We start from the raw sequence: 55,546 nt of genomic DNA on the forward strand, positions 1-55,546 counted from the left end.
GGCTACCTGGTGCTGCACATCGGCGTCGGGCTGGAGCGGCATTACCAGATCGGCTTCATCTACCGGCCGCAGGCGCTGCTGGTCTGCGACAGCGGCACCTCCACGCTGCGCATGCTGGAGGCGATGCTGCACCGCCGCTTTCCGCAGATAGGCATAGCCGGCGCGCTGAGCCGCCAGGAGTATGAAGCGTTGCCGGCGGTCAACGCCGATTTCGTGATTTCCACCGCCAGGCTTGAGGAAAAGAACCGCCCGGTGGTGACGGCGTCGCCCTTCCCCTCCGACTACCAGCTGGAGCAACTGGCGCGCATGGTGCAGCCGGACCGCAGCCGCTGCGCCATGCTGGAGCGCTACTTCCAGCCCGCGCATTTCCTGGCGCTGGACGAGCCCATAGCCCAGGACGAACTGTTTCGCCGCCTGTGCGGCCAGTTGCAGCGCGAAGGCTATGTCGGGCCGGACTATTGCCCCTCCGTGATCGAGCGCGAGGCCATACTCGGCACCATGCTGGGCGACGGCATCGCCCTGCCCCACTCGCTGGGTCTGCTGGCCCGCAAGACCGCCGTCTACACCGTGCTCGCGCCGCAAGGCGTAGACTGGGGCGATGGCGGCACCGCCCGCGTCATCTTCCTGCTGGCGATCAGCAAGGACGATTACGAAGAGGCGATGGTGATCTACGACCTATTCGTCTCGCTGATGCGCGAGCGCGCCTCGGCCAGGCTGCTGGCCTGCCGAGACTTTTCCAGCTTCAAGCAGGTGGCCATAGATTGCCTGGCCCGCCGCCAGGGCGCGTCCGGCTGAGCACAGCTGGTATACTGTTGGTCCGAATCACCGCCGCGTCCCTTAAGCCATGTCCGATCTTTTCTCCGTCGAACCGCAAAAACCGCTGGCCGAAGCGCTGCGTCCGCACGCGCTCGATCAGGTGATCGGCCAGCAGCATCTGATCGGCCCCGGCAAGCCGCTGAGCCTGGCGGTGGCGGCCGGCAAGCCGCACTCCATGATCCTGTGGGGGCCGCCCGGCGTGGGCAAAACCACCTTGGCGCGCATTCTGGCGGCCAGCTTCGACGCCGAGTTCATTCCGATCTCGGCGGTGTTCGCCGGCGTCAAGGACATCCGCGAGGCGGTGGAGAAGGCGCACGCCGTACTGCAGCGCTCCGGCAAGCGCACCATTCTGTTCGTCGATGAAGTCCACCGCTTCAACAAGAGCCAGCAGGACGCCTTCCTGCCTTTCGTCGAATCCGGCTTGATCACCTTCATCGGTGCCACCACGGAAAACCCCTCGTTCGAGGTCAATTCCGCGCTATTGTCGCGCGCCCAGGTTTATGTGCTGAACAGCCTGAGCGAGGACGAGCTGAAGCGTCTGTTCGAGCGGGCGCAAGCGGAAGGCGCCTTGGAAGGGCTGAGCTTCAGCGAGGCCGCCGTCTCCACGCTGACCGGTTACGCCGACGGCGACGCGCGCCGTTTTCTGAATCTCTTGGAGCAGACCCGCACCGCGGCGCAAGCGCGCGGCGTGACCGACATCGATCCGGCTTTCCTGGAAGACGTGCTGACGCTGAACGCTCGGCGCTTCGACAAGGGCGGCGACGCCTTTTACGACCAGATTTCCGCGCTGCACAAATCGGTGCGCGGCTCCAACCCGGACGCGGCGCTGTACTGGCTGTGCCGCATGCTGGACGGTGGCGCGGACCCGCGCTACCTGGCGCGCCGCATCGTGCGCATGGCCTGGGAGGACATCGGTCTGGCCGACCCGCGCGCGATGCAGATCGCCAATGACGCCGCGGCCACCTATGAACGCCTGGGCAGTCCGGAGGGCGAACTTGCGCTGGGACAAGCGGTGATTTATTTAGCGGCGGCGGCCAAGAGCAATGCCGGATACATGGCGTATAATGAGGCCCGCGCCTTCGTGAAACAGGACAAATCCCGTCCGGTGCCGGTACACTTGAGAAATGCGCCGACCCGCCTGATGAAGGAGCTGGGCTACGGCCACGCCTACCGCTACGCGCACGATGAACCCCACGGCTACGCAGCCGGCGAAACCTATCTCCCGGAAGGCCTGGAAGACATCGAATGGTACCGCCCTGTGCCGCGCGGGCTGGAAAGCAAGATTCAGGACAAACTGGCTTTTTTGCGTCAGCTGGATGCCGACGCCCAGCAAAATCCCGATAGTGAAAAACAGGAATAACCATGCTCGACATCAACTTACTTCGCAATGACATCGAAGCTGTCGCCGCCCGTCTGGCCGGCCGCGGCTATGCCCTGGACACCGCAGCTTTCAATCAGCTGGAATCCGAGCGCAAGTCCCTGCAATCCCGCATGCAGGAACTGCAAGCCAAGCGCAACGCCACGTCCAAGCAGATCGGCATCGCCAAGAGCAAGGGTGAAGATGTCTCCGCCATCATGGCCGAAGTAGCCACCCTGGGTGACGAGCTGAAAGCCGCCGAGCAAGCCTTCGACGGCGTGCAGGGCAAGCTGGACGCCTGGCTGATGTCCATCCCCAACCTGCCGCACGAATCGGTGCCGGTGGGCAAGGACGAAACCGACAACGTGGAAGTGCGCCGCGTGGGCGTGCCGCGCCAGTTCGATTTCGAAGCGAAAGACCACGTGGACGTGGGCACCCCGCTGGGCCTGGACGCCGAAACCGGCGCCAAGCTGTCCGGCGCGCGCTTCACCGTGCTGAAGGGCGACATCGCCCGCCTGCACCGCGCCATCGCCCAGTTCATGCTGAACACCCATACCGGCAGCCACGGCTACGAAGAGCACTACACCCCGTACATCGTCAACGACACCGCGCTCTTAGGTACCGGCCAGTTGCCCAAGTTCGCCGAGGACATGTTCAAGGTGACCCGCGGCGGCGATGAAGAAGCCGCGCCGCAATACCTGATCTCCACCTCGGAAGTGACGCTGACCAACACCGTCGCCGACACCATTCTGCAAGAGAGCGAGCTGCCGAAGAAGATGACCGCGCACTCGCCGTGCTTCCGCTCCGAAGCCGGCAGCTACGGCCGCGACACGCGCGGCATGATCCGCCAGCACCAGTTCGACAAGGTGGAAATGGTGCGCGTGGAGAAGCCGGAAAACTCCTACGCCGCGCTGGAAGAAATGGTGGGCCACGCCGAAAACATCCTGAAGGCGCTGGAGCTGCCCTACCGCGTGATCACGCTGTGCACCGGCGACATGGGTTTTGGCTCGTCCAAGACCTATGACCTGGAAGTCTGGCTGCCGGCGCAGAACACCTACCGCGAGATCTCCAGCTGCTCCAACTGCGAGGCCTTCCAGGCTCGCCGCATGAAGGCGCGCTACAAGGACGAAAGCGGCAAGAACCAGCTGGTGCACACGCTGAACGGCTCCGGCCTGGCGGTGGGCCGCACCCTGGTGGCGGTGCTGGAAAACTACCAGAACGCCGATGGCAGCGTGACCATCCCGACCGTGCTGCGCCCCTTCATGGGCAAGGACAAGATCGGTGGCTAAGCCCTAGCCTTCCCGACCGCAAAAGACCGGCCTCAAACGAAGCTGGTCTTTTTTTGCGCGCTGCTTCTGGCGCGGGCCGGCTCAGTGAGCGAGCGCCGGCTGGCTGGCCTGTATCGCCAGCAGCACCTCGAATTGGCGGGCGGGCATGGGCTTGCTGAACAGATAGCCTTGAGCGCAGTTGCAGCCCAGACCCTGCAGGAAGCGCCGCTGTTCCTCCTCCTCCACCCCCTCGGCCACCACGTCCAGGCCCAGGCTATGGGCGATGGAAACGATGGCGCGGGTAATCGCGGCGTCGTCGCTGTCGCGCGTGGAGTCCGCGATGAAGGAGCGGTCTATCTTCAGGCCGCGCACCGGCAGGCGCTTCAGGTAAGACAGCGAGGAATAGCCGGTGCCGAAATCGTCTATGGACAGGTAAATGCCCAGCGCCTGCATCCGGCGCAACATCTCCACCATGCCGCCGGCCTCGTCCATCGCCACGCTTTCCGTCACCTCCAGCTCCAGGTCCTCGCTGTCCAGTCCGTAAGCGCTCAACGTGTCCTCCAGCTGCTGGGTGAAGTCGCCGTGCTTGAGCTGGCGGCCGGACACATTGACCGCCACCCGCCCCGGCAGCAGGCCGGCGTCGCGCCAGCGGCGGGTATCGGCGCAGGCCGTGTCCAGCACCCAGTTGCCTATCTGCACGATCAGCGCGCTTTCCTCGGCGATGGGGATGAAGCGGTCCGGCGGCACCAGGCCCAGCTCCGGATGGCGCCAGCGCAGCAGGGCCTCCGCGCCGACGATGCGGCCAGAGTCCAAGGCCACCTTGGGCTGATACCACAACTCCAGCTCGCGCTGCGCCAGCGCGCGGTGCAGGCTGTACTCCAGCTTCAGCCGCTCCAGCGCGCGCGCGTTCATGTCCGCCGTGTAGAACTGGAAACCGTTCTTGCCGCTCTGCTTGGCGCGGTACATCGCGGTGTCCGCATGCACCAGCAGGGTGTCGGCGTCGCGGCCGTCGTCCGGGAACATGCTGATGCCCATGCTGGCGGAAACGAACATCTGCTGGCCGTCCGTGCCGGACAAGGCGGTGATGGCGTCCAGCATGCCCTGAGCGCGCGCCGCCACCTGGGATTCGCCCACCGCGCCCTCCAGCAGCACGGTGAACTCGTCGCCGGACAGCCTAGCCGCGGTCTCGCCGGGCTGCAATTGCGCCTGCAACTGGCGCGCGATGTGGATCAGCAGCTGGTCGCCGGCGTAGTGGCCCAGCGTGTCGTTGACCAGCTTGAAGCGGTCTAGGTCGATGAACAGCAGGGCCACGCCGTGGCCGCCGGCCTCCGCCCTGTCCACCGCCGCCTGCAGCCGCTCCAGGAACAGCGTGCGGTTGGGCAGGCTGGTCAGGGCATCGTGGTTGGCCAGGAAGTGCAGCCGCTCCTCGGCCTGCTTGCGCTGGGTGATATCGGAAAACACCGCCACGAAATGCAGGCATTCGTCGTCGGCGTCGCGTATCGCGGTGATGCTCAGGTGTTCGGTATACAGCAGGCCGCCCTTGCGCCGGTTCACCACCTCGCCTTGCCAGCAGCCGTCGCGCTGCAAGGTTTGCCACATATGGGCGTAAAACTCCGGCGGCTGGCGGCCGGATTTCAGCATGGCCGGCGTCTTGCCCAGCGCTTCCTCGCGGCTGTAGCCGGTGATGCGGGTGAAAGCGGGATTGACCGACTGGATCACGCCGTTGCGATCGGTGATGACGATGCCTTCCATCGTCGACTCGAACACCTTGTCCGCCAGCAGCAGGCTGCGCCGCGACTGCTGCAGCGCGTGATCGCGCTGGCGCAGCGCCTCGTTCAGCTCATGCAGGTATTCGTGCTCGATGCCCTGCACGATGTCGTCGAAACCCAGCAGCCGCAGCAGCTCGCCCTCTTCTCCGAATACCGCGAGGTGGCGGATGTTGTGCTGCTGGATCAGCCGCCGCGCCTGCAGCAGGCTGGCAGAATCCGGCACGCCGATCAACGGACGCCGACAACTATCTCCCAGCGTCGCCGGTTGGGCGTCGGCCGCCAGCCAACGCAACACGTCGCGCTGGGTGACAATGCCGAAGCCATCCGCCAACACCACGGCCAGCGCGGACTGCCCCTGCTCGCGCATGGCGCGCATCGCCTGCTGCGGCGAAGCCGAGGCCGGCAGCAACAGCGCCGGCTGGCCAGGCAGGTCGCGCACCCGCTTGACGATCAAGAAAGACTCCAAGCCCTGGTTGCGCACGATGTCGGTCAGGGTGACCATGCCTATGGGCGCGCCATGCTTCATCACCAGCGCGTGGCGCAGCTGGCGGTCGCGGAAGGCGCGCACCGCCTGGTCCAGCGGCATGTCGTACGGCAGCTCCACCACGCCGGCGCTGATGGCCTGCCCCACCGGCAGCTTGGGATCGCCGCGGCCCAGCGAAGCGTCCAGCGCGTCGGCCTCGGTCCAGATGCCTATGACCACGCCGCTGGCCTCGTCCCGCACCACGATTGAGCTGCAGCCGGCCGCCATCATGCGGCTGGCCGCCTCGCGTATCGGCAGGGTGGGTGGACAGCTGAGCAGGTCGCAGGAGGCGATCTCGGCTATCGTCTGATCGGGTTGGGACAGGGGCATGGCGATGGCTGCGTCATAATTCGTGGCGGCCATTATACCGTTAACCCTGCTGTAACAAGGGCCGAATCCATCAAAAAATTGTCCGACAAGAAAAATGGCGCCGGACATTATCCGGCGCCATTTCAGTTGGGCGGACTGCGCTTACTTGCGTACGCCCCATAGGTCATGCTCGCTGCAATCGACGATTTCCACCTGGTAGAACTCGCCCGCTTGCATGCCGGCGGCGTCCTCGACGAACACCAGACCATCGATTTCCGGCGCGTCGGCATAGCTGCGGCATACGGCCGTGCCTTCGTCGTCGATTTCGTCCACCAGCACTTGCAGGGTCTGGCCGAGGCGGCGCTCCAGGCGGCGGGCGCTGATCTCGGCCTGCACTTCCATGAAGCGCTCCTTGCGCGCTTCCTTCACGTCTTCCGGCACCGGGTTAGGCAGCTCGTTGGCGGTGGCGCCTTCCACCGGGGAATAAGTGAAGCAGCCGACGCGGTCCAGTTCGGCCTCGCGGATGAAGGCCAGCAGCTCTTCGAAGTCTTCTTCGGTCTCGCCAGGGAAGCCGACGATGAAGGTGGAGCGGATCACCAGCTCCGGGCAGATCTCGCGCCACTTCTTGATGCGGGCCAACACGTTGTCGCTGTTGGCCGGACGCTTCATCAGCTTCAGCACCTTCTGACTGGCGTGCTGGAACGGGATGTCCAGGTAAGGCAGGATCTTGCCGTCGCGCATCAGCGGAATGACTTCATCCACGTGCGGGTACGGATAAACGTAGTGCAGGCGCACCCAGATGCCGTGGCGGCCCAGCTCTTCGCACAGCTCGGTCATCCGGGTCTTCACCGGGCGGCCGTTGTGGAAACCCAGCTTGTACTTGGTGTCCACGCCATAGGCCGAGGTGTCCTGCGAGATCACCAGGATCTCTTTGACGCCGGCCTTGGCCAGGCTTTCGGCCTCGCGCAGCACGTCATGGATGGGGCGGCTTTCCAGATCGCCGCGCATGGACGGGATGATGCAGAAGGTGCAGCGGTGGTTGCAGCCTTCGGAAATCTTCAGATAGGCGTAGTGCTTGGGCGTCAGGCGCACGCCGATGTCCGGCACCAAGTCGACAAAGGGATCATGCGGCTTGGGCAAGTGGGTATGCACCGCCGTCATCACTTCCTCGGTGGCATGCGGACCGGTCACGGCCAAGACCGAGGGATGCACGTCGCGCACCACGTCGCCCTTGGCCCCCAGACAGCCGGTGACAATCACTTTGCCGTTCTCGTTCAGCGCTTCGCCGATGGCGTCCAGCGACTCCTCGACGGCGGAGTCGATGAAGCCGCAGGTGTTCACCACCACCAAATCCGCGCCATCGTAGGACGGAGAGATTTCATAACCTTCGGCGCGAAGGCGGGTCAGGATCTGCTCGGAATCGCTCGCGGCCTTGGGGCAGCCCAGCGAAACGAACCCTACGCGAGGGGTCTTGTTCATGTTTGAAATTCAGGCGTGAAGACAAAATCGCGCGATTATACAACGGTTTGCCTCACCGCATGCAGCCCATATCCGCAGAAAGGGCCAAAGACCCTCAATCGCGCCATGGCGGCGCATCGCGGTCGGGCTTTATGCAAAGGCATCGCAGACGGGGAAAGATGCTTCCACACGATCAAAAACAAGGGACGGTAATAGCCATGAAACGGCCACGCCGCCCTTGAACGCCAATCTGGCCTCTGCCGCCCAACGCGGAGGCGGCTTTGATCAAGCTGTCAGGCTTTCAAGCCTGACAGGCAGCGCGACCGTTGCAGTCGCTCCGATCAAAGCGCCGCCATGCCGGCATGCGGCGCCCAGCAACGCCGGCTTTTCAAGCCGAAGTATTCAGCAAGGCACCCACGCCCGCGCTGGTGCCTTGCTGATTTTTTTGCAGATCCTGACTCAGATTCTGCAGGAAAGTTTGCAAGGAGGACTGACTCTGGCCGCTGCCCCCGGCGCCCAAAGCCTGCTGCAGCGTTTGGAACGCCGTCTGCAGGGTGGAGGTTGCGCCGTTTTGCGTGCCGTTGGCGATATCCTGCAACAGCTGCTGCAGATTATTCTGCAAACCGCCATAGCCGCCGGACTGTGTCGTCCCGCCGGCCTGTGTCGCTCCTCCGTCCTGGTCCGGGCCGCCGCTGTCAGTATCGCCATCGTTGTCGCCGCCATTCGTTCCGGCGGCGCCCTCCTGGCGCAAGGCCTGGAACAGGGAGTGGATGAAGGCGTGCACCGCCTGCTGCTGATTGCCGCCAGCCGCGCTGACCGCGCCGCCGTCGGCGCTGTTGCCGGCGTTGCCGCTATCGCCGCCGCTGGCGGAAGGCGGTGAGGAAGACGGCGACTGCAATAGCCCGGACTGCTGCAAGGCCTGAAGCACGTCCTGCCCGAACTGCCCGCCGCCATGATGATGGTGGTGGCCTCCGCCCGCCCCCTGGACTGCGCCGCCAGCGCCCTGCTGCGACGGATCCGACGACAAGGTTTCCTGGATGTCCACCTGCGTGTACTGCAATGAAATTGAGCTGCTGCCCAGAGATCCGACTGACATGACGCTCTCCTTGACTAGACTCGACCACCTACCCAGCTTGCGCTGGTATCGGTATATCGGCCGCGCGTCAAACGGACTAAGCGGCAGAGTGCAAATTTCTGTTAAATAAGAAGATTTTCCGCTCGCCCCATCGCCGGCACGGATTCAGTATAGTCGCCAGGAAGCGCCTCGCGCTGGAGGGCCAAAGGAAACGGGCGCGGACAGCATCGCCGCCGCGCCCGTAAAGAACCGCCGCCCGCCGCCGACTCAGCTTTGGGTATCGACCAGCGAACCCGACCCTTGCAACGAAGCCAACTGGCTGTTTTGCAGGTTCATCAGATTTTTCATGAAGCTTCGCAACGCGGCCTCCGATGACGGCGCGCCGGCCGGACTGCCGCCCAGCGCCTGCTGCAAATCCTTGAACGCTTCGGTCAAACGGGTGGTGGCGTTATTGCGCACGCCGCTGCCCACATCCTGCAGCAAACGCTGCAAATTGCTTTGGAAGTCGCCGGAGCCGCCCGCGCTGGGGTCCTGCTGGCCAGCATAGCCGCCGCTGCTGAGGCTTTCCGCCTGCACCGAGCGGTACATTTCATTGATGAAGGTATTGAGCGCGGTCTGCACCTGGCTGCTGGGAGACGGCGCCAGCGCATCGAAACCCAATATGCCGGCCACCCTGGAATAGCCTGACATGCGGGAAGAGCCGCTGACATTGAAGCCCGTCAATTGCAGGGCGCTCACCACATTGCGGCTGAAGTCTATGCCGCCGCCGCTGCCCTGGTGCTGGTTACGCGGGGAGTCGATCTGCGCCGGCGGGTTGGCCGCGCCTTGCGCCGCCATCACGCCCGGCGCAGACACCGGCATGAAACGAAAAGAGTGAATGCTGTCCACCGCGCCTATCGTCATCGCCATCTCCTCGCGCAGACCTGGCTCAAATCCACGGCTCGCCACCGGGATATTCAACTCAGATCCACATGATTTTAAACAAAAACGCCAAGTATAAATACCATATAGCGCCGTGTTTACTATAAGACGGAAATTGTTTGTGTGCGAATTTTTTTGCGTATTCACCCTTACATGCGGGGTAGCTACGAGATAGTCGCCAATATGACCAATGCCGCCAGGGTTCCGGCGGCGGCCACACCATAGGTCAGCGCCTTGGCCAGCGCGCCCCCATGGATGCCCACATCGTGCAGACTGTGATAGATCCGGTGCGCGGCATGCCACAGCAGCAAACTGATCAGCCCCCACAACACGGCCTTGCCGATCAAGCTTTGCGCCAACGCCAGCATGCCCTGGTAGCTGACGGCCTTGGCCGGCAGCCAACCCAGCGGCGCGGCGAAGCCCGTGATAGCCACCAGCACCGGTCCGAACAGCGCGGCCAGCATGCCGCCTGCGCCGAACAGCCCCCAGAAGATAGGCGCATGGGAACGCTTCAATTGCCGATTTTTCATTGAGAGATCCCCCATACAATGCCCAGCAGGGCCAGGCTGGCCAGCAAGGTTGCGGCGAAGCCGCCTGCGGTGATGGCTGCCGCGGCCACCCGCTTGCCGCCGACGATGACCGGAGGAAGCGTGCGCGGCATGATCTTGAACCAGGTGTAGCTGTGGTAGCCGATCATCAGCAGCAAAATCAGGTGGAACAGTATGGACAGCGGACTGTGCAGCGCCGCGATGAAGCCGTTCCACGCCGCCTCGCCCTGGCTCAGCCGCCACAGGCCAAACAGCAACACAAAGGCGTAGCCGGCGACGAACAGCGCCGTGCCCTCATGGATCATGTACTCGATGAAATAAGGGTTCTGCTTCCACCAGCCTTCCATAGGCCGGACATAAGGCTTGCGCTTGCTCATTTGCATGCTCCCTTGGGCCGGGCGAAGCGCAGGAAATAGTCCTTGGCTACCGCCGTCTTGTTCAGGTTCACCGCATTGGCCGGGTCCACCGCCTTGGGGCAGACTTCCGAGCAGTAACCCACCGCCGTGCAGTTGAACACGCCCTCCTGCGCGGCCAGCAGCGCCATGCGCTGCTCGGACGCGCCGTCGCGGCTGTCCTGGTTGTAGCGGTGCAAGAGCGCGATGGCGCCGGGGCCGAGGAAGTCCGGATTCAGCCCATACTGCGGACAGGCGGCGTAGCACAGCAGGCAGTTGATGCAGCCGCTGAACTGGGCGTACCAGTCCATCTGCGCCGGCGTCTGCTTGTACTCGCCCTCGGACAAGGGCTTGTCTTCCTTGGGCACGATATAGGGCGTGATGCTTTCGAGTTTCTCGATGAAGTCGTCCAGCACCACCACCAGATCGCGCTCGATCGGGAAGTGGTTCAAAGGCTCGATGCGCACCTTGCCGGGGTAGTCGCGCAGGAAGGTCTTGCAGGCGAGCTTGGGCACGCCGTCCACCATCATGCCGCAACTGCCGCAAATGGCCTGGCGACAGGACCAACGGAAGGCCAGCGTGCCGTCGAGATAATCGCGGATGTATTGCAGGCCCTGCAGCACCGACATGTCGTCGCTGTACGGCACGTCGAAGCCTTGCAGCCACGGCTCCTGGTCCAGCTCGGGGCGGTAGCGCAGCACCTCGATATGGATGGTTTTGTCCGTCATGCCTGTTCTCCTTTTTCTGCGGCCACCCCCGCCGCGCCATAGGCGCGCACGCCGGGTTGGGACGTGGTGATCTTCACTTCGCCGTACTCGATGCGCGGCCCGGCATCCGGCTGATAAATGGCGTGGCTGTGCTTGAGGAAGTTGGCATCGTCGCGGGCCTCGTAACCATCCAGCCGCTGATGCGCGCCGCGCGACTCCTTGCGGTTCAACGCCGAATGCGCCATCGCCTCGGCCACGTCCAGCTGGTAACCCAGCTCGATGGCCAGCAGCCAGTCGCTGTTCCACACGCTGGACTTGTCTTCCACATTGACGTTCTGGAAGCGCTGCTTGAGTTCGGCCAGCTTGTCGCAGGTGGCGCGCATGCTGTCTTCCATGCGGTAGATGCCGCAGCCGGCCTCCATGGTTTCCGCCATTTCGCGGCGCAAATCGGCGATGCGCTCGGTGCCGTCCTTGGCCCTCAGCGCGTGCAGACGGGCCTCAGCCGCTTGCGCCTGCTTCAACAGCCCCTCGCGCTTGGCCGGCTTGCTGTCGCGGGCGAAGCGCGCGGCCTCGATGCCGGCCACCTTGCCGAATACCGACAGCTCGGCCAGCGAGTTGGACCCCAGGCGGTTGGCGCCGTGGATGCCGACGCTGGAGCATTCGCCTGCCGCGTACAGGCCGGGCATGGGCGCGGCGCAATGGCCGTCCACCAGGATGCCGCCCATGGTGTAGTGCACCGCCGGCCGCACCGGGATCGGTTCCTTGGCCGGATCGATACCGAGGAACTCCTCGGCCAGCTCGCAGATTTGCGGCAGCCGCTCGCGCAGCTTGGCGTGGCCCAGATGACGCAGGTCCAGATACACGGCGGAACCCCACGGTCCCTGCACGGTGCGGCCCTTTTGCTGCTCGTACCAGAAGGCCTGGCTCAGCCGGTCGCGCGGGCCCAGTTCCATGAACTTGTTGCGCGGCTTGTCCTCGGCCGGCCCTAGGCCGTAGTCCTGCAGATAGCGGTAGCCGTCCTTGTTGATCAACAGGCCGCCCTCGCCGCGGCAGGCCTCGGTGAACAACAGGCCGGTGCGCGGCATGCAGGTGGGGTGGTATTGGACAAACTCCATATCGCGCAGCGGCACCCCGTGGCGATAAGCCAGCGCCATGCCGTCGCCGGTGACGATGCCGCCGTTGGTGTTCTCGCGGAACACGCGCCCGGCGCCGCCGGTGGCCATGACCACCGCGCCGGCCTCGATCAGCACGCTCTCGCCGCTGGCGATCTCGATGGCCAGCACGCCGCGCGCCTGGCCGTCCTCGACGATCAGGTCGGCGCAGAAGTATTCGTCAAAGCGCTGAATCTGCGGAAACTGAATCGACGTCTGGAACAGCGTGTGCAGCATGTGGAAGCCGGTCTTGTCGGCGGCGAACCAGGTGCGCTCTATCTTCATGCCGCCGAAGGCGCGCACATTGACGCTGCCGTCCTCCTTGCGGCTCCACGGACAGCCCCAGTGCTCCAGCTGCACCATTTCTTCCGGACACTGGCGCACGAAATACTCCACCACGTCCTGTTCGCACAGCCAGTCGCCGCCGGCCACGGTGTCGTGGAAGTGGGCTGCAAAGCTGTCATGATCCTGCTTCACCGCCGCCGCCCCCCCCTCCGCCGCCACCGTGTGGCTGCGCATCGGGTAGACCTTGGACACCAGCGCGATCTTCAGCTTGGGATCGAACTGGGCGGCGGCGATGGCCGCCCTCAGGCCGGCGCCCCCGGCGCCGACAATCACTACGTCTGCTTGGCAGGTCTTCACGCGATTCCCCTGTCAGAAGTAAAAATGCGTCAATGCGTAGGCTGCTACCGTGGACACGCCCACCCCGATCAGGCCCGGCATCATGAAACTGTGGTTAAGCAAATATTTGCCGATGCGGGTGGTGCCGCTGCGGTCCATATTGATGGCCGCCAGGTCGCTCGGATAAAAAGCGAAGAAGAAATAGGCGTAACAGGACGGCATGATGGCCAGCAGCTGATGCGGGCTCAGCCCCAGCGCCAGTCCGAACGGCACCATGATGGTCAAGGTGGCGGCCTGGCTCTTGACGAAGGCCGACACGGCGAACATGGCCAGCGCGAAGGTCCAGGGCGCATAGGCCACCATCACCTTGATGTTGTCGACCAGAAAAGCCTCGTTGGCCTTGACGAAGGTATCGCTCATCCAGGCGATGCCGAAGATGGACACCACGGCGATCATGCCGGCGGTAAATACTTCGGAACGGGCGATGGTGGCGGCCTTGGCGTTGGACAGAAACAGGATGAAGGCGCCGAAGGCCAGCATCACGAACTGCACCGCCGTCGTCATCGGCACCGTCTTGCCCTTCTCATCCATCGGCAGCCAGTGCGGGAACAGTGCCAGCAACACCACCACCAGAATGCCGGTGAAGAACAGGATGACGGAAGGCTTGGCATGCGCCGGCAGCACCTTGTCCAGGGTGGTCACGGATTTTTCTATCGAGGCGCGAAATTCCGGGTCCTGCAGCCGAGCCTGGTATTCCGGGTCCTGGTCCAGCTCGGCGCCGCGCTTCAGGCTCCAGAAAGCTGCAGCCAGCAAGCCGATCAAACCGGCGGGAATCGTGACCATCAGAATCTGCCACAGCGTCAGCGGCTGGCTGCTTTTCGCCGTCATCGCCAGCAAGGACGTCACGGCGGCTGCGGCCGGGCTGGCGGTGATGCCCATCTGCGAGGCCACGCTGGCCATCGCCATCGGCCGCTCCGGCCGGATCTTGGTTTTCAAGGATACGTCGGCGATCACCGGCAGCAAGGAATACACAGCGTGCCCAGTGCCGACGCACATGGTCAGCAGAAAGGTGGACAGCGGCGCGAGGAAGGTGATCTGCTGCGGATGCTTGCGCATCACCTTTTCCGCCTGCTGCACCAGGAAGTCCAGCCCGCCCGCCACCTGCAGCGTGGCCGACGCCGTCACCACCGCCAGGATGATCAGCATCACCGTGATCGGCGGCTCGGCCGGCGCCACCCGGAACACGAAGGCCAGCACGGCCACGCCCAGGCCGCCTATCATGCCCAGCGCCACCCCGCCGCGCCGGATGCCGATCAGTATCGCCGTCAGCAACAGCGCGAATTCAATCCAGAAAGTCCACATACCCCCTCCTTGCCATCATGCATGCGCCATGGGGGAGGCACGCATGAAGCCGTTTGTGCTTGCCACCGTTTATAGGGCAAGCGCCCGGCCAGGCTGTAGACCTTGATCAAGCGAGGAGGCATTGGTTGACAGGATATGAACGAGGCATGCGAAAAATCGGCACGGCTTGAGCCAGGACAAACAAAAAGCCGGCGCATGGCCGGCTTGGGTAGGAATGGAACGGTTGGGTCACACGTGGTAGCTGCTGCCTGTCATCAGCTTGGCGGACAGCTTCATCGCCGCCTTCAGGGGCGTCGGCAGCTCCGCCGCTCCCAGCTCATGCGCCATTTCCGCATGCTGCAGCTCGTCGTCGCGCATCTGGCTGACGATGGCGCGGCTGCGCTCGTCGCCGTCCGGCAGCTCGCGCAGATGGCTGTCCAGATGCGCGCCCACCTGGCGCTCGGTTTCCTGCAGAAAGCCCAGGTTCCACTTGTCGCCCAGCACGCCGGCCGCCACGCCCATCGCCAGCGAGCCGGTGTACCACAGCGGATTGAGCAGGCTGGGGCGGCCGCCCAGCTCGCGGATGCGGCGCTCGGTCCAGGCCAGGTGCTCTACCTCCTCCTGCGCCGCCTGCTTCAAAGCCTCTCGCGCCGACGGATCGCGCGCGGTCAGCGCCTGGCCTTGGTATAAAGCCTGGGCGCACACCTCGCCGCAATGATTGACCCGCATCAGACCCAGCGCGTGTTTCTTCTGGGCCGCGCTCAATTCGGCCTCTTCGATGTTCTGGTCCGGATGCGCGCGCGCGGAGTGCGCCGGCGCGCATAGCGTGCGCAGGCCCTTGTCCAGTTCGGTGATCAACTTGTCCAGCATCGGCGCGTTCTTCCTCGCGTGAATGGCGTCAAACGGCTGATTATACCTTGCGGGCACAGCGCAGGCAGCAGCTGATATAATCAGCCGGTTAAAACCCGTTTATTACTCACACGAAGGATTGCGCGCCATGAATCTCGCAAGCATCGGCCCGGGCAAGGATATGCCGGGCGACTTCAACGTCGTCATCGAAATCTCCGCCAACGCCGCTCCGATCAAGTACGAATTCGACAAGGAATGGAACACCCTGGTCGTTGACCGTTTCATGGGCACCTCCATGATGTATCCGGCCAACTACGGCTTCGTGCCGCAAACCCTGGCCGGCGACGGCGATCCGGTAGACGTGCTGGTGGTGACCCCGTTCCCGCTGCCCCCGGGCGTGGTGGTGCGCTGTCGCGCGCTGGGCATGATCAAGATGGAAGACGATGGCGGCGTGGATGCCAAACTGGTCGCCGTGCCGGTGGAAAAACTGTGCCCGATGTACAAGTCCATCCAGAAGCTGGAAGACCTGCCGGAACTGCTGCGCGCGCAGATGGTGCACTTCTTCGAGCACTACAAGGATCTGGAAAAGGGCAAGTGGGTCAAGATCCAGGGCTGGGGCACGCTGGAAGACGCCAAGACCGAACTGGTGGAAGGCATCGAGCGCTTCGGCAAGTAAGCTGCTCTCCGCGAGACAAACCGGCCGCTGGCCGGTTTTTTCATGCCTTGCAATTGCTGCATTGCACAATATCAGCATTCCACCGGATAATGGTTTGCCGTGGCGGACATGCTCTGCCACGCTGCTATTCAGAACCCAGCCATTTGGCGCTTCCGTGGTATCCATACATGCCCGTTTCCTACCGCATGCGGGGACTCGCACCGCATCTGCCCTGGTTCTTGCGCCGCCTTGAGGTGCAAGGGCTGGCGGCCGCGCGGTGCGATGACGCGGCCTCCCGCCTCCCAGCCGGCTGGACGGGGCTGGAGCTGGATGGATGCTGGCTGGATCTGGCCCAAGACGGCGACCACCCGTTGGCCGCCCGCGCGGAATATTGCCGCCATGCCGGCATCGAGTGCATCGAGCTGGCGGGGAACTGGCCCGCGCCCGGCGCCGAGCACGGCTTCATGCTGCTGGTCGGCCAGGCACCACTTCCAGACAGCGCCGCCTGGCAAGTGCTGGACGCGCTGGCGCCGCAGCCAGGCTGCTGGCTGCATTGCGGTCCGCTGCACAGCGCGCGTTTCTGCCAACGCGTGTTCGACGCGTTGCTGCATGCAGGCCGCAGCGGCCTGGATCTGCCCGAAACCCAGCCGCGCGCACTGCAATGGGAGCGCTTGCTCAGCGAGCAATGGCAATTGGCCGACAAGCTGCGGCAACTGGCGGCGGCCTATCTAGCCGAACGCGTCGGCCTGGCGCCGCCCTACCCTTCGCCCTTGCCGGCCGCGGCTCAACATTACGCAGCCGCCCTGGCGCGCGGCATCGCCTTGACCCTGCCGCAGCAGCAGGACTGGGAGGGCTTGCTGAAACAGCTATCCGAACTGCTGCGCGCAGAGCGCCCGCAACCATGAGAAAACCCGCCGCCGGCCAAGCCGGGGCGGGTTGCGTTTTCCGGAGCAGCGAGCCGGATCAGGCAGCGGTGGCGGTCGTCTTCTTGCGGGCGACGGCGGCGCTGGCGGCCTTGGCGGAATGCGTAGCGGCTTCCACGCCGGCTTCGGCGATTTCGGCGCTGACCTTCTTGGCGGTCTTGGACACGCTCTCAAAAGCGGCGGTGGAGGTGTTCAACAGGGTCTTCAGCGCGGACACAGCCACGTCGGAACCGGCCGGGGCGTTCTTGGACAGGCGATCCAGGCCAGTTTGCAGCGCCTTGTTGTTCTCGGCGATCTGCTCTTCGACAAAGGCGGTCAGCTCGTTCTGGGTGGCCAGGGCGGCGTCGTACACATTGCGGGCGGCGGAGAAAGCCTGGTCCAGCGCCGGTTGCGCCAGGCCGCTTTGCACTTCGCCCAGGGACTTAACGTCCTTGATTTCGGTCAGCGCCTTGAATGCCTCGGCGTTGTCGTTCAGCAGCTTGCGGGACAGGTCCAGCTGCAGGCTGGCGAAACGCTCGGCGCCGGCCAGCACGATGGAGGACAGACGAACGGCCTTGTCGAACTGCGATTGACCGAGGGCGGAAAGTTCTTGCGTAGTGGTAAACATGTCATCAGCTCCTAGAATGTCGGGGGGACACTGCAATCAGCGATACAGCAGCAATACTGGCGTTCCGCGCAAGGTTGCTGCAGCGCAACAATCGCACTTTACCGCTTACGCTAACGTCAGGTCAAGCATTTGCTGCGCTGCACAATAAACTAAGCGGCTATTTCTGCACAGTTTTTACTACACGATCATTCCACATTGATGACAATCCGGCACCTGCCCTACCGGACAAGCCAGCCCCGTGTTTTTTTGCAACGCAGCGATCGCGGCGCCAGGCCGGCCCCGCATCCCGCGTCGAAACCGCCGCCATGGCTGCAAAGCAGCCATTGAAAGCCCGACGCCAAGCCAGTACACTCGCCCCAATAGAAGAAATCTATTTAAAGCCATACACATGAGCCCCGTGGCCAACGCCTTCGACATCAAATCCGCCAGCCTAGATCTGCTGGCCCTCCTGCTGCGCACCGACAACCTGGACGAACTGAGCCAGGCTCTGGATGCGCGTTTCGGCAACACCAACGACGCCCCGGCCGAAGCCTTCGTGCTGGACGTGGAGGCCCTGCCCAAACCGGCCGAGCTGGACTTGGGCCGCCTGCTGCCGCTGCTGAGCCGCCGCGGCATCCGCGCCGTGGCCCTGCGCCACCCGGACAACGCGCTGGCCGCCGTCGCCAGCCGCTTCGGCCTGGCCTTCGCCAACAGCGCCGCCCAGCCGCGCTCGGTGCAGGCAGTGCAGGAACCGGCAACCAGACCCGAGGCCGCGCCCGCGGCGCCTGCGCCCGCGCCCGCGCCGTCGTGCATGATCATCGACCGCCCGGTGCGCGCCGGCCAGCAAATCTACGCCAAAGGCGGCGATCTGATCGTGCTGGCCATGGTCAACACCGGGGCCGAAATCATCGCCGACGGCAATATCCACGTTTACGCGCCCTTGCGCGGACGCGCGCTGGCCGGCGCCCGCGGCAACCACAACGCCCGCATCTTCACGCGCAGCATGGAGGCCGAGCTGGTTTCCATCGCCGGCGTGTACCGCACCATTGAGCAAGCCTTGCCCGACAGCATTCTGAGCAAGCCCACCCAAATCTATCTTGAAAACGAGCGCCTGGTGATGAGCGCGCTCGGCGAGTAATACCTTAGAGGAAAGCCCCGTGGCAAAAATCATCGTTGTGACATCCGGCAAAGGTGGCGTAGGCAAAACCACCACCAGCGCGAGCTTCGCCTCCGGCCTGGCCTTGCGCGGTCACAAGACTGCCGTGATCGACTTCGACGTCGGCCTGCGCAATCTGGACCTGATCATGGGCTGCGAGCGCCGCGTGGTGTACGACCTGATCAACGTGGTCAACGGCGAGGCCAGCCTGAACCAGGCCCTGATCAAGGACAAGCACTGCGACAACCTGTTCATCATCCCGGCCTCGCAAACCCGCGACAAAGACGCGCTGACGCTGGACGGCGTGGAAAAAGTGCTGAAGGACTTGGCCGACGCCGGCTTTGACTACATCGTCTGCGACTCCCCGGCCGGCATCGAGAAGGGCGCGCTGATGGCGCTGTACTTCGCCGACGAGGCCTTGATCGTCACCAATCCGGAAGTGTCCTCCGTGCGCGACTCAGACCGCATCCTGGGCATTCTGTCTTCCAAGTCCAAACGCGCCGAGGAAGGCCGCGAGGCGGTGAAGGAGCACTTGCTGATCACCCGCTACGCGCCGGGCCGCGTCGACAAGGGCGAAATGCTGTCGGTGGAGGACGTGAAGGAAATCCTGCGCGTGCCGCTGATCGGCGTGATTCCGGAATCGCAGAGCGTGCTGCAGGCGTCCAACGCCGGCACGCCGGCCATCCACCTGAAAGGCAGCGACGTGGCCGAGGCGTACACCGACGTGGTGTCGCGATTCCTGGGCGAACAGCGCCCGATGCGCTTCCTGGACGCTCCCAAGGTGGGCATCCTCAAGCGCCTGTTCGGAGGTTAAGCCATGTCATTGATCGATATGATTTTTGGCAAGCGCCAAAAATCCGCCGCCATCGCCCGCGAACGCCTGCAAATCATCCTGGCGCACGAACGCAACGGCCGCCACGCGCCCGACTACCTGCCGGCGCTGCAGCGCGAGCTGATGGAAGTGATTTCCAAATACGTGTCCGTCAACCTGGAAGACATCAAGGTGCAGGTGGAGCGCCAGGACGACTATGAAGTCCTGGAGGTCAACATCGTGTTGCCGGAGCATCAACGCTAAGCCATGACGCTGACCGAACTGCGCTATATCGTGGCGGTGGCGCGCGAGCGCCACTTCGGCCGCGCGGCCCAGAGCTGCTTCGTCAGCCAGCCCACGCTGTCCATCGCCATCAAGAAGCTGGAGGACGAACTCGGCGTCACCCTGTTCGAACGCGGCGGCCAGGAAGTGGCGGTCACCGAGATAGGCGAACGCATCATCGAACAGTCGCAGCGCGTGCTGGAAGAGGCCGACGCGGTCAAACGACTGGCCGGAGAGCATCAGAACGAGCTGGCAGGGCCGTTGAAGCTGGGGGTGATCTTCACCATCAGCCCTTATCTGCTGCCGCGGCTGATCCCGGCTTTGCGCATCCTGGCGCCGGACATGCCGCTGATCCTGGAGGAGAACTACACCTCGCGGCTGGCGGAAATGCTCAAGCGCGGCGAGGTGGACGCCATCATCGTGGCGGACCCGTTCGAGGAAACCGGCATCGAGGCCTGGCCGCTGTACGACGAGCCCTTCGTCGTCGCCACGCCCAAGGGCCATCCCTGGGAAAAGCAGCCGGCCATCGAGCCCTGCCAGCTGTCCGAAGAAAGCGTGCTGCTGCTCAGCCCCGGCAACTGCTTCCGCGATCAGGTGCTGCAAGCCTGCAGCGAGCTGTCCAGCCGCCAGAGCCACGGCCACAACCTGGCCAGCGCGCTGCAGGGCAGCTCGCTGAACACCATACGCCATATGGTGGCCAGCGGCATGGGCATCACCGTGATGCCGGCCACCTCGGTCGGCCCCGGCGACGAGTCGCTGTTGTCCGTGGTGCCCTTCAGCCAGCCGGCGCCGCAGCGCCGCGTGCTGCTGGTCACGCGCAAGCAGTTCTTCCGCAAGAAGGCCATTGAGACCTTGCAGCAGGCGGTGTTCCGCTCCGGCCTGCCCGATGTCGCGATGCTGGAAGACGAACCCAGGCTCGCCTAATATGGCGATGCCAGCCCGCCCGGCTCGCCGCGGCGGGCTTTCTTTCGCCCCAAGCAAGGACAATGGCATGCCAAATCTGAACTCAGTGGAACTGAAGGCCTTCGTTCCCAGCCGCGATTTCCAGCGATCTCAGGTCTTTTACCAGGACATCGGCTTCGAAATGAAATACGCCGGCCACGGCGTAGCCTATTTCGCCCACGGCAACTGCAGCTTCCTGCTGCAAGACTATTTCCACCCCGATTTCGCCGCCAACTGCATGATGCACCTGCTGGTCGAAGACGCCGCCGCCTGGCATGCGGAGCTTATCCGCCGCGGCATCGCCGAGCGATACCAAGTCAAAATCGGCGAACTGAAGGAACAGCCCTGGGGCATGCTGGATTTCCCACTGACCGACCCATCCGGCGTGCTGTGGCATATCGCGCAGAATGTGTGACGCCGCGCAAGGAACGCGCATAGCCCGCCTCCTCCTGGCGGGAACCGTTTGTTCGCGGCGCAGCCGGAATCTATTCTTCATGGCATGACGGATAAAAACGCCGGGACACCCATGCAGACGCCTGACCAGCCTAGCAATGAAGACAAGCGCATCGCGGCGCTGCATGCGCTGAACATTCTGGATACGCCGCCGGAGGAGCGCTTTGATCGCATCACCCGGCTCGCCCAGCACATCATGCAAGTCCCCATCGCCCTGGTCAGCTTCGTCGATGCCGGTCGACAGTGGTTCAAGTCGCACCAAGGACTAGATGCCCGGCAAACCGGGCGCGACATTTCCTTTTGCGGACACGCCATTTTGGGCAGCGACATTTTCTGCGTCGCGGACACCCATGAGGATCAACGCTTCCTCGACAACCCGCTGGTGACCGGCAATCCCCACATCCGCTTTTATGCCGGCGCGCCGCTGGATATCGGCGGCGGCGTGCGCCTGGGCACCCTGTGCGCGATCGATCGCGTGCCGCGCCAACCCAGTCCCGAGCAGTTGTCCGCGCTGAGAGACCTGGCCGCGCTAACTGTGGACATGATGCTCATGCAACCGGCGGTCGATCTCATCCGGCAGCTGCATGACTCCGACGCGCGGCTGCGCGCCGTGCTGGACACGGCCGCGGACGGCATCATCACGATAGACGCGGATGGCGGGATGGAAAGCGCCAATCTCGCCGCCTGCAGGATATTCGGCTATGAGATGGAGGAAATCGTCGGCCAGCCCATCCATGGTTTGATCGCATCGCCCGGCCCAGGTCCGACTGAAGGACTCCAGTTTGACGACAAGACAACAGAAGTCACCGGCCGGCGCCGCGACGGCAGCGCTTTTCCGCTGGAACTCTCCATCCGCGAGATGTCCTTGCAAGAAGGCCGCGCCATGTGGGTGGCCGTGGCGCGCGACATCTCCGAGCGCAAGAGAATGGAGAACGTCAAAAATGAATTCATCTCCACGGTCAGCCACGAGCTGCGCACGCCGCTGACGTCCATCCATGGCGGGCTGAATCTGGCATTGGGCATGGCTGGCGATGGCTTGCCGCCCAAGATGCGGCAACTGCTGGAAATCGCCAGTCGCAATTGCGATCGCCTCATCCTGCTGGCCAATGACATTCTGGATTTGGGGAAAATAGAATCGGGACACTTGGCGTTCGACTTCGACAAAATCGATATCAGCGAACTCGTCCAGCAATCCGTGAAATGCAACGAGGGCTATGCCAACCAAAACGGGATTGCGCTGCGCGTCCTCAACACGCTGGGCGGCGCGCATATCCTGGGCGATCAAAACCGCTTGCTGCAAGTTTTATCCAACATTCTGTCCAATGCCGTGAAATTCTCCCCGCGCCAAGGCGTAGTCGAAATCTCCGTTCTGCCAATCCAGGACCGCTACCGGATAAAAATTCATGACGAGGGCCGCGGCATACCCGAAAGTTTTCGCGGCGAGATTTTCAAACGCTTCTCGCAGGCGGACAAGTCCGATACCCGAGAAAAAGGCGGCGCCGGCCTGGGCCTCAACATCAGCAAAGCCATTATCGAACGTCACCATGGCGCGCTGGACTACGAAAGCACGATGGGCGCCGGCACCACCTTCTTTTTTGACCTAGCGGCCGCCCCTGCGCCACAGCCAGCCATCGGCAAAGCCTTGATTTGCGAAAGCCATGCCGGCGATTTCGACGCTTTGCGAGCGGCTTTGGCGGAAATCGGCATGGAAAGCGATTGCGCCTACCGCGGAGATATTGCGCTTGAGCTGCTGCGACACCAGCCGTATCAAGCCATTCTCATCGATCTGCCCCAAGCCGAAAGCCAGGCCTTGCTGGAAAACATCATCGATGCCCCGCTCAAAAGCCGCGCCATTTCAATTTTGATGTCGGACCACATCGAGCAGACCTATCTTAAATCCATCCGCAAGGACGGCTTGCGCATTCATTGGCTGCCCGGCCACGCCGCCGCTCCGCAACTGACGCAAGCCATATTGAGCATTCTGCAAAACCAGACGCAATCGCGGCGCGCTTGAGTGTGCGGAAGACTGCCGCCGCGCGATCAAAACAGGGAACGCCATGCCTAAGCGCAAGTTCAAGTTGATGTTTATCGACGACGACCCGGACATCCGAAGCATTTTCGACTTCGCATTCGACCAGGAAGCGGACATGGAAGTCAGGCTGTTTGCATCCAGCCTGGACGCTCTTTCCGCCGCCGCCGCGGCGCCGCCGGACATCATCCTGCTGGATGTCATGATGCCCGAAATGGATGGCCCCAACGCGTTCAAAAGATTGAAAGCCATTCCGGCCCTGGCCAGGACGCCTATCGTGTTCATCACGGCGAAAGCGCAGAAGCACGAAATCGAAAAACTGGAACAATTAGGCGCGGCCGGCGTCATCGAGAAACCCTTCCAGGCCATGGAGTTGCCGAGCCGGATTCGAGCGCTGCTGAAACGGACATCCGGCGCAAACCTTCCTGCGGCGGGAGAAACGAAGAAGTCATCTTGAGTCCCGCCCCAGACCTCCTCGTTCCATCTAGGCGAAAAGGTGAAAAATGACCCATGAGGATTTCGTCGCCGTCATCGACGATGACGACGATCTGCGGGAAATGCTGTGCCTGATGCTGCATGGCCTGAAAATACCGGTGACCGGATACAGCCATGGCCGCGAGTTCATCGAAGACGCTCAGCGGCCCCATTGCGCCTGCGTGGTGGTTGACCTCCGCATGCCCGGCATGAGCGGGATCGAGCTGCAGCGACACATCAGAAAAGACACGCCCGAGCTTCCCGTCATCTTCATGACCGCGCATGCGGATGTCCGCGTGGTGGTGGACGCCATGCGGGACGGCGCGGTGGAGTTTTTGCAAAAGCCGATACAAGGCCAGGAGCTGCTGGACTGTGTTCAACAGTGCCTGCAGCAACTGCCGCAGCGGAAACAGAAAAAGCGCGAGCGGGAGGTTTTCATGGCCAGGTTGGCAAATCTGACGCCGCGCGAGAGACAGGTGTTCGAGCAGATAGCGGCTGGCATGAGCAGCAAGCAAATCGCTGACAACCTGAGCGTCACGCTCAACACCGCCGAACAATACCGCAGCACGGTGCTGAAAAAAATGCATGCCTCCTCCACCGCCAAATTGCTGAGCGCCCTGGAGCCGTGGGACTACAAAGCCACCCTCAAGTGAGGCGTGAATCCGCCCACTCATGGCGATTTGGGAAAGGGAATATCGTGGATGCGGCCGATGCGGAGAAAAGGATGGCGGACTTGCGCGCGCGCTATCAAGCGCAACTAGGCCCGCGCCTGACGACGCTGCGGACGCTGGCCGCCCGCCTGAACGGCGGCGAGGCGGATCGCCCAATCTATATCGAGCTGCTGGCGCGCCTGCACAAGCTCGCCGGCTCCGCGGGCACCTTCGGCCTGCCGGAATTGAGCCGACGGTGCCTGCAGCTGGAGCATAGGCTCGCCGCCTGGCTGGCCTTGGATCTGGCGCAGGTGGACGCATGCATGCGCGGGCGGCTGCGGCAGGAGCTAGTCGAACTGCTGGATGCCGCCAAATAAGCGGGGACGATCCGCCATGGATACAGCGGCGCAATGTATGGCCGCGGCGAGATCGCCCCCGCTTTCCCGTAGAAATGCATCCATCCCCTTTGGCAGCCTGGCGAGGATATCCGCCACGCCGCCCTGCGCCAGCGGGGAGCAAATCACCACCGGGGTAGGCCGCTCCAGCATCAGCTTGCGCAGGAAGGACAAATCATCCATGCGCGGCATGTCGATATTCAACACAATCACGTCCGGCCAGGCACAGGCCATCTTGGCCAGCGCGAACCGCGGATCCGAGGCCGCGCCCATCACCTCCATGCCTGGCTCTTTCGATAGCATCTGGCTCATGAGCTGGCGCGCCGCGGCCGAGCCGTCGATGATCAGCACTCTGATTTTCGGTTGGCCCCTGCTCATATCGTCGACGCCGTCGCGCCGCCCTGCGCATGGGCGGCGCCGCGCCGCGTCTGCGACTCGCGCGCCATCACGCCCTGGATCAGCCTGACGACGTCCAGAATCAGCGCCACCTCGCCATCGCCCAGGATAGTGGAGCCGGTGACGCAGGGCACATGCTGGAACAGCGACCCCAGCGGCCGGATGACGGTCTGGCATTTGCCGTAGATCCGGTCCACCACCAGCCCGATGCGCTTGCCGGCAAAGCTGACCGTGACCACTCGCGGCCGCGGATGGGCCGGACCGCGCTCCCCGAACAATTGGCGCAGCCGCACGAACGGCAAGGCGACGCCGTCCTTGTCCATGTAATCCAAGCCGTCCAGGTCCGGCGGCAGCTCCAGGCACTCCACAACCATGTCCAGCGGCACGATGAACTGCGCGTCGCCCACGCCGACATGGAAGCCATCGATGATGGCGAGCGTCAGCGGCAGGCACAGCCGCATGGTCGTGCCGCGGCCATATTCCGAGGCTATCTCCAGCGTGCCCCGCAGGGCCTCGATATTGCTTCTCACCACATCCATGCCGACGCCGCGGCCAGACAGATTGGTGACGCGCTCGGCGGTGGAGAATCCGGGCGCCAGGATCAATTGGTGGATGTCATGCGGGGACAGGTTCGCGCCTTCCGCGACGATGCCCTTCTCCACCGCCTTGCGCAGTATCTTCTCATGATCCAAGCCGCCGCCGTCGTCCGCCACTTCTATCATGATGGCGCCGGACTCATGGTAAGCCTTCAGCGACACCGTGCCCTGCATCGGCTTGCCGCGCGCGATCCGTGTCTCCACCGGTTCGATGCCATGATCCATGGCGTTGCGCAACAAATGCATCAGCGGGTCCGCCACCTTGTCCACCATGGACTTGTCCAGCTCCGCCTCCGCGCCGGAAATACACAGCGCTATCTCCTTGCCCAGTTCTTTCGCCACGTCGCGCACCACGCGCGGAAAACGGGAAAAAACCTCGCCTATCGCCACCATGCGCAGCTGCAGCGCCATGTCGCGCACGCCCTCCACCAGCGACAAGAGCTGAGAGGCCGCCTCCAGCATCGACGGATTGGCGGTTTTTGCGGCCTGCGCCTGATTGACCGCGCCGGCGATGACCAACTCGCCCACTCGGTCTATCAGCGCATCCAGCCGGCAGGCAGGAACCTTGAGGCTGCCGCCCTCCGCCGGCCGCCGCTCCTCCTCGCGCCTGGGCTTGTCCTGCGCAGCCAGCGGAGCCGCTTCGGCCGCGCCGTCCGTCTCCTTAGGGGAAGCGTCGTCCCCCATCTGCAGGACAAACAGCCGGTACAGCTCGTCCGGCGTCAAGGAGCCGCAAGCCAGCAGGAATTCGCCGACCCGGCCGGACGCTTCCGGCAAAAACTCGGTCAGGCGCAAGAATTTCTCCAGCGGGCTGCGCGGCGGCAGGATGACGATGCTGGCGTTGTCGGCGCAGAAGGCGAAGACGCTGGCGATCTCCTCTTCGCTTGCCCCGCTGTCCAGCGCGATCTCAAAACCCAGGTAGCACTGCTGCGGGTCCGCCGCATCCCATTCCGGCAGATGATCGGCTATCGTTTCCACATGCCGGATGCTGCCGTAATGGTTCAGGTAATGGATGAACTTGAGCGGGTCCATGCCATCGCATAGCATGGACGGCGCGAAGCGCAAGGATAGATGCCAGAATGGCGACGCCGCCACATCCCCTTCCATGCGCTTGGCCTCCCCTGCGCCAGTCGCCGGCTGGCCACCCGTTTCGCCGGTCCCTTCCTCCTTGTCCAACCAGCGGGACAGCAAGGGAATCAACTCATCGCTACGCGCGCCGTCCGCCGCCTCGCCCTCCGCCAGCGCCTCGATCAAGCCGCTGATGTGATCCTGGCAATCCAGCAAGACGCTGGCCAAGTCCGGGCAAAACGCGAAGGCGCCGCTGCGCAACTCGTCCAGCACGCTTTCCACCACATGAGTGAAGCGCACTACCTCGTCCAGGCCGAACATGCCGGCCGAGCCCTTGATGGTGTGCGCACAGCGGAACAGCGCGGGCAAATCGTCCGCGTCGGCGTCGCCGGCCTCCAATCTCAGCAGGATGGCCTCCATCTGGCCGATCAGCTCGCGGGCCTCTTCCATGAAAATGGCGAAAGCGGCGGACATGGCGTCGTTTCTCATAGCGATTACCCCTCATGGGATCCAGGAAAAGCGGCGTGGTCCGGCTCCAGCAGGCTGTGCAAATTGACCAGCCTGACCACGTCCTGCACCGCGCCGGCTGCATTGCAAAAGCGCATACTGTCGCCGGCCTGCCGTTTAGCCAACAGCATCAGTTGCAAGCCGGCGGTGTCGATTTCCGTGACGCCGGCCAGATCGATGCAGAGTGCGCCAGCGGTCTCCAGCACGCTCATCCAGGCCTTTTGCACCTCATGCACGGTGTAAACGCCCAACTCACCCTGAAACAGGTGCCGCCCCGTTTCCGCGTCGAACTCCAGGCGCCAGTCCATGTTCAGCTCGCCAGCAATTCAACCGCCGCCAGCATTTGCTTGGGCTGAAACGGCTTGACCATCCAGGCTTTGGCGCCGGCGGATTGCCCGGCCTGTTTCTTGTCCTCCGCCACCTCCGTCGTCAGCATGATCACCGGCGCGCACTTGTACACCGGGTTTTTCTTGAGCTCCTGGACAAAGGTGAATCCGTCCATATTCGGCATGTTCACGTCCGAGATGACCAGGCTGACGCGCTGCCCCTTCAGCTTGGACAGGGCGTCGACGCCATCGCAGGCCTCGATCACCTCATAGCCGGCATCCGTCAGCGTCATGGCCACGACGGAGCGCAGCGACGCGGAATCATCCACAATCAGTATCAGTTTTGCCATGATTCTTCCCTCCTTGAGGATATGAGCGTCAAACCAGATCGGCTTGCCGCATGCCCTGCTCATCCATCCTCGCCATCGCGGACATTTCCGCTATCGACAAGGCTCTGGCGATATTCAAAATAATCAGGAAGTGATTTTCATGGCGCGCCAGGCCGGCGATGAAATCGACATGGATCTGCGCGCCAAACGCCGGCGGCGGCTCGATTTCCGCATCGTCTATCTCCACCACGGCAGTCACGCGGTCCACCAACAGGCCGATGACATGCCGCGCGCCCTCATGCTCCACCTCCACGATCACATAACAGCTGCGGCGGCTCACCACGATGGGGCTGCGGCCGAAGCGCACCGATAGATCGAGCACCGGCACCACCGCGCCGCGCAAATTGATCACCCCGCACACCGCGAGCGGCATCATGGGCACCGCCGTCGGCGTGTCGTACTCGATGATTTCCCGAATCCGCTCGATCTCGATCGAGTAGGCATTGCCGCCCAGACTGAAGGCGAGATAGAGCTTGCCGCCGCTGGACTCCGGCTGCGCAGCGCCGGCAGCCAGACTCGGATTGGATATTGGATTGCCAGCCATGCATTTCTCCCTGACGGGGAAGCCGCGCCGTAATACGCCGCATTCCCCCTTCCACTCATCCGCCGCGCCACGCGGCGGCTCCTCAGGCGTAGGAACGGCCGCCGCTTCTCATCATGGCCAGGGTGTCGCGCATGGCGTAGCCTTGCGACTCTCGCAGCTCGAACTGGCTCATCAGATTGCGCAGCAGCTCCGCCTGCTCGGCCACCGTCTGCGCAGTCGCCGCCAGCTCTTCCGAAGCGGAGGCGGTTTGCTGCGTGGTCAGGTTCAGCTGGTTCATCGCCTCGTTGATCTGGCTTGTGCCTATGCTCTGCTCGTTCGACGCCGACGTGATTTCGCGCACCAGGTCCGCCGTCTGGTTGATGGACGGCAGCATTTCAGACAGCAGCTGCCCCGCCTGCTCCGCCGTCTGCACGCTGCCGGCCGCCAGGCCGCTGATTTCCTGCGCCGCGATCTGGCTGCGCTCGGCCAGCTTTCTGACCTCGGCCGCCACCACGGCGAAGCCTTTGCCATGCTCGCCCGCCCGCGCGGCTTCAATGGCCGCATTCAGCGCCAGCAGGTCTGTCCGATAGGCGATGTCGTCGATGATGCCTATCTTGTCGGCGATGGCGCGCATCGCCCGCACGGTTCCGTCCACCGCCTCGCCGCCGCGGATCGCATCCTTGGCAGACTGGGTGGCGATGCCGTCCGTCACCACCGCGTTCTCCGTGTTCTGGGCGATGGAAACCGACATTTCCTCCATCGACGACGTTGTCTGCTCCAGGCTGGCCGCCTGCTCGGTCGCGTTCTGCGACAAAGACTGCGACGCGCTGTTCACTTGGTTCAAGGCGCTGGAAATCTCCTCTATCGCCTCGCTCACCTGGCGTATGGTCTGGGCCAATTGATCGACGCTGGTATTGACCGAGCGCTTGAGCTGGTCGAAATCGCCCGCGTACTGCCCCTCGACCGCGCAAGTCAGGTTTCCGGTGGCCAGCGCCTCCATCACGCGCATTACCTCCTTCACCGGTCCAGCCATGCCATCCAGCGTCTTGTTGATGCCCTCGACGATGCGCCGGAAATCGCCTCGATGCGCGCTAGCATTGGCCCGGACTTCCAGACGCCCATCCAGCGAGGCCTGGACCAGCGCGTCGGTATCCGCGACCAACGCCTTGATATTGACGCGCACCTGCTCGACAACATCGTTGATGAAACGCTTCTTGCCTGGAAACACCTCCAGCGGCGCGTCCATATTTCCCTCGCCAAACTCCTTGATGCAGGCCATGGCCTTTTTCTTCACCGCGATATGGCCGGCCACCATATTGTTGACGCCCGCCGCCATGGTGCGATAAGCGCCCTTGAATTTGGATTCATCTATCCTCACATCGATATCGCCCGCATCATGTTCCGCCGACATATGGTTCATCTCGCCGATAAAAGTCTTGATATTGGCGCGCATCTCCTCCACCGTATCGTTGATGAAGCGCTTCTTTCCCGGAAATACCTCCAGCTGCGCTTCGAAATTCCCTTCGCCGAACTCCTTGATGCAAGCCATGGCCTTTTTCTTCACCGCGATATGGCCGGCCACCATCTGATTGATGCCGCTTACCATTTCGAGGTACGCGCCCTGATGCTTGGCCTCGTCCATGCGGACATCGATATCGCCCGCCTCATGCTCGGCCGACATGCTCTTCATGTCCGCCAGCAACGCCTGCAAGCCTGTCTGGATTTGCATGGCAAGCTGGGCGATGCGGCTGGCTTCGTCATGGCCGCTAGTATCGAGCCGCATATTCAGATTGCCGCCGGCCATTTGTTCCAAGCCCGCGGCGATGGCCGGCAAGCCTCGCCCCTGGCTGCGGGAGAACCAGGCCGTAGCCGCTAACAGCAAGAGAGAAACGCCGCTGGCCAACAGGACTGCATCCAGCCAAATCCTGGCGCTTTCATTGGCGCCGCCATGCGCGATGCCAAGCGCGATATCGGTAAATACCGTCAACACAATCAGAAGCGTCAACGATGCGGTTACGGCGCGCTGGCGGTTATCAAATAAAGCCATGGTGTACTCCCTGATAAATAACGCTTCAGATTGCGACCGAATCCTGACCCAAGATCGAGCGCGACTTCCCCTTTGGTCCAAACCCACTGCAAGGTACTGCTGTCATGTTTTAATCCGCCGATTCTCCAGCTTCTATGTCCTGGCCAGGCAGCCGCGGCGCTAGAACAAAATCATGCCGGATGGCGCGGACACATGGACCCGCTGCGGCATTTGCTCCAAAGTGGTGTACTGGCTCTCGGCTTTCGCCACCCATGCTTCCGCGCAGATAGGTTCCGGCGCGTCTCCCAGACGGGCCTGCTCTTCGTCCTGCGTCAGCTTGTGATCCAGCCGCCCCATATCCGAAAGCACCCAACCCAGAATCTGCGCGATGCGATCCTGAAATTGCAGATTCACCAGCACTTGCTCGATCTGCTCGCTAACATTCTGGTTTTCCGCTCTCAGGCTGGCGCTGGAGGCCGCCAAGCCATCAGCCGCCTGGTTGATGCGGGCCAGCGTCGCCGCGATGGCGTTTTCCGAACTGGCGAGTAGGCGCTGATCCTCACTGGACAGCCGCTCGGCGGCGGCCAGGGCGCCGCCGACCAATTGATTGGCGGTCGACACTTTCTCGCGAATGCTGGCGCCGGTGGTGGCCGACAGATTGGACAGTTTCCTGACCTCATCGGCCACGACGGCGAAGCCTCGGCCGCTCTCGCCCGCCCTGGCGGCCTCTATCGCTGCGTTCAGCGCCAGCAGATTGGTACGCGCGGCGATATCGCCCACGTCGACAGCCATTTTTTGCAAATCTTCGGTCAGTTGCACTAGGGCGGCGATATCGCCCATCATTTGCCGCTTAGCCGCCGTCGCGGCTTTCAGCTCGGTCAAAATGGCCTCCAGTTCGTCGCGCGCGCCGCCTATCGTCAAGGCCAGATCATCCTGCCCATTGCTGGCGAAGGCGCCCAGGGCGCTCTTGAGCCGGCCGCGTATATCTCGAAACTCGGCCACCAGCCCGTCGATGGCGGATTCGGTTTGGTGGCGCACCAGCTCCACGTTTTTGCGCCAGCGCGGCAGCATGGCCTGACAGGTCGAACGCAGCGCGTCCAGATAGGCCGCCTGATCGCGCAACAGCGCGCCTTCGGCTTGCGATATCGCTCGGCTGCGCTGCTGCGAGGCGTCGACGAAACGATCCGTCACCGCGCGCAGCCAGAGGCAAACCATCCCGCCAAGCGCCAGCGACAGCCCCGCCGCCGCCGCGGAGATGGGATGAAGGCCTAAGCAAGCGATCAAGAGCGCGGCGCACGCCAGCGCCAGGGAGAGGGGCAGCGCGGTCAGGCTGAACGGCAGGCGGATGGACGATTTCATGGTCTTGCTCCCAGAAAGGACAAGATAGAAAGTCTCGACTTGGCGGCGACACTCTCTGCTTGGTCTGATTCTGGCCAGCCTCCGGACGAGCCGCCATCCCAGCTTACCGGTAGTCCCCACTCAGGAAACTGAGTGTCCCAGCCGCTCAGCCCGCAATTCCGTCGGGCACGGACGCCCCTCCTCCCTTGTCGCCAAACATGCTAAAGTCATGGCGGAAACTATCATTCCTCAACCGACAGAGAAGAGCGCCATGAACGCCAACCCCCTGCTGCAGGACTGGAACACTCCCCACCAGTTGCCGCCATTCGACCAAATCCGTCCCGAGCACTTCGAACCCGCCTTCGACGCGCTGTTCGCCGCTCACTTGGCTGAAATCGACGCGCTGGCCGCGCAGAGCGAGCCGGCCGGCTTCGACAACACCGCCGCCGCCTTCGACCGCAGCGGCCTGCGCCTGGAACGCGCCCAACTGCTGCTGGACAACCTGACCTCATCGGAAACCTCGCCCGCGCTGCAGGAAGTGGAACGCGTCATGGCGAGCAAGCTGGCTGAACACAACAGCCGCATCCACATGCACCAAGGCTTCTTCGCCCGACTCGACGCCGTTCATGCCCGGCGCGACAGTCTGGGCCTGAGCGAGGAGCAGGGCCGGTTGCTGGACCTGATCCACCGCAACTTCGTCCGCGCCGGCGCCAAACTTCAGGGCGAGGCGCGCCAACGCTACGCCGCCATCATCTCCCGGCTAGCCGAGCTGACCACCGCCTTCGGCCAAAACGTGCTGGCCGACGAAAGCGAATACGCGCTGCAACTGGGCGAGGCGGACCTCGCCGGCCTGCCGCCCTTTCTGCTGGACGCCGCCCGCGCCGCGGCCGAAGCCCGCAAGCGGCCGGGCTGGGCCATCACGCTGTCGCGCTCGTCCATCGTGCCCTTCCTGACTTTCTCGCAGCGCCGCGCGCTGCGCGAACAAGCCTGGCGCGCCTGGACCGGCCGAGGCGAGCATGCGGCGCGCGACAACCGCCCGCTGGCCAAGGAAATTCTGGCCTTGCGCGTGGAGCAGGCCAAGCTGCTGGGCTACGCCAGCTTCGCCGACTACGCGCTGGCCAACCGCATGGCCGGCACGCCGGCCGCGGTGCACGCGCTGATGGATCAGGTTTGGGAGCCGGCCAAGGGCCGCTTCGAGGCGGAAAAGGCCATGCTGCGCGAGGAGGCCGCCAAGCTGGGCGAGCCGACCGACATCCAAACCTGGGACTGGTTCTACTTGGCGGAGAAGGTGCGCATCGCCCGCTACGCGCTGGACGACGCCGAGATCAAGCCCTACTTCGGCCTGGACAATATGATCGCGGCGATGTTCGATGTGGCGGGCCGCCTGTTCGGCCTCAGCTTCGCCGAGCGCCATGACCTCAAGCTCTACCATCCGGACGTGCGCGCCTGGGACGTCAGCCGCGAAGGCAAGGTGATCGCCCTGTTCCTGGGCGACAACTACGCGCGCCAGAGCAAGCGCGGCGGCGCCTGGATGCACGTCTACCGCTGGCAGGCGCGCAACGGCGGCGAAATCCTGCCCATCGTGGTAAACAACAACAACTTCGCCAAGGCCGGCCATGGACAGACCTTGCTAAGCTTTGACGACGTGCGCACGCTGTTCCACGAATTCGGCCACGGCCTGCACGGCCTGCTGTCCAATGTGGAATACCGGCTTCTGGCCAGCCCCAACAGCCCGTGGGACTACGTGGAACTGCCGTCGCAGTTGATGGAAAACTGGGCGCTGGTGCCGGAAGTGCTGGAAAAGCACGCCCGCCACGCTGAAACCGGCGCCGCCATTCCAGCGGAGCTGGTGGCCAAGATCAAGGCGGCGCGCCACTTCAACCAAGGTTTCGAAACGGTGCGCTACACCGCGTCCACCTTGATAGACCTGGCGCTGCATGAGCGGACCGACGCCGACGGCCAGGACATCGCCGTCTTCGAGGCGCTCGAGCGCGAACGGCTGGGCATCCCGCCGGAAGCCGGCATGAACCACCGCCCGCCGCACTTCGGCCACATCTTCTCCGACGATGCCTACGCCGCCGGCTACTACGTCTATATGTGGGCGGAGGTGCTGGAGGCCGAAGCTTTCGCCGCGTTCGAAGCCGCCGGCGATCCGTTCGACCCGGCGCTGGCGGACAAGCTGTACCGCCACATCTACAGCGTCGGCGACGCCCGCGAGCAGCGCACCGCCTTCCGCGCCTTCCTTGGCCGCGAGCCGAACGCGGAGGCCATGCTGGAAAAACGCGGCCTGCGTTAAGCCCGCTTCGCCCTGGCCAGCCCTGCCAGGGCTGGCTTTTTTCTTTCCAAGCGACAAGGTAGGCACCGCCATGACGACACCCATGACGCGACTCGGCGCGCTGCATCGAGCCGCCATCTCACAAGCCGATCCCTGCGCCCACTTCGCCACCCTGATCACGGTAGACGAGCAAGGCCAGCCGGCCTCGCGCATCGTCACGCTGCGCAGCCTGGACGAAAACGGCATCGCCCTGCTGGTCAACGCGCACAGCCCCAAGATCCGCCACTGGCAAGCCAACGGCAAATGGGAACTGTCCGGTTTCTGGCCCGCCCTGATGGCGCAATACCGCGTGCGCGGCGCGGCCGAACTGGCGCAAACCGAAGCCGTGCGGCGCGATTGGCAGGCCAAGCCCAAGGCCAGCCGACTGGCCGATCTCTACCATCAGCGCATGCGGCCGCAAAGCAGCGCCTTGCCATCGCGGCAGACGCTGCTCAGCGAACTGGCGGAGCTGGAGGCGGCATGGCAAGACGACGTCGCCGCGCCTCCAGGCGTCTCGCGGCTGCTGCTGAAGCCGGAATGGCTGGAAATCAGCCAGGCCTCGCCAACTGACCGGCTGCATGACCGGCGGCTGCACCGCTTGCAAGACGGCGGCTGGACTGAGGCCCTGCTGGTGCCCTGAAGCCATGGACCAAGCTATCGAAACCCTGGTCTGCGTGGACATTGAAAGCAATGGCCCGGTGGCCGGCATGCACTCCATGCTGGCCTTCGCCGCGGTAGCATTTACGCTGGACGGCGACATTCTGGCCGAATTCAGCCGCAATCTATATCCGATCGACGGCATGGGCGAGCATCCCGCCACCATGGACTGGTGGCGCACGCAGACTGCCGCCTGGGCGGCTCTGCAGCGCGACCGCGTGCCCCCGGAAGCCGCGATGCGCGATTTCGAGGCCTGGCTGCGCGGCCTGCCCGGCGAACCGGTTCTGGTGTCGCACCCCGCTTCGTTCGACTATGCCTTCCTGCATTGGTACAGTTTCCGCTTTCGGGGCGGCGTCGCCTTCCATATCGCCGGGCTGGACATCCCATCCTATGCCATGGCCGTGCTGGGCGTGCCCTATACCCGCGCCAAGCGCCGCCACTGGCCCGCCCATCTCAACAACGTTGCCAGCCAGCACAGCCATTTGCCACTGGACGATGCGCGCGGACACGCGATGGCGCTTTGCAATCTGGCGCGGCTGCGCGACGAGCGCCTGGGCCAGACTCATACCGACAAAGAGAAATAGAAAATGAACAATCCCTTGCTACAAGCCTGGAGCACACCCCATCAACTGCCGCCCTTCGACCTGATCCGCGCCGAGCACTTCGCGCCGGCGCTGGAGCTGTTGATGAACGAACACCGGCAGGCGATTGAAAGCATCGCCCACGATCCGGCCCCGCCCAGCTTCGCCAACACCGCGGAGGCGCTGGAGGCGGCCACCCTGCCGCTGAAGCGCGTTTCGCTGGTTTTCCACAACCTATGCAACTCCCACTCCTCGTCGGAGCTGCGCGACGCGGAGCGAGAGCTGGCGCCCAAGCTGGCCGCCCACCACAGCGCCATTTACCTGGATGAAAGACTGTTCGCCCGCCTGGACGCGGTGATGCAACAAGCCTCGGAGCTGGAGCTGGATGAGGAAGCGCGCCGCCTGCTGCAGCGGCTGCACCGAGACTTCACGATGTCCGGCGCCTGTTTGCAAGGCGAGGCGCGGCAAGCGTTCGCCGACTGCGTATCCGAGCTTGCCACGCTGAGCGCAAGTTTCGGCCAGAACGTGCTGGCGGACGAGGCCGAATACGCGCTGCAGCTGCGAGACGAATCGGAACTGGCCGGACTGCCGGAGACGCTGCGCGAAACCATGGCTGAAACCGCGCGCCAGCGCGGACTGGAAGGCTATGCCGCGACGCTGGCCCGCTCCTCCGTCACTACCTTCCTCACCCACTCCAGCCGCGCCGACCTGCGCGAGACTATCTGGCGCGCCTGGACCGGCCGCGGCACGCAGCCGAAGCGCGACAATCGCCCCATCATCCAGCGCATCATGCAATTGCGGCAACGGCAGGCCCGTTTGCTTGGCTATGCCGACTATGCCGACTACGCCTTGACCGACCGCATGGCCGGCGCGCCGCAAGCGGTCTATCAATTGCTGGAGCAAACCTGGGAGCCGGCCAAGGCTTTGTTCTCTCGCGAAAAAATGCAATTGCAGGCTATGGCGCGCAAACTCGGCTTCAGCGATGACATCGCGCCCTGGGACTGGCGCTATCTGGCGGAAAAAGTGAGGCTGGAGCATTACGCGCTGGACGACGCGGAAGTGAAGCCCTACTTCAGCCTGGAAAACATGCAGGCCGCCATGTTCGACGTCGCCGGCCGCCTGTTCGGCCTCAGCTTCGAAGAGAAGGAGGATCTGCCGCGTTATCACCCCGATGTGCGAGGCTGGGAGGTCAGACGCAACGGCCAGTTGCTAGGCATATTCCTCAGCGACAATTTCGCCCGCCCCGGCAAAAAGGGCGGCGCCTGGATGAGCGCCTATCGCGCCCAGGGCCAGCATGGCGGCGTCTCGCTACCCGTCATCGTCAACAATACCAATTTCGCCAAGGGTTCGCCGACGCTGTTGAGCTTCGACGACGTTCGCACCTTGTTCCATGAGTTCGGCCACGGCCTGCACGGTCTATTGTCCCATGTGCGCTACCAGCGGCTGTCCGGCACCCAAGTGCCGCGCGACTACGTCGAACTGCCGTCGCAACTGATGGAAAACTGGGCGCTGGTGCCGGAGGTGCTCGAGCGGCATGCCCGCCACGTAGAAACCGGCGCGGCCATCCCGCCGGCGCTGGTGGCCAAGATACTGGCCGCGCAGAACTTCCAGCAGGGCTACGCCACAGTGCGCTATTGCATTTCCGCCCTGCTCGACCTGCAGCTGCACCAGCAAGCCGATGGCGTGGGCGATGTAGAAGCCTTCGAGCGCGACCTCTGCCGCCGCTACGGCCTGCCGCCGGAAGCCGGCCTGGCCCACTCGCTGCCGCATTTCAACCACCTATTCAATGGCGGCTACGCGGCTGGCTATTACGTCTACCTGTGGGCGGAAGTGCTGGAGGCGGAAGCCTTCGCCGTGTTCGAGCGCAAGGGCGACGCTTTCGACGCGGAACTGGCGGGCAGCCTGCTCCGCCATGTCTACAGCGCCGGCAACGCGCGCGACCCGCAGCGCAGCTTCCAGGCCTTCTGCGGCCGAGCGCCCGCGGTTGGTCCCATGCTGCGCAAGCGCGGCCTGCAAGACTAGGCCGCCCCGCAACACTCGGGAGGCATTGCCGCGCCGCCGGCAGGCAATGCCGTTGAAATATTGCCTTGCAAACGGGATACTTGAAGCCCTGTCAGCATATGATTCACATGGAGCCATCATGCGCATTGCCGCAGCAAGCTGCCTAGTCGCCCTCACGCTGTCCTGCAGCCAGGCTCAGGCTTTCGATCTCGGATCGGTACTGAACTCGGTCAACGAGGCCGTCGACACCGTCAAAAACGTGGGCGGCGTCGTTTCCCGCCAAACGGGCGATCAATCAAACACGCCGCGTCTGAAGCTGACCCAGCCTTCGCCGGTAGGCTCCCCGCTGCCGGCCAAGCTGGACGAAAGCGATCATGTCTACAAGGAACTGGACGAGATGACGATGTTCCTATCGCGTCCCAACCTGAATCAGGACGGCTCCATCCGCGTCGCCAAATCGGAGCTGATGCGCGGCCAGGTATACAAGGACGCTTACGAGCACCCCGCCACGCAAAGCACCATGCAAGTCTGGGCCGCGTACAAGAACCAGCTGGGGCAGCAGGGCTATCAGCTGGATTTCGTCTGCGACAAGCCTTGCAGCAATAACTCCGACGTATGGGAAAAGACTCTGGGCCTCATCATCTACCAGAAAACCGACCGCTATCTGGTGGCGCACAAGGCCAATACCTGGGTCGCGGTCGCAGTGGGGGAAATCAGCGACCATCCACGCTCCAGCGTAAACGTCGTTGTCCGCGACAACTGAATCCCGCGCCCGCGACAGGCGCGGACTATGCGAAACTAATCCATACCAACCACGGAAAACATCATGACCACGACCATTGCGCGCAAGGAGGAAGAAACCAGCCTGGACACCCGGGCTGCGATCGAGATTTTCTTTTACGCCTACAAGGCCCTGACCACCAAGCCAGATGAAATGCTGGCCAAACGCGGACTGGCCCGCGTGCACCATCGCATCCTGTTTTTCATCGCCCGCTACCCCAAGCTATCGGTCAAGGACTTGCTGTCCTTCCTCGGCGTGACCAAGCAAGCCATCAACATCCCCTTGCGCCAGTTGATGGAAATGGGCCTGGTGTGCAGCCAGCCCGCGCCCCATGACAAGCGCGTCAAACAATTAACGCTGAGCGAGGAAGGACTGCGCCTGGAGGAAAACCTGCACCGGGAGCAGCAGCGCCTGCTGCAAACCGCCTTCGACGATTGCGGCGACAAGGCCACCCGCGACTGGTTCCTGATCAACGGCAAGCTGTCCGAACACATCCTGCCTTGAGCGCCGTGCGCCATGAAATGAAAACGGCCCGGAAACTCCGGGCCGTTTGCTTGCCTGCGGCATCAATCCAGGCGGACGTAGCAGACTTCCAGCACTTCGATGTCCTCATCGCCGTCCGGCCCGCGAAACAGCACGGTATCGCCCTCGCGCGATTTCAGCAGCGTGCGCGCGATCGGCGAAATCCAGCTGATGCGGCCGCGCGGCAGATCGATCTCGTCCACGCCGACGATGGACAGCCGCTGCTCGCTGCCGTCGCCGCGCTGAATCAGCACGGTGGCGGAAAAAAAGACCTGATCGGTCGCTTCCCTAGCCTCCGGGTCCACCACCTCGGCGATCTCCAGACGCTTGGTCAGGAAACGGATGCGGCGGTCTATCTCGCGCAGGCGGCGCTTGCCGTACAGATAGTCGCCGTTCTCGGAGCGATCGCCGTTGCTGGCCGCCCAGTTGACCACTTGCACCATCTCCGGCCGCTCGCGGTTGACCAGATGGTACAGCTCATCCTTCAGCCGCTGCCAGCCCAGCGGCGTGATGTAGTTCTTGGTCGACGCGGGCAGGCGGCGCTCGGCCGGCAGATCGTCATCCTGCTGTTCGTCTTCTCGGGTAAATGCCTTGCTCATCGCCTAGTCGATTCCATGCCTCGGACAATCATGTCTCATTATGCCTGAGTTTGCGGCAGCGGCTCGCCCGCCAGCAATGCCAGGCAATACGGCAGCAGCGCCTTCGGCCGCAACCTCACCCGCCGCAGCGCCGCGGCATCCAGCCACACCAGTTCATAATGGTTGTCCGGCGTAAGCTTGGCCAGCTCAGGCCCGCCCAGGCGCAGCAAGCCGCGATGCTCGCGGGCCACGAAGACATGCTCGGTGCGGCTTTTGCTCTCCAGCACGCACAACTCGCCGCCCAGCCAGACATTGAGCCCGGTTTCCTCGCGCGTCTCGCGCACACAGGCCATCGCCGGCGTCTCGTTCTTCTTGATGTTGCCGCCCGGCAACACGAAGAACTCCTTCTCGGGCTTGACCCTGCGCATCAGCAGCAGGCGGCCATGCTCGACGATCACGATGGAGGCGCGCAGCCTGCGCTCCGGCAAGTCCCAGAAGGCGTCGGCGCCTTCTTCCCGCAGTTCCATTCGTTCCTCGCAATAAAAAGCGGGCGCCGCCCCATGGCGCTCGCCCGCGTGTCACGACTCGTTCCGGCCGATTACTCGGCGCGCGCAGCCTTGGGCTTGCGCGCGGAGCCGCGGCGCTGGCCGCCAGCCTTCTTGCCGCCGGTCACGGTCAGATTGGACCACTTCATCACTGCAGCCACCTCGGCTGCGTTCAGCTCGTAGAACTGGCCGCGCTTCAGCCGCGGCGGCAGGCCGATATTGCCGAAACGCACGCGCATCAGACGGCTCACGGTCAAACCGAAATGCTCGAACATGCGGCGCACTTCGCGGTTGCGGCCTTCCTTGATCACCACGTTGAACCACTGGTTGGCGGACTCTTCCTGGCCGCCGGTCTGGAAGATGCGGTCGAAGCGCGCCTCGCCGTCCTCCAGTTCCACGCCCTTGGTCATTTCCTTCATGATCTCCGGCGTCAGCTCGCCCAGCACGCGCACGGAGTACTCGCGCTCCACTTCGAAGCTCGGGTGCATCATGCGATTGGCCAACTCGCCGCTGGTGGTGATCAGCAGCAGGCCGGAGGTGTTGACGTCCAGACGGCCGATAGCCACCCAGCGGCTGGATTTGGCCTGCGGCAGACGATCGAACACGGTGACGCGGCCTTCCGGATCGTCGCGGGTGACGATCTCGCCCTCTTCCTTGTGATACATGATCACGCGCGGCAGACGGTCCGGCCATTTCAGCTTGATCGCATCGCCTTTGACCGTCACCTTGTCATGCGGGCCCACCTTGTCGCCCAGGCTGGCTTTCTTGCCGTTGACCAGCACCAGGCCGGCCTCTATCCATTCTTCCATCTCGCGGCGGGAGCCGACGCCGGACGAGGACAGGGCCTTCTGCAGACGAACCGGCTCGATCTCATTCAGATCGACGCGCACTTCCTTCAGCTTCTGCGCCTTGTTCTTGATGTCCTGGCTGGGACTGCGCAGGCGCAGTTTTTTCGCCCTCTGCACTTGTTGCTGCTTGGGCTTGGCCTCGCCACGCGGCGCGGTTTCGGCGCGGGCCTGGCCCTCGGGCTTGCCCTCTGCCTTGGCGCGACCGCCTTCCGCCGGATTGCGGGTCTTGCCGGCCGGACGAGCGGCGTTCTTGTTGCCAAAGCGCTGCTCGTGGTCCAACGCGACATTGCCGTTGACGTCGCCATTGCTGTCGCGCTGGTATTGCGGCTTGCGGTTGCCGGCGGCCAGCATCTGCTGCTCCTGTTCGCGGCGGCTCAGCTTGAACAGCGGCACGCCGTTCTGCGTCGGCGCGATCGGGTTGCCGTAAGCATCGCGCGCCTGGCGTTGGCCGCCTCGGCGCGCCTGCTGGCCCTGCTGCTGGCCCTGCTGCTGTTGCGGGAAGCGCGGCTGGATGCCAGCGGAGGAGGAGTTTTTGCCCTGACGGGCCTGGCCCTGGCTCCGGCCGGCGTTCTGGCGCGGCTGCGAGGTTTCACGGCCTTTGACACGCGCGACCGGTTGGCGCGCGTGGCTACGTTGTCCTTTTGTAGACATGTGTTTGCTCTTTCCATGCGAGCAACTGGCGGAAGCGTTATTCCGCGACTGGCTCTAAATTGTCCGCCTCATCGTCGAGGGGGATGTCGTCTGCGCCCGCGTCGGGGCGATCGTCCTGCGTCTGGCTATCCGGCACTATCAAGCTGCCCAACTCCGCCAGAGGCGGCAGGTCGTTCAGCGAGACAAAGCTCAGATCGTCCAGAAATTTGCGTGTCGTGGCGTACAGGCCGGGACGGCCCGGTACGTCCTTGTGACCGATGACTTCAATCCAACCGCGCTCCAGCAGGGTCTGCATCACGTTGGTCGAGACCGATACGCCTCGTATCGCCTCGATATCGCCTCGGGTCACAGGTTGTTTGTAGGCGATGATCGCCAGTGTTTCCATCACCGCCCGCGAGTAACGCGGGGGCTTTTCCGGATTGAGCCGATTCAAATAAGGCGTGAACTCGGCCCGGGCGCGAAAGCGCCAGCCCGAAGCCAGCTTGACCAGCTCTATGCCGCGACCGCGCCAATCCCCCTGGATGTCTTCCAGAATATCGTTGATCAGCGCCGCCTTGACGTCCTCGGTGAACAGCCGTTTCAACTGGGAAACGGACAGCGGCTCTTGCGCCGTCAGCAAGGCTGTTTCCAGCACGATCTTAAGATATTTTAAATCGGTAATGGTGGACATTAAACCGGGATGTCGGAAAACCTAGGGACTATATACGCGGGAAACGGCGGATTCTACACGACTTTTCCCGCGCGAGAAACATTATTCTATCAAACTGGCCAACGAGGCCAGACTATAGCGCCTGGCCACGCTGCCGTCCGCTTGCGGCATGTCCTCCAAGCGCTGGCCGCCGCACGCCTCTATCGTGCGAAGCCCGGCGATGTTGGCGGCATCGCACACCAGCACCCAATTGCCGCAGGCCGGCGCAGCCGCCATCGCCTGCACGTACTGCAGCAATACCCGGCCATAGCCATGGCCGCGCCACGACGACAGCACTTCGAAACCGATATGGCCGATTTCATCCTGAATCACTTCGGTCTCGCCTTCGCGCAGTCTGGCCGCGCCGACAATCTCGCCGTCGTCGGTCAGCAAAAACCAGGTCTGGCACGGCACCCAGCCTTCGGGCAGCGCCTCGGCATCCGCATGCTGCAACACTTTGCTCAGCCAGCCGTCGGCATCGTCGGGCAGCTCGCAATAATAATCGAAGCCCTCCTCGCGGCAATGCCGGAAATAAAGACGGTAGGCGGATTGATGCTGCTCGCTGGCGGCTTCGATTTTCATGGATGGCTCCCCTGGTCGATACTCACATCGTAAACAGCTGAGCGGCAAGGTCAAGCCTTTCGCGCATGCCGCAGCCGGCTGTGCGACAATCGCCCCCTGACCGCAGCGAGCAACACCATGAGCGACACCCCACAAGCGATACTGCTGATGGGCCCCACCGCCTCCGGCAAAACCGGACTGGCGCTGGAGCTGGCCCATCGTTTTCCGGTCGAAATAATCAGCGTCGACTCCGCGCTGGTCTATCGCGACATGGACATAGGCAGCGCCAAGCCCTCGTCCGAGGAAATGGCCGCCTGCCCTCACCACTTGATAGACATCATCAGCCCGTTGCAAAGCTATTCCGCCGCGCAATTCCACGCCGACGCCAACCGGCTGATCGTTGACATCCAGTCGCGCGGCAAGCTGCCGCTGCTAGTGGGCGGCACCATGCTGTATTACAAAGCGCTGCTGGAAGGCTTGTCCGACCTCCCCCAGGCCGACGCCGCATTGCGCGCCGAGCTGGATGCCGATGCCGCGCGGCTGGGTTGGCCGGCGATGCACGCACGCCTGGCGGAGCTGGACCCTGCCACCGCAGTCCGGCTCAACCCTAACGACTCGCAACGCATTCACCGCGCGCTGGAAGTATGCCTGCTCAGCGGCAAGCCCATGTCCGCACTGATCGCCCAGGGCAAGGAAGCTGCGGCGGACTTTCGCTTCCTGCCGCTGGCGCTGGCGCCGCGCGAGCGCGGTTGGCTGCACTCACGCATCGCCGAGCGCTTCCGCATCATGCTGGAACAAGGCTTCCTGGACGAAGTCAGCCGCCTGCGCGCGAACTATCCGGAACTGACGCTGAACCTGCCATCCATGCGCTGCGTCGGCTATCGCCAGGCCTGGGAGCATCAGGATGGCCAGTATGGCTTCGATGAATTTGTCGAACGCGGCGTCGCCGCCACCCGCCAGTTGGCCAAGCGCCAGTTAACCTGGACGCGCAGCCTGGATGTGATCCCCGTCGATGCGCAACGCGATGATCTGCCCGGCCTGCTCTCGTCGGCGGTGGAAGACTTCCTGGCTGAGAGGCCGCCGGCCGACTCGCTGCGCTACAACGGCGACTTCTGAATGAGGCGACGGCAGGCAAACCGCCTGCCATCCCCGCATCGCCCGCGCGCGCTCAGGGGCTGACGCTCATCCGCAAGGTATGGGTCCAGTCATGGTCGCTGGCCGACACCACATTGCCGTAAGACGCGTAAGTCATGCCCTCGCCCGGCCACGGGTTCATCATATACAGGTAATTGCCGCCGCTGCCGCTCTGGTAGCCGCGGCCGACGATGAAGTGGCCGCCGCCGCTAGTCCAGCCATAACGGATCACGAAGGGCCTGTTGGCCTGGATGTCCTGCAGCACATGGGTCCATGACAGATAGTCGTAGACTGTGAAATTGGACACCCCCCAGTTGCTCAAGATGTCCTGCAGGCTGCCGCCGCCGCCAAACATATTATTGGGACTGTTGGCGTCGCTGTTCCAATTGAAATTGCTGTTGCCGCAGGCATAGTTGATGCCGAAGGCCCAGTTGACGATGGCGCACTGGCTAGGCGTTTGCTTGTACCAAGCCAACACCGCCTTGCTCGAGCCGGCCCAGCACCACTGGCTGTGCTCCTGCACCGTCAGCGGCACGCCCAGCACCTTGCTGTCTGCCTGAACGGCGGCTGCGGCGGCCAGCATCGCCAGCGCAATGGCGGTCTTTCCCAAACCTTGCTTCATCATGATGCTCTCTCCTCAGCGCCAGTTGGATAGATTGCTGCGCACCGCGGCGCGCAGCGGCTCGAGCAGCGTCTGCCCATCCAGCAGCGCCCGCTCTCCCTCCGCCTGGCGCTTCAGCGCCAGAGACGCATAAGCCGAGCTCAGCGCGGCGAAACGCGGCTGCCCGCCGCCTGCCGGCGTCACTTCCAGAAAATCCGATTGCGCCTGAAAAACGCGCAGGAAACGCAGGCTGGCTCGGCCCGAATCCCCATAAGCCGCCCGCAGCGAGGCCAGATCCCGCGCCAGGCCGGCCGCGCCAAAGGAAACCGCCTGCCAGCGCTCTCCCGTTTTCTCCACCGTCACCAGCCCCACCGGCCGCGCCTGCTGATAGACAGTAAAGCGCCAGACGCCTGTCGGCGACATCTGGCGACTGAGATTCGCGTCCTCCGCCAATACTTGCTGCGGCGTCACGCTATACACTGGGAAGCCATCGCCGATGCGCAGCGCGGCCAGGGCGCGGGCATCGCTCACATCCAGCGGGAATTCGCCAGGCAAACGGGCGCCGAAGTCCTGCGCGCCCTGCCGGGCGAAACCTGCCAGGCCCAGCTTCGCGGCCGCTTCGGCCTCATTCTGCTGTTGCGCCAGCTGCGCCGCGGACAGGGGCGCGGCATATGACGACCCGGCACCGCCAGCGAGAACGGCCAGGCCCAGCCAGGCCGCCGTGATCACGGATTTGGACTGCATCTCTTGACTCTCCTGTATTGGGATTGCGTTTACAGTTCGACACCGCCCCCTGTTGCCTGGGAGCATGAGCATAGTCATAGCAGTCCGAATACCCGCGCCCTATCCGTGAAACAACGGTCCACTCATTTGATTTAAAATAAAAAACTCATTAATATCAATTACTTGAATACTTAAGTCAAAGCGAGTTGCAAGATAGGGCTTGCCCGGAAGGTCAGTATCGCCTCTATCCAAAAAACAACGGCTCGCCTATGTTGAAGCTGTCTACCTCGACACGGACCATGCCATGCGCTACCTGCCGCCGCTCCTACTCCTCTGCCTGGCGCAAGCCGCACTCGCCTCGCCGCCGCCCGAAAACAGCCGGGTGCCGCCGGATGAAGCCTTTCAGGCCTGCAATGGCAAGAAAGCCGGCGACGCGGTGAATTTCACCACGCCGCGCGGCGAAAAAATGAGCGGAAAATGCAAACTGCTGCCGGCGCGCCTCGCCGCCGTGCCGGACCATCCTCCGCCGCCGCCCGGCTCCACGCCGCTGCCGCCTCCGGGACAATGAAAAAGCCCGCGGCCTTCCGGCGGCGGGCTTCGGCGCTATGCGCGGCGGATGGCGCGATCAGCGCGCGGCGACCAGCTTGATTTCTACCTTCCACGCCGGATTGGCCAGTTTGGCTTCCACCGTGGCGCGGGCCGGCACATGGCCTGCCGGCACCCAGGCGTCCCAGGCGGCGTTCATCGCGTCGTAATCAGCCAGATTGGCCAGGAAAATAGTGACGTCGACGATCTTGGCCTTGTCCGAATCCAGTTCCGCCAGCAGCGCGTCAATCTGCGCCAGCACGTTCTCGGTCTGGCCGCGGGCGTCTGCCTCGGTGTTTTCCGGAACCTGGCCGGCCAGGAAGATCAGGCCATTGGTCACCACGGCCTCGGCCAGACGGGCGCCCTGCTTGTGACGGTAGATGCTCATAAGATTCTCCATATGCGGTGAGGGGTCGCCGTCGATTCTAGCGGCAAAGCGCTCAACTGTCCCGGCCGGCCCGTTCCAGGTCCGCGATCAGCGCCGCCTCGCCCTCCACGCCCACGGACAGCCGGATCAGGTTGTCGTGTATGCCCAACGCGGCGCGGCGCTCGGCGGGAATCGAGGCATGGGTCATCGCTGCCGGCAGGCAGACCAGGCTTTCCACCCCGCCCAGGCTCTCCGCCAGGGCGAACAGCTGGAGCTTGGCCAGGAAAGCTTTGACGTCGCCTTTCAGATAGAAGGACACGATGCCGCCGTAGCCCTGCATCTGACGGCGCGCCAGTTCATGCTGCGGATGGCTTTCCAGCCCTGGATACAGCACGCGCTCCACCCACGGCTGCGCCTCCAGCCAACGCGCGATGGCCTGCGCGTTGCGGTTGTGCTGCTCGACGCGCAACGCCAGCGTGCGCAAGCCGCGCAGCACCAGGAAGCTGGGGAAGGCATCCAGAATGGCGCCTACCGCGTTGTGCAGGAAGGCCAGCTGTTCCGCCAGTTCGGGCTTGTCGCGGCTGGCCACGGCCACGCCGGCCACCACGTCGGAATGGCCGTTCAGGTATTTGGTGGCGGAATGGACGACAATGTCAAAGCCGAAGTCCAGCGGCCGCTGGTTGACCGGCGAGGCGAAAGTGTTGTCGACCACAGCGATCAGATCATGGCGGCGGGCGATGGCGGACACCTGCGGCAGATCCACCAGCTGGTTCAGCGGATTGGACGGCGTCTCCACCCAAATCATCCGGGTATTGGGCCGAATGGCGGCCTCCAGCGCGGCGCTATCGGCGGAGGCGACATAAGTCACCTCCAGGTTGGCGCTGAGCTTGCGCACCTTCTCAAACAAACGGTAGGTGCCGCCGTACAGGTCGTTGACCGCGATCAGGTGGCTGCCGGCCGGCAACAACTCCAGCACAGTGGAAATGGCGGCGAGGCCGGAACCGAAGGCATAGCCGCGCAGGCCGCCCTCCAGCTCTGCCACCGCGCGTTCCAGCGCCTCGCGCGTGGGGTTTTGCGAGCGGGAGTATTCATAGCCGGTATGTTCGCCCGGCGCGTGCTGACGATAAGTGGAGGTCGCGTAGATAGGCGGCATCACCGCGCCGAAGGCATCCTCATGCGCGCCGGCCGTCACGGCCAAAGTGTGAAAATCGGTCATGTTTCCATCCTTTTCTAAATCATGCGCCCGGCGCATCGCGTCCGGGCGGCGAATCGATCAAGCGGCTCAGGCCGCACGCGGCTGGCGGCGCCAGAAGGCCAGCAGGTCGGCCTGGGTAATCAGGCCCAGGTAGCGGCCCTGCTCCACGATCAGCGCGATATGGCCTTCATTGAACACCTGCAGCAAGTCCTGCAGCGAGGCCCGCGGCGACAAGGTCCGCACCTGGCCGCTCATCGCGCTCCGCACCGTGCGGCGGAAGTTCTCCGGCTCGCCGTGCACTGACAGCAGCAAGTCCCATTCATCCAGCACACCCACCACCTTGTCGTCTTCCAGCACCGGCATCTGCGATACGTCGTGCAGCCGCATGCGCTGATAGGCCGCGCTCAAGGGCTCGTCCGGATGGCAAGACACGGTGCTGCCGTCCTGGTGGCGGCGCACGATCAGATCAGTCAGGCCGCCCACTTCGGGCAGGCGCAGCATGCCCTGATCCACCAGCCAGTCATGGTTGTAGAACTTGGACAGGTATTTATTGCCGCTGTCGCACACCAGCGTCACCACCCGCTTGGGCTCGGTCTGCTCGCGGCAGTAACGCAGCGCCGCCGCCAGCAAAGCGCCGGACGAGGAACCGGCCAAGATGCCTTCGGCGCGCAGCAAATGCTGCGCGGTGTCGAAGCTTTCCTGGTCGCTGACCCGATAGGCGCGCTTGACCATGGACAGATCGGTTTGCGGCGGAATGAAATCCTCGCCTATGCCCTCGATCAGCCAGCTGCCGGCCTGGCCGTAACTGCCGGTTTCGACATAGTCCGCCAGCACCGACCCCACCGGATCCGCCAGCACAAAGGCGGTGGCCGGCGATTGCCGGCTGAAAAAACGAGTCAGCCCGGTCAGCGTGCCGCTGGAGCCGACGCCGACCACCACCGCATCCACCTGCCCATCCATCTGGCGCCAGATTTCCGGTCCGGTGGTGGTTTCATGCGCCAGGGGATTGGCCGGGTTATTGAACTGGTCTATGTAGTAAGCGCCCGGCGTGTCCGCGGCTATGCTCGCCGCCAGGTCCTGGTAATACTCGGGATGGCCCTTGCCGACATCCGAGCGCGTCAGCACCACTTTGGCGCCCAGCGCCTGCAGGTGCAGGATTTTCTCGCGGCTCATCTTGTCCGGCACCACCAGCGTCAGCGCATAGCCCTTTTGCGCGGCCACCAGAGCGAGGCCCAGGCCCGTGTTGCCGGCGGTGGCCTCGATGATGGCGCCGCCGGGCTTCAGTCTGCCCTCGCGCTCGGCCGCCTCGATCATGGTCAGCGCGATGCGGTCCTTGATCGAGCCGCCGGGATTCTGGCTTTCCAATTTCAGGTACAGCTCGCAAGGACCCGTGTCCAGGTGGCGAACCCGCGCCAGCGGCGTATTGCCTATCAGGGAAAGAATCGAATCATCTTTCATTTTCTCACTCCTGGGTATTTGAAAATAATTTTTAGTAATTTTTGGTTATATAAAAAGCGGAAGAATGTCTATTTAAGACCGAGCATTTACCAGATATAGCAAGCCCTTACACCACCGCGCTGGCCTGCATGAAGCTATAGAAGAACACCAGCTCCGGATCGCTGCGCAGCTGGCGCAGTTCGCGCGTCATTTCCTCAACCAGTTGCGCGTCGACGCTGCCCGCCTCGATCAGTTGATCCGCCGCCGACAGCAGCAACTCGGTCCAATAATCCAGCACCAGTTGCCGGCGATGCGGCTCGCGGCTGTCCAGATGCCAGGTCTTGACCTGAGTCTGCACGTCTCGGAAACCCAGCCGCTGCAAGATATTGCCGAGCTTGGCGCCAATGAAGGGATCGCCGCCCATCGCCAGCTGATGGTCATTGAAGGCCAGCCAGTATTGCTGCAGCCGCGCGGAATACGGCGCCATGAAGAACGTGGCGTTCATCGCCTCCGTCGCGTACAGGCGCGCGCCGGGCTTGAGCACGCGGCGGGCCTCGGCCAACACCCGCTCCGGCGCATGCACGTGCTCGAGTATCCAGCACAGGAAGGCCGCGTCGAAGGTGGCCGGCGCGAAATCCATATCCTCCGCGTCCATGTGCAGCAGCGTGGCGCGCTCTTGGAACGGACTGCCTTGCAACCGCTGCCGCGCCACCGCCAACTGACGCTGGCTGAAGTCTATGCCGGTGATGTTCAGCTCGGGGTAGCGGCGCAGCAGGATTTCAGTTTGCGCGCCGACGCCGCATCCGACTTCCAGTAAGCGGCCGCCGCTAGAGAAATCGACATCGCGATAGACCATGGCCTCGGAAAAGCGGGCCTGCCGCACCAGGCGCGCCTGCTCCGCGGCGGAAAATCCGTGTATGTATGGCTGATCCGGCAGGTTTTCCGCCGGTGACAATGCACTCATTGATGACCTCGCGCAGATTAGCAACGGACGGTCATTATATTTCCATTCAATATTAAAAACACATTTTTTATTTCTAATTTGAATATAATAAAAAGCTCTAATGCCCTGCCGCGCAATAAAAAACCCGCATCGTCTCGATGCGGGTTTCTTCGGGAATGGCTTGATGGCCATCAAGCCAGAGCGGTCTGCCTCAGGCTTAGCGAGAAGCGCTGCAGCGCGGCGATGCCGGACGCCTCCGCCCGGCCGCACCAGTCCTGCAGCTCATTCAGCAGTTGCTCGCGCGTCAGGCTGGAGCGCTCCCACAAACGCGTCAGCTCTTGCCGCATATTGTAGATGGTGGCCAGCACCTGGCTTTGTTCCAGCAGCTGCGCCAGCTGCGCGCGCTCGGCTTCCGGCGTGTCCTTGGCGTCCTGCTTCAGCCATATCTTCATCTTGCGGCCCAGCATGGTGCTGGGCAGCTCCGGCAGATTGAGCTTGCCCAGTTCGGCGTAGTACTCGGCCTTCAGCTCGCGGGCATAGCGCGCGGCGATGGCGTAGCGATTGGCGACGATGGCCTGCAGATGCTCCAGGTCCAGCTGCGGACGGGACGGATCCTGCGCCAGCTGCGGCGCCACCCTGCGCACGGTGGCCAGCTTCAGCGTTTCCAGAATGCGGATATACATCCAGCCGATGTCGAACTCGTACCACTTGTACGACAGTTTGGCCGAAGTGCCGAAGGTATGGTGGTTGTTGTGCAGCTCTTCGCCGCCCACCAGGATGCCCCAGGGCACCAGATTGGTGGACGCGTCCTCGTTCTCGAAGTTGCGGTAGCCCCAGAAGTGGCCCAGGCCATTGATCACGCCGGCGGCCCAGAACGGGATCCACACCATCTGCACCGCCCAGATCGTCAGGCCGGCGGGGCCGAACAGCATCAGGTTAATGATCAGCATCAGCACGATGCCCTTGGCGTTGTGCTTGCTGTAGACATTGCGCTCCAGCCAGTCGTCAGGCGTGCCGTGGCCGAATTTGTCCATGATGGACTGGTCCTTGCAGGCGGCGCGATACAGCTCCGCGCCTTCCCACAACACTTTCTTGATGCCTAGCACCTGCGGGCTGTGCGGGTCTTCGGCCGTTTCGCAGCGGGCATGGTGCTTGCGATGGATGGCGGCCCATTGCTTGGTGACCATGCCGGTGGTCAGCCACAACCAGAAACGGAAGAAGTGGCTGGGAATCGGGTGCAAATCCAATGCGCGATGCGCTTGATGGCGATGCAGAAAAATCGTGACGGAGGCGATGGTGATGTGGGTCAGGATCAGGGCGGCTACGATATAGCCCCACCACGGGAGGTCCAGCAGACCGTTGAGCCAGTTCATGTATCTGATGCGTCCAGTGACTTAGAGACAAAGCTCTATTCTATAACACAGCCCGTTGACTGTCAGAGCGTTTTTTCCGCCCCGCCCGGCTGGGCTGCGCATCCGCCGCGGCATTGGTGTACCATAGGGCTTCATTTCACCCTAGTTCAGAAAAATACTAGTGTTGCCAAAACGCAAACTGACCATCGCCGGCGCCGCCATCGGCGGCCTGTTTGTCCTGTACGCGGGCTCCAGCTACTGGGCCGGCGTCAAGGCCGAAGACACCTTGCAGGAGCAGTACCGGATGCTCTCCGGCCTGCCGCTGTTCAAGGTCAAATCGCACAGTTACGAGCGCGGCTGGTTCTCGTCCACAGAGACCACCGAACTGGTGTTCAACCGCCATCTGTCCGGCCCGTATGAAAACATGCTGCCGGACAATATGAAGCCCTTGCTGAACTCCACCATCAAGTTCACCAACCACGTTCAGCACGGTCCGCTGCCGGGCTTGTCCTCGTTCGACCTGCGTCCGGGCCGCGCGCTGGTGAAGACCGAGTTCGCGATGAGCGACGCCACTCGCAAGACGCTGAAGACCTTCTTCGGCGACAAGGAACCGATCACCATCGTCAACCACATCGGTTTGCGCGGCGGCGGCTTGCTGGACGTCAATGTGCCGGCCTTCGACTACGAAGAGGCGCTGTCCGGCGTCAAGATGAAGTGGAAGGGCTTCGACCTGAAGGTCGATTACTCGCACAACTACCAGGAATACAAGACCGAGGCGCTGTCGCCGGGCTTCTTGCTGGAGGCTTCGAGCAAGGGCGCCGTGTCGTTCGACGGCGTGCACTACGCCTCCGACACCCGCCTGGGCGCCACCGGCGTCAAGCTGGGCACCAGCGAGCTGACCATAGGCGGCGTGCAGCTGACCTCGCGCGAAAGCATGCCGTACAGCATCAAGCTGAACGAGCTGATCTACCTGATGACCCGCGTGCGCGTCGGCGAATTCGTCAACCCCTCCGGCGAATTCAAACCGTCGTCAGTGGCGCTGAAGAACTTCAGCTACCAGATCGTCACCAGCGAGCAGGACGACTTCGTCAACACGCGCGGCAAAGTCAATTTCGCCGAACTGAGCTTCAATGACCGCCGCTACGGCCCGATGCGGCTAGACGTGTCGGCCAATCACCTGCACGGCCCTACCCTGGTCAAGCTGGACAAGGCGATAGGCGCGATCCCGTTCGAAGGCGTTGACCCGGCCGTGCTGCGCAAGCAGTACATCGACACCATCAAGAAGAACGCTGTGCCGCTCCTGGAGAACAATCCCAAGCTGCTGATCAACGAGTTCTACCTGAAAATGCCGACCGGCGAAGCCAAGCTGCAGGGCAGCCTGGGCATCAACGGGCTGCAGTCGGCGGATCTCAACGACATCACCCTGCTGGCCAAGCGCATCGAGGCAGAAGCCAAGCTGAGCCTGCCGCGGCAGACGCTGGAGGATCTGGTGCTGGCGCAGGCGCGCAATCTGTTCACGGTGGACCACACCGCGGAAGACCAGCCCAATATGCAGGAAGTGGACGACCTGGCCAAGAGCTTGCTGGACAGCCAGCTGGCGCAGTGGAAAAACGACGGCTACCTGCTTGAGGACAACGGCCAGATTTCCACCGAGCTGAAGTACGACGCCCATGGCCTGACCATCCACCAGAAGAAAGTGCCGCTGCCGTGGCAGGAGGAGGCGGAGCCCGCGGGCGACGCCTCCGCCCCCGCGGCGGAGCCGGTCAAGCCGGCGGCGAAGAAATAGACCGCGAGCCGGTCGACAAAAAAGGCTGTCGTTGCGACAGCCTTTTTCTTTATGCGCCTCGCGGACTCAGGACGCGTCTTCCATCTGGCTTTGCAGATAGTTGGGCAGGCCCACCTTCTCGATCAGGCCGAGCTGAGTCTCCAGCCAGTCTACGTGCTCTTCCTCGCTCTCCAGGATGTCTTCCAGCAGATCGCGGCTGACATAGTCCTGAGCGGTTTCACAGTAGGCGATGGCCTCGCGCAGCAAGGGCAGCGCGTCCATTTCCAGCTTCAGATCGCACTCCAGCATTTCCTTGGGATTCTCGCCGATGTGCAGCTTGCCTAGGTCCTGCAGATTGGGCAGTCCCTCAAGAAACAGCACGCGCTCGATCAGCTTGTCGGCGTGCTTCATCTCATCGATCGACTCTTCGTATTCGTGCTCGTTGAGCTTCTTCAGCCCCCAGTTCTTATACATGCGCGCATGCAGGAAGTACTGGTTGATGGCGGTCAGTTCATTCTTGAGGATTTGGTTCAGGTATTTGATGACCTTCTTATCGCCTTGCATGGCTTGCCCTCCCAGAAAATTATCCAGGCATTATGGCACAGCGGAACGTCAGCTCAAGGCGAAATCGCGGGCCTCCCGGGCGCCGGCGCGCGGCAAGGCAATCAGGCGGCGCTGCGCGCCACCGAGCAGGCAGCCAGCTCGGCCTGGGCGTCCTTGCGGATCTGGTTGGCCATGCAGGCGCATTTGCCGCAATCGGAGGCGACGCCGAGTTCGCGGCGCAGATCGCACATGCGCGAGGCGCCGCCATGCACCGCTTCGCGGATCTGGCTGTCGGTCACTGCATTGCACAGGCAGACGTACATCGGAGCCCCCTCTGGCTTACAATCAAGAATAGTTATCATGATCATAGAGACAAACAAGAATGATTGTCAATAACATCGATAGAGAATGGAAGCCGAATACCACAGTCGCCGCCATCGTCGAACGCGACAGCCGCTTCCTGATGGTGGAAGAAAATACGCCTGACGGCCTCAGGCTCAACCAGCCCGCCGGCCACCTGGAGCGCGGCGAAACCTTGCTGCAAGCCGTCATCCGCGAAACGCGCGAGGAAAGCGGCTGGCGCTTCGCGCCGCGCGGGCTGCTCGGCGTCTATTTGGCCGACAAGCCCGGCAGCGACATCACCTACGTCCGCTTCGCCTTCTGCGGCGAAGCCCTCGCCCCGGCAGCCGACGCCCCGCTCGACGACGGCATCGTCGCCGTGCGCTGGCTGACGCGCGACGAAATCGCCACCCAGGCGGACAGATTGCGCAGCCCCGTCGTGCTGCGCTGCGTGGACGACTATCTTGCTGGCATAATCCATCCGCTGGAGTTGATACGCGATTTGCGCTGAACCACCCACCGGATACCCAACCATGCCTAGAGCCCTGCTGCCTCTGCTGTTGCTGCTCGCCCTGCCGCCGGCCTTCGCCGACGCGCTAAACATCTGTTATCATTACCGATGTTCCCGGCAGACCTCTTTCGAGGTCACCGACGAGGCCCAAGCCTGGCTGGCCACGCGGCTGGCCCGGGCAGACTCGCCGCAAAGCGAGCGCGCAGCGGTGGCGGACGCGGTGCAGACGCTGTACTTCCTCGCCGCGCAGGATTCGCCCATCTGGCAGGACAGGGGCGGCAACAGCCACGACGGCCCGGCCGAGGGCCGGATGGACTGCGTGGACCACAGCAGCAATGTCACCACTTTTCTGCGCTATCTGGACCGGCAAGGCTGGTTGAAATACCACCATGCGGCGCCATCTGAATGGCGAGCGCCGCATATTCTGGACCTGCACTATACCGGCGTGCTGCATGACGTCGCCGCCAAGCAGGACTGGGCCGTGGACACCTGGTTCAAGGATTTCGGGGAACCGCCCGTGGTGGTTCCCCTTTCAGTTTGGATGACCGGATACGAGCCGCCGGCCGTATCCGAGCCTGTCAAACAGGCAAGCAACAGTAAGGAAGGAAGCACCCCGTGACGGGTAAGAAACGCATCGTCGTCGGCATGTCCGGCGGCGTGGATTCGTCGGTGACCGCCTGGCTCTTGAAGCAGCAGGGCCATGAAGTGATCGGCGTATTCATGCAGAACTGGGAAGACGACAACGACGACGAATACTGCTCGATCAAGCAGGACGCGTTGGACGCGATGAGCGTGGCCGACATCGTCGGCATCGACATGGAAATCGTCAACTTCGCCAAGGAATACAAGGACCGCGTGTTCTCGTACTTCCTGAAGGAATACTCGGCCGGCCGCACGCCGAACCCCGACGTGCTGTGCAATGCCGAAATCAAGTTCAAGGCCTTCCTCGATTACGCGATGGCACTGGGCGCCGACTGCATCGCCACCGGCCACTACGCGCGCAAGCTGGAAAAGGACGGCACCCACTACCTGATGAAGGCGGTGGACCACACCAAAGACCAAAGCTACTTCCTGTACCGCCTGCAGCAACACCAGCTGGCCAAGGCAATCTTTCCGCTGGGAGACATCCGCAAGACCGAGGTGCGCCAGCTGGCCGAGCAGGCCGGCCTGCCCACCGCGGCCAAGAAAGACTCCACCGGCATCTGCTTCATCGGCGAGCGGCCGTTCCGAGAATTCCTGCAGCGCTATCTGCCCACCTCGCCCGGCCAGATGGTCACGCCGGAAGACAAGGTCGTCGGCGAGCACATCGGCCTGATGTATTACACCCTGGGCCAACGCAAGGGTCTGACCATAGGCGGCAGCAAGGACGGCAATGGCGAGCCGTGGTTCGTCGCCGGCAAGGACATACCGGCCAACAAGCTGATCGTAGTGCAGGGCCATGACCATCCGCTGCTGTTGAAGCCCACGCTGGCCATGGCGGACTTGAGCTGGACGCTGCCGGATGAGCCCGCGCCCGGCGAATACAGCGCCAAGAACCGCTACCGCATGGCCGACGCGGCCTGCAGCCTGTCTCCCATCGTGGACGGCCAGGCCAGCCTGACCTTCCGCGAGAAGCAATGGGCGGTGACGCCGGGCCAATCTGCCGTGCTGTACGATGGCGACATCTGCCTGGGCGGCGGCATCATCCGCTAAGCCGC

Annotated in this window: 58 protein-coding genes; 26 read left to right on the forward strand and 32 right to left on the reverse strand. The window is 63.4% G+C overall.

Features of this window, described 5'->3' with window-relative positions:
• The 3 genes from C2I19_RS08710 to serS form a co-directional block, all read left to right on the forward strand.
• On the forward strand, nt 1-795 hold a 795-nt coding region (locus C2I19_RS08710), incomplete at its 5' end, for a BglG family transcription antiterminator (RefSeq protein ID WP_158253667.1).
• A 49-nt stretch (nt 796-844) separates the two neighbouring features.
• Nucleotides 845-2,176, forward strand: coding sequence for a replication-associated recombination protein A (locus tag C2I19_RS08715; protein WP_103902317.1), 1,332 nt, complete (start codon nt 845-847; stop codon nt 2,174-2,176).
• Between the two features lie 2 nt (nt 2,177-2,178).
• Nucleotides 2,179-3,462 carry a serine--tRNA ligase gene (serS, locus tag C2I19_RS08720; RefSeq protein ID WP_103902318.1) on the forward strand — a complete coding sequence of 428 codons (1,284 nt, stop codon included), beginning with the start codon at nt 2,179-2,181 and terminating at the stop codon, nt 3,460-3,462.
• Nucleotides 3,463-3,543: 81 nt separating this feature from the next.
• Here the strand turns inward: serS and C2I19_RS08725 are convergent, their stop codons facing one another.
• The 10 genes from C2I19_RS08725 to coq7 form a co-directional block, all read right to left on the reverse strand.
• Nucleotides 3,544-6,063 carry an EAL domain-containing protein gene (locus C2I19_RS08725; RefSeq protein WP_103902454.1) on the reverse strand — a complete coding sequence of 840 codons (2,520 nt, stop codon included), beginning with the start codon at nt 6,061-6,063 and terminating at the stop codon, nt 3,544-3,546.
• Between the two features lie 141 nt (nt 6,064-6,204).
• On the reverse strand, nt 6,205-7,521 hold the full coding sequence (gene rimO, locus C2I19_RS08730) for a 30S ribosomal protein S12 methylthiotransferase RimO (RefSeq protein ID WP_103902319.1): 1,317 nt from the start codon (nt 7,519-7,521) through the stop codon (nt 6,205-6,207).
• A gap of 367 nt (nt 7,522-7,888) precedes the next feature.
• Nucleotides 7,889-8,596, reverse strand: coding sequence for a hypothetical protein (locus tag C2I19_RS08735; RefSeq protein WP_103902320.1), 708 nt, complete (start codon nt 8,594-8,596; stop codon nt 7,889-7,891).
• Between the two features lie 246 nt (nt 8,597-8,842).
• Nucleotides 8,843-9,478, reverse strand: a complete 636-nt coding sequence (locus C2I19_RS08740; protein WP_103902321.1) for a hypothetical protein — start codon at nt 9,476-9,478, stop codon at nt 8,843-8,845.
• 182 nt (nt 9,479-9,660) lie between these two features.
• Nucleotides 9,661-10,026 carry a fumarate reductase subunit FrdD gene (gene frdD, locus C2I19_RS08745; protein WP_103902322.1) on the reverse strand — a complete coding sequence of 122 codons (366 nt, stop codon included), beginning with the start codon at nt 10,024-10,026 and terminating at the stop codon, nt 9,661-9,663.
• Nucleotides 10,023-10,421 (reverse strand): fumarate reductase subunit C, encoded by a 399-nt coding sequence (locus tag C2I19_RS08750; RefSeq protein ID WP_103902323.1) that lies wholly within the window; start codon nt 10,419-10,421, stop codon nt 10,023-10,025. Before C2I19_RS08750 ends, frdD begins: the two co-directional genes overlap by 4 nt.
• The gene (locus C2I19_RS08755; RefSeq protein ID WP_103902324.1) at nt 10,418-11,164 is read right to left on the reverse strand and encodes a succinate dehydrogenase/fumarate reductase iron-sulfur subunit; all 747 of its coding nucleotides are present in this window, start codon (nt 11,162-11,164) and stop codon (nt 10,418-10,420) included. Before C2I19_RS08755 ends, C2I19_RS08750 begins: the two co-directional genes overlap by 4 nt.
• Nucleotides 11,161-12,936, reverse strand: coding sequence for a fumarate reductase (quinol) flavoprotein subunit (frdA, locus tag C2I19_RS08760; protein ID WP_103902325.1), 1,776 nt, complete (start codon nt 12,934-12,936; stop codon nt 11,161-11,163). Before frdA ends, C2I19_RS08755 begins: the two co-directional genes overlap by 4 nt.
• 12 nt (nt 12,937-12,948) lie before the next feature.
• On the reverse strand, nt 12,949-14,277 hold the full coding sequence (locus C2I19_RS08765) for an anaerobic C4-dicarboxylate transporter (protein ID WP_103902326.1): 1,329 nt from the start codon (nt 14,275-14,277) through the stop codon (nt 12,949-12,951).
• Nucleotides 14,278-14,505: 228 nt separating this feature from the next.
• Nucleotides 14,506-15,126, reverse strand: coding sequence for a 2-polyprenyl-3-methyl-6-methoxy-1,4-benzoquinone monooxygenase (gene coq7 / locus C2I19_RS08770; RefSeq protein WP_103902327.1), 621 nt, complete (start codon nt 15,124-15,126; stop codon nt 14,506-14,508).
• A 127-nt stretch (nt 15,127-15,253) separates the two neighbouring features.
• Here coq7 and ppa point away from each other — a divergent pair, with 127 nt between their 5' ends.
• Both ppa and C2I19_RS08780 read left to right on the forward strand, forming a co-directional pair.
• Nucleotides 15,254-15,781, forward strand: a complete 528-nt coding sequence (gene ppa, locus C2I19_RS08775; RefSeq protein ID WP_103902328.1) for an inorganic diphosphatase — start codon at nt 15,254-15,256, stop codon at nt 15,779-15,781.
• Nucleotides 15,782-15,948: 167 nt separating this feature from the next.
• Entirely contained in the window at nt 15,949-16,665 is a 717-nt protein-coding gene (locus tag C2I19_RS08780; protein ID WP_103902329.1) for a hypothetical protein, read from the forward strand.
• Between the two features lie 58 nt (nt 16,666-16,723).
• Here C2I19_RS08780 and C2I19_RS08785 read toward each other — a convergent pair whose 3' ends face one another.
• Nucleotides 16,724-17,290 (reverse strand): phasin family protein, encoded by a 567-nt coding sequence (locus tag C2I19_RS08785; protein WP_103902330.1) that lies wholly within the window; start codon nt 17,288-17,290, stop codon nt 16,724-16,726.
• A 388-nt stretch (nt 17,291-17,678) separates the two neighbouring features.
• Between C2I19_RS08785 and minC the strand changes: the two genes are divergently transcribed.
• From minC to C2I19_RS08830, 9 genes are all read left to right on the forward strand, one after another.
• Entirely contained in the window at nt 17,679-18,407 is a 729-nt protein-coding gene (minC, locus tag C2I19_RS08790) for a septum site-determining protein MinC (protein ID WP_103902331.1), read from the forward strand.
• A gap of 19 nt (nt 18,408-18,426) precedes the next feature.
• Entirely contained in the window at nt 18,427-19,239 is an 813-nt protein-coding gene (minD, locus tag C2I19_RS08795) for a septum site-determining protein MinD (RefSeq protein ID WP_103902332.1), read from the forward strand.
• Nucleotides 19,240-19,242: 3 nt separating this feature from the next.
• The gene (gene minE, locus C2I19_RS08800; RefSeq protein WP_011136924.1) at nt 19,243-19,500 is read left to right on the forward strand and encodes a cell division topological specificity factor MinE; all 258 of its coding nucleotides are present in this window, start codon (nt 19,243-19,245) and stop codon (nt 19,498-19,500) included.
• Nucleotides 19,501-19,503: 3 nt separating this feature from the next.
• The gene (locus tag C2I19_RS08805) at nt 19,504-20,442 is read left to right on the forward strand and encodes a hydrogen peroxide-inducible genes activator (RefSeq protein ID WP_103902333.1); all 939 of its coding nucleotides are present in this window, start codon (nt 19,504-19,506) and stop codon (nt 20,440-20,442) included.
• Nucleotides 20,443-20,509: 67 nt separating this feature from the next.
• The gene (locus C2I19_RS08810; protein WP_103902455.1) at nt 20,510-20,875 is read left to right on the forward strand and encodes a VOC family protein; all 366 of its coding nucleotides are present in this window, start codon (nt 20,510-20,512) and stop codon (nt 20,873-20,875) included.
• 111 nt (nt 20,876-20,986) lie between these two features.
• Nucleotides 20,987-22,927 carry an ATP-binding protein gene (locus tag C2I19_RS08815; protein ID WP_158253668.1) on the forward strand — a complete coding sequence of 647 codons (1,941 nt, stop codon included), beginning with the start codon at nt 20,987-20,989 and terminating at the stop codon, nt 22,925-22,927.
• A gap of 43 nt (nt 22,928-22,970) precedes the next feature.
• Nucleotides 22,971-23,399: a response regulator gene (locus C2I19_RS08820; RefSeq protein WP_103902335.1), complete on the forward strand. Its 429-nt coding sequence runs from the start codon at nt 22,971-22,973 to the stop codon at nt 23,397-23,399.
• A 46-nt stretch (nt 23,400-23,445) separates the two neighbouring features.
• Nucleotides 23,446-24,069, forward strand: a complete 624-nt coding sequence (locus C2I19_RS08825) for a response regulator transcription factor (RefSeq protein WP_103902336.1) — start codon at nt 23,446-23,448, stop codon at nt 24,067-24,069.
• A gap of 71 nt (nt 24,070-24,140) precedes the next feature.
• Nucleotides 24,141-24,443 (forward strand): Hpt domain-containing protein, encoded by a 303-nt coding sequence (locus C2I19_RS08830; RefSeq protein WP_103902337.1) that lies wholly within the window; start codon nt 24,141-24,143, stop codon nt 24,441-24,443.
• On the opposite strand, the gene C2I19_RS08835 is transcribed toward C2I19_RS08830, so the two are convergent.
• From C2I19_RS08835 to C2I19_RS22445, 7 genes are all read right to left on the reverse strand, one after another.
• Nucleotides 24,414-24,812, reverse strand: coding sequence for a response regulator (locus C2I19_RS08835; RefSeq protein ID WP_158253669.1), 399 nt, complete (start codon nt 24,810-24,812; stop codon nt 24,414-24,416). The genes C2I19_RS08830 and C2I19_RS08835 overlap by 30 nt on opposite strands.
• A 23-nt stretch (nt 24,813-24,835) precedes the next feature.
• Complete coding sequence (locus C2I19_RS08840) at nt 24,836-26,992, reverse strand: chemotaxis protein CheA (RefSeq protein WP_103902339.1); 2,157 nt, start codon at nt 26,990-26,992, stop codon at nt 24,836-24,838.
• A gap of 20 nt (nt 26,993-27,012) precedes the next feature.
• Nucleotides 27,013-27,333: an STAS domain-containing protein gene (locus C2I19_RS08845; protein ID WP_103902340.1), complete on the reverse strand. Its 321-nt coding sequence runs from the start codon at nt 27,331-27,333 to the stop codon at nt 27,013-27,015.
• A 2-nt stretch (nt 27,334-27,335) separates the two neighbouring features.
• Complete coding sequence (locus tag C2I19_RS08850; RefSeq protein ID WP_103902341.1) at nt 27,336-27,701, reverse strand: response regulator; 366 nt, start codon at nt 27,699-27,701, stop codon at nt 27,336-27,338.
• A 28-nt stretch (nt 27,702-27,729) separates the two neighbouring features.
• Nucleotides 27,730-28,284, reverse strand: a complete 555-nt coding sequence (locus tag C2I19_RS08855) for a chemotaxis protein CheW (RefSeq protein WP_103902342.1) — start codon at nt 28,282-28,284, stop codon at nt 27,730-27,732.
• Nucleotides 28,285-28,366: 82 nt separating this feature from the next.
• Entirely contained in the window at nt 28,367-30,310 is a 1,944-nt protein-coding gene (locus C2I19_RS08860) for a methyl-accepting chemotaxis protein (protein ID WP_103902343.1), read from the reverse strand.
• A gap of 159 nt (nt 30,311-30,469) precedes the next feature.
• Complete coding sequence (locus C2I19_RS22445) at nt 30,470-31,648, reverse strand: methyl-accepting chemotaxis protein (protein WP_103902344.1); 1,179 nt, start codon at nt 31,646-31,648, stop codon at nt 30,470-30,472.
• A 250-nt stretch (nt 31,649-31,898) separates the two neighbouring features.
• Here C2I19_RS22445 and C2I19_RS08870 point away from each other — a divergent pair, with 250 nt between their 5' ends.
• The 6 genes from C2I19_RS08870 (at nt 31,899) to C2I19_RS08895 (ending at nt 38,465) form a co-directional block, all read left to right on the forward strand.
• Nucleotides 31,899-33,923, forward strand: coding sequence for a M3 family metallopeptidase (locus C2I19_RS08870; protein WP_103902345.1), 2,025 nt, complete (start codon nt 31,899-31,901; stop codon nt 33,921-33,923).
• Nucleotides 33,924-34,005: 82 nt separating this feature from the next.
• Nucleotides 34,006-34,581: a pyridoxamine 5'-phosphate oxidase family protein gene (locus tag C2I19_RS08875; RefSeq protein WP_158253670.1), complete on the forward strand. Its 576-nt coding sequence runs from the start codon at nt 34,006-34,008 to the stop codon at nt 34,579-34,581.
• 4 nt (nt 34,582-34,585) lie between these two features.
• Nucleotides 34,586-35,182, forward strand: coding sequence for a 3'-5' exoribonuclease domain-containing protein (locus tag C2I19_RS08880; RefSeq protein WP_158253671.1), 597 nt, complete (start codon nt 34,586-34,588; stop codon nt 35,180-35,182).
• 3 nt (nt 35,183-35,185) lie between these two features.
• Nucleotides 35,186-37,201, forward strand: a complete 2,016-nt coding sequence (locus tag C2I19_RS08885) for a M3 family metallopeptidase (RefSeq protein ID WP_103902348.1) — start codon at nt 35,186-35,188, stop codon at nt 37,199-37,201.
• 118 nt (nt 37,202-37,319) lie between these two features.
• Complete coding sequence (locus C2I19_RS08890; RefSeq protein ID WP_103902349.1) at nt 37,320-37,943, forward strand: hypothetical protein; 624 nt, start codon at nt 37,320-37,322, stop codon at nt 37,941-37,943.
• A gap of 63 nt (nt 37,944-38,006) precedes the next feature.
• Nucleotides 38,007-38,465 (forward strand): MarR family winged helix-turn-helix transcriptional regulator, encoded by a 459-nt coding sequence (locus tag C2I19_RS08895; RefSeq protein WP_103902350.1) that lies wholly within the window; start codon nt 38,007-38,009, stop codon nt 38,463-38,465.
• Between the two features lie 62 nt (nt 38,466-38,527).
• Here C2I19_RS08895 and greB read toward each other — a convergent pair whose 3' ends face one another.
• The 5 genes from greB to C2I19_RS08920 form a co-directional block, all read right to left on the reverse strand.
• Nucleotides 38,528-39,082, reverse strand: coding sequence for a transcription elongation factor GreB (gene greB / locus C2I19_RS08900; RefSeq protein ID WP_103902351.1), 555 nt, complete (start codon nt 39,080-39,082; stop codon nt 38,528-38,530).
• A gap of 38 nt (nt 39,083-39,120) precedes the next feature.
• Nucleotides 39,121-39,588 (reverse strand): NUDIX domain-containing protein, encoded by a 468-nt coding sequence (locus tag C2I19_RS08905; protein ID WP_103902352.1) that lies wholly within the window; start codon nt 39,586-39,588, stop codon nt 39,121-39,123.
• Between the two features lie 71 nt (nt 39,589-39,659).
• Nucleotides 39,660-40,805, reverse strand: a complete 1,146-nt coding sequence (locus tag C2I19_RS08910) for a pseudouridine synthase (protein ID WP_439647043.1) — start codon at nt 40,803-40,805, stop codon at nt 39,660-39,662.
• Between the two features lie 337 nt (nt 40,806-41,142).
• Nucleotides 41,143-41,775 carry an SMC-Scp complex subunit ScpB gene (gene scpB, locus C2I19_RS08915; protein ID WP_103902354.1) on the reverse strand — a complete coding sequence of 211 codons (633 nt, stop codon included), beginning with the start codon at nt 41,773-41,775 and terminating at the stop codon, nt 41,143-41,145.
• Between the two features lie 81 nt (nt 41,776-41,856).
• Complete coding sequence (locus tag C2I19_RS08920) at nt 41,857-42,375, reverse strand: GNAT family N-acetyltransferase (protein WP_158253672.1); 519 nt, start codon at nt 42,373-42,375, stop codon at nt 41,857-41,859.
• 117 nt (nt 42,376-42,492) lie between these two features.
• Here C2I19_RS08920 and miaA point away from each other — a divergent pair, with 117 nt between their 5' ends.
• Nucleotides 42,493-43,470: a tRNA (adenosine(37)-N6)-dimethylallyltransferase MiaA gene (miaA, locus tag C2I19_RS08925; protein WP_103902355.1), complete on the forward strand. Its 978-nt coding sequence runs from the start codon at nt 42,493-42,495 to the stop codon at nt 43,468-43,470.
• 52 nt (nt 43,471-43,522) lie between these two features.
• Here the strand turns inward: miaA and C2I19_RS08930 are convergent, their stop codons facing one another.
• The gene (locus C2I19_RS08930) at nt 43,523-44,113 is read right to left on the reverse strand and encodes a C39 family peptidase (RefSeq protein WP_233201151.1); all 591 of its coding nucleotides are present in this window, start codon (nt 44,111-44,113) and stop codon (nt 43,523-43,525) included.
• Between the two features lie 12 nt (nt 44,114-44,125).
• On the reverse strand, nt 44,126-44,833 hold the full coding sequence (locus C2I19_RS08935) for a hypothetical protein (RefSeq protein ID WP_103902356.1): 708 nt from the start codon (nt 44,831-44,833) through the stop codon (nt 44,126-44,128).
• A gap of 283 nt (nt 44,834-45,116) precedes the next feature.
• Here C2I19_RS08935 and C2I19_RS08940 point away from each other — a divergent pair, with 283 nt between their 5' ends.
• Nucleotides 45,117-45,380 carry a hypothetical protein gene (locus tag C2I19_RS08940; protein ID WP_103902357.1) on the forward strand — a complete coding sequence of 88 codons (264 nt, stop codon included), beginning with the start codon at nt 45,117-45,119 and terminating at the stop codon, nt 45,378-45,380.
• Nucleotides 45,381-45,437: 57 nt separating this feature from the next.
• Here C2I19_RS08940 and C2I19_RS08945 read toward each other — a convergent pair whose 3' ends face one another.
• The 5 genes from C2I19_RS08945 to C2I19_RS08965 all read right to left on the reverse strand — a co-directional run bounded on the left by C2I19_RS08945 (nt 45,438) and on the right by C2I19_RS08965 (nt 50,712).
• Nucleotides 45,438-45,785, reverse strand: coding sequence for a RidA family protein (locus C2I19_RS08945; RefSeq protein WP_103902358.1), 348 nt, complete (start codon nt 45,783-45,785; stop codon nt 45,438-45,440).
• A 52-nt stretch (nt 45,786-45,837) separates the two neighbouring features.
• On the reverse strand, nt 45,838-46,980 hold the full coding sequence (locus C2I19_RS08950; RefSeq protein ID WP_103902359.1) for a trans-sulfuration enzyme family protein: 1,143 nt from the start codon (nt 46,978-46,980) through the stop codon (nt 45,838-45,840).
• A 66-nt stretch (nt 46,981-47,046) separates the two neighbouring features.
• Nucleotides 47,047-48,417 (reverse strand): pyridoxal-phosphate dependent enzyme, encoded by a 1,371-nt coding sequence (locus C2I19_RS08955; RefSeq protein WP_103902360.1) that lies wholly within the window; start codon nt 48,415-48,417, stop codon nt 47,047-47,049.
• A 106-nt stretch (nt 48,418-48,523) separates the two neighbouring features.
• On the reverse strand, nt 48,524-49,360 hold the full coding sequence (locus C2I19_RS08960; protein WP_103902361.1) for a class I SAM-dependent methyltransferase: 837 nt from the start codon (nt 49,358-49,360) through the stop codon (nt 48,524-48,526).
• A 170-nt stretch (nt 49,361-49,530) separates the two neighbouring features.
• Entirely contained in the window at nt 49,531-50,712 is a 1,182-nt protein-coding gene (locus C2I19_RS08965; RefSeq protein ID WP_103902362.1) for a DesA family fatty acid desaturase, read from the reverse strand.
• Nucleotides 50,713-50,872: 160 nt separating this feature from the next.
• Here C2I19_RS08965 and C2I19_RS08970 point away from each other — a divergent pair, with 160 nt between their 5' ends.
• The gene (locus C2I19_RS08970; protein WP_233201152.1) at nt 50,873-52,477 is read left to right on the forward strand and encodes a YdgA family protein; all 1,605 of its coding nucleotides are present in this window, start codon (nt 50,873-50,875) and stop codon (nt 52,475-52,477) included.
• A gap of 66 nt (nt 52,478-52,543) precedes the next feature.
• On the opposite strand, the gene bfr is transcribed toward C2I19_RS08970, so the two are convergent.
• Nucleotides 52,544-53,020 (reverse strand): bacterioferritin, encoded by a 477-nt coding sequence (gene bfr / locus C2I19_RS08975; RefSeq protein WP_103902364.1) that lies wholly within the window; start codon nt 53,018-53,020, stop codon nt 52,544-52,546.
• Between the two features lie 101 nt (nt 53,021-53,121).
• Nucleotides 53,122-53,322, reverse strand: a complete 201-nt coding sequence (locus C2I19_RS08980; protein ID WP_103902365.1) for a (2Fe-2S)-binding protein — start codon at nt 53,320-53,322, stop codon at nt 53,122-53,124.
• A gap of 59 nt (nt 53,323-53,381) precedes the next feature.
• Between C2I19_RS08980 and C2I19_RS08985 the strand changes: the two genes are divergently transcribed.
• The 3 genes from C2I19_RS08985 to mnmA are packed head-to-tail and all read left to right on the forward strand — an operon-like array spanning nt 53,382 to nt 55,541.
• Nucleotides 53,382-53,849 (forward strand): NUDIX hydrolase, encoded by a 468-nt coding sequence (locus C2I19_RS08985; protein ID WP_103902366.1) that lies wholly within the window; start codon nt 53,382-53,384, stop codon nt 53,847-53,849.
• A 22-nt stretch (nt 53,850-53,871) separates the two neighbouring features.
• Entirely contained in the window at nt 53,872-54,468 is a 597-nt protein-coding gene (locus C2I19_RS08990) for a hypothetical protein (RefSeq protein ID WP_103902367.1), read from the forward strand.
• Nucleotides 54,465-55,541, forward strand: a complete 1,077-nt coding sequence (gene mnmA, locus C2I19_RS08995) for a tRNA 2-thiouridine(34) synthase MnmA (protein WP_103902368.1) — start codon at nt 54,465-54,467, stop codon at nt 55,539-55,541. Before C2I19_RS08990 ends, mnmA begins: the two co-directional genes overlap by 4 nt.
• The last annotated feature ends 5 nt before the right edge of the window (nt 55,542-55,546 follow it).

Origin of the sequence: Chromobacterium alticapitis, assembly GCF_002924365.1 — a bacterium.
GTDB lineage: Bacteria > Pseudomonadota > Gammaproteobacteria > Burkholderiales > Chromobacteriaceae > Chromobacterium > Chromobacterium alticapitis.

Excerpts from the sequence above, each read along its gene's own strand:
- C2I19_RS08715 (WP_103902317.1), top strand. The coding sequence starts at position 845 with ATGTCCGATCTTTTCTCCGTCGAACCGCAAAAACCGCTGGCCGAAGCG.
- serS (WP_103902318.1), top strand. The coding sequence starts at position 2,179 with ATGCTCGACATCAACTTACTTCGCAATGACATCGAAGCTGTCGCCGCC.
- C2I19_RS08725 (WP_103902454.1), bottom strand. The coding sequence starts at position 6,063 with ATGCCCCTGTCCCAACCCGATCAGACGATAGCCGAGATCGCCTCCTGC.
- rimO (WP_103902319.1), bottom strand. The coding sequence starts at position 7,521 with ATGAACAAGACCCCTCGCGTAGGGTTCGTTTCGCTGGGCTGCCCCAAG.
- C2I19_RS08735 (WP_103902320.1), bottom strand. The coding sequence starts at position 8,596 with ATGTCAGTCGGATCTCTGGGCAGCAGCTCAATTTCATTGCAGTACACG.
- C2I19_RS08740 (WP_103902321.1), bottom strand. The coding sequence starts at position 9,478 with ATGACGATAGGCGCGGTGGACAGCATTCACTCTTTTCGTTTCATGCCG.
- frdD (WP_103902322.1), bottom strand. The coding sequence starts at position 10,026 with ATGAAAAATCGGCAATTGAAGCGTTCCCATGCGCCTATCTTCTGGGGG.
- C2I19_RS08750 (WP_103902323.1), bottom strand. The coding sequence starts at position 10,421 with ATGAGCAAGCGCAAGCCTTATGTCCGGCCTATGGAAGGCTGGTGGAAG.
- C2I19_RS08755 (WP_103902324.1), bottom strand. The coding sequence starts at position 11,164 with ATGACGGACAAAACCATCCATATCGAGGTGCTGCGCTACCGCCCCGAG.
- C2I19_RS08765 (WP_103902326.1), bottom strand. The coding sequence starts at position 14,277 with ATGTGGACTTTCTGGATTGAATTCGCGCTGTTGCTGACGGCGATACTG.
- coq7 (WP_103902327.1), bottom strand. The coding sequence starts at position 15,126 with ATGCTGGACAAGTTGATCACCGAACTGGACAAGGGCCTGCGCACGCTA.
- ppa (WP_103902328.1), top strand. The coding sequence starts at position 15,254 with ATGAATCTCGCAAGCATCGGCCCGGGCAAGGATATGCCGGGCGACTTC.
- C2I19_RS08780 (WP_103902329.1), top strand. The coding sequence starts at position 15,949 with ATGCCCGTTTCCTACCGCATGCGGGGACTCGCACCGCATCTGCCCTGG.
- C2I19_RS08785 (WP_103902330.1), bottom strand. The coding sequence starts at position 17,290 with ATGTTTACCACTACGCAAGAACTTTCCGCCCTCGGTCAATCGCAGTTC.
- minC (WP_103902331.1), top strand. The coding sequence starts at position 17,679 with ATGAGCCCCGTGGCCAACGCCTTCGACATCAAATCCGCCAGCCTAGAT.
- minE (WP_011136924.1), top strand. The coding sequence starts at position 19,243 with ATGTCATTGATCGATATGATTTTTGGCAAGCGCCAAAAATCCGCCGCC.
- C2I19_RS08805 (WP_103902333.1), top strand. The coding sequence starts at position 19,504 with ATGACGCTGACCGAACTGCGCTATATCGTGGCGGTGGCGCGCGAGCGC.
- C2I19_RS08810 (WP_103902455.1), top strand. The coding sequence starts at position 20,510 with ATGCCAAATCTGAACTCAGTGGAACTGAAGGCCTTCGTTCCCAGCCGC.
- C2I19_RS08815 (WP_158253668.1), top strand. The coding sequence starts at position 20,987 with ATGCAGACGCCTGACCAGCCTAGCAATGAAGACAAGCGCATCGCGGCG.
- C2I19_RS08820 (WP_103902335.1), top strand. The coding sequence starts at position 22,971 with ATGCCTAAGCGCAAGTTCAAGTTGATGTTTATCGACGACGACCCGGAC.
- C2I19_RS08825 (WP_103902336.1), top strand. The coding sequence starts at position 23,446 with ATGACCCATGAGGATTTCGTCGCCGTCATCGACGATGACGACGATCTG.
- C2I19_RS08830 (WP_103902337.1), top strand. The coding sequence starts at position 24,141 with ATGGCGGACTTGCGCGCGCGCTATCAAGCGCAACTAGGCCCGCGCCTG.
- C2I19_RS08840 (WP_103902339.1), bottom strand. The coding sequence starts at position 26,992 with ATGTCCGCCGCTTTCGCCATTTTCATGGAAGAGGCCCGCGAGCTGATC.
- C2I19_RS08845 (WP_103902340.1), bottom strand. The coding sequence starts at position 27,333 with ATGGACTGGCGCCTGGAGTTCGACGCGGAAACGGGGCGGCACCTGTTT.
- C2I19_RS08850 (WP_103902341.1), bottom strand. The coding sequence starts at position 27,701 with ATGGCAAAACTGATACTGATTGTGGATGATTCCGCGTCGCTGCGCTCC.
- C2I19_RS08855 (WP_103902342.1), bottom strand. The coding sequence starts at position 28,284 with ATGGCTGGCAATCCAATATCCAATCCGAGTCTGGCTGCCGGCGCTGCG.
- C2I19_RS08860 (WP_103902343.1), bottom strand. The coding sequence starts at position 30,310 with ATGGCTTTATTTGATAACCGCCAGCGCGCCGTAACCGCATCGTTGACG.
- C2I19_RS22445 (WP_103902344.1), bottom strand. The coding sequence starts at position 31,648 with ATGAAATCGTCCATCCGCCTGCCGTTCAGCCTGACCGCGCTGCCCCTC.
- C2I19_RS08870 (WP_103902345.1), top strand. The coding sequence starts at position 31,899 with ATGAACGCCAACCCCCTGCTGCAGGACTGGAACACTCCCCACCAGTTG.
- C2I19_RS08875 (WP_158253670.1), top strand. The coding sequence starts at position 34,006 with ATGACGCGACTCGGCGCGCTGCATCGAGCCGCCATCTCACAAGCCGAT.
- C2I19_RS08880 (WP_158253671.1), top strand. The coding sequence starts at position 34,586 with ATGGACCAAGCTATCGAAACCCTGGTCTGCGTGGACATTGAAAGCAAT.
- C2I19_RS08885 (WP_103902348.1), top strand. The coding sequence starts at position 35,186 with ATGAACAATCCCTTGCTACAAGCCTGGAGCACACCCCATCAACTGCCG.
- C2I19_RS08890 (WP_103902349.1), top strand. The coding sequence starts at position 37,320 with ATGCGCATTGCCGCAGCAAGCTGCCTAGTCGCCCTCACGCTGTCCTGC.
- C2I19_RS08895 (WP_103902350.1), top strand. The coding sequence starts at position 38,007 with ATGACCACGACCATTGCGCGCAAGGAGGAAGAAACCAGCCTGGACACC.
- greB (WP_103902351.1), bottom strand. The coding sequence starts at position 39,082 with ATGAGCAAGGCATTTACCCGAGAAGACGAACAGCAGGATGACGATCTG.
- C2I19_RS08905 (WP_103902352.1), bottom strand. The coding sequence starts at position 39,588 with ATGGAACTGCGGGAAGAAGGCGCCGACGCCTTCTGGGACTTGCCGGAG.
- C2I19_RS08910 (WP_439647043.1), bottom strand. The coding sequence starts at position 40,805 with ATGCTGGCCGCCGGCAACCGCAAGCCGCAATACCAGCGCGACAGCAAT.
- scpB (WP_103902354.1), bottom strand. The coding sequence starts at position 41,775 with ATGTCCACCATTACCGATTTAAAATATCTTAAGATCGTGCTGGAAACA.
- C2I19_RS08920 (WP_158253672.1), bottom strand. The coding sequence starts at position 42,375 with ATGAAAATCGAAGCCGCCAGCGAGCAGCATCAATCCGCCTACCGTCTT.
- miaA (WP_103902355.1), top strand. The coding sequence starts at position 42,493 with ATGAGCGACACCCCACAAGCGATACTGCTGATGGGCCCCACCGCCTCC.
- C2I19_RS08930 (WP_233201151.1), bottom strand. The coding sequence starts at position 44,113 with ATGATGAAGCAAGGTTTGGGAAAGACCGCCATTGCGCTGGCGATGCTG.
- C2I19_RS08935 (WP_103902356.1), bottom strand. The coding sequence starts at position 44,833 with ATGCAGTCCAAATCCGTGATCACGGCGGCCTGGCTGGGCCTGGCCGTT.
- C2I19_RS08940 (WP_103902357.1), top strand. The coding sequence starts at position 45,117 with ATGCGCTACCTGCCGCCGCTCCTACTCCTCTGCCTGGCGCAAGCCGCA.
- C2I19_RS08945 (WP_103902358.1), bottom strand. The coding sequence starts at position 45,785 with ATGAGCATCTACCGTCACAAGCAGGGCGCCCGTCTGGCCGAGGCCGTG.
- C2I19_RS08950 (WP_103902359.1), bottom strand. The coding sequence starts at position 46,980 with ATGACCGATTTTCACACTTTGGCCGTGACGGCCGGCGCGCATGAGGAT.
- C2I19_RS08955 (WP_103902360.1), bottom strand. The coding sequence starts at position 48,417 with ATGAAAGATGATTCGATTCTTTCCCTGATAGGCAATACGCCGCTGGCG.
- C2I19_RS08960 (WP_103902361.1), bottom strand. The coding sequence starts at position 49,360 with ATGAGTGCATTGTCACCGGCGGAAAACCTGCCGGATCAGCCATACATA.
- C2I19_RS08965 (WP_103902362.1), bottom strand. The coding sequence starts at position 50,712 with ATGAACTGGCTCAACGGTCTGCTGGACCTCCCGTGGTGGGGCTATATC.
- bfr (WP_103902364.1), bottom strand. The coding sequence starts at position 53,020 with ATGCAAGGCGATAAGAAGGTCATCAAATACCTGAACCAAATCCTCAAG.
- C2I19_RS08980 (WP_103902365.1), bottom strand. The coding sequence starts at position 53,322 with ATGTACGTCTGCCTGTGCAATGCAGTGACCGACAGCCAGATCCGCGAA.
- C2I19_RS08985 (WP_103902366.1), top strand. The coding sequence starts at position 53,382 with ATGATTGTCAATAACATCGATAGAGAATGGAAGCCGAATACCACAGTC.
- C2I19_RS08990 (WP_103902367.1), top strand. The coding sequence starts at position 53,872 with ATGCCTAGAGCCCTGCTGCCTCTGCTGTTGCTGCTCGCCCTGCCGCCG.